Genomic DNA, 57,671 nt, shown 5'->3' with positions numbered 1-57,671 from the left:
GGTCGATGGCGAGTACGCCGTCGACCTGCTGCGCGAACCGCTGCTTCCACATCTCCCGCGCGAGCTTCGCCGACACGTCGAAGCGCGGCGTGAGCGTGACGTCCTGCATGTACTCGCCGGTGATGTCTCCGTAGAGCCCACGCGTGTCGTCGGTCAGCGGCAGCACCGGCTTGTCGTACGGTCCGAAAGACGACCCGGACGCTTGGCTTCCCAAGTTGATCGCGCCGTCCTTCACCTGCAGGAGCGCCACTGCCCCGGGGATGCCCCCGCCCGCGCGCAACTCGGCGTTGTTCTGGAACAACAGCAGGTAGTTCCGATCCCCGTCGTGACCGAGCATCGCCGGCGCGAGCTGCACGATGCGGTTCGCTGCGACCGCCTGCTCGGACGCTGATGACAGCGCGTTCCGCAACTGTCCCACGGCGGTGGTGACCGGCGACAGTGTTCCGCTGGTGTCGATCCGCGCGGCGTCGCCGCGTGCCTGCTGAAGCGTCTTCGCGGCCTCGGCGACCGCTGGCTGCGCGTCCTCGATCGGCTCGAGGTCGATCTTGCCGTTCTTCGGCGCGAACGAGTCCGACCCGAGGCCTCCGATGACGCCGGCGACCGGACTGACCGCGTCGCTGGCCACGTCATCGACGATCACCGACACGTCCCGCACGGCCCGCAGGTTGGTCCCGAAGAACGGCACGGACTGTGCCGCGCCCCAGACCGGGTCACCGGTCAGTGCCCGAGCCGACGCTGCTTCGTCCTCAAGGTGACGCGCCGTCTTCTGGGCGGCGGCGGTATCACCACCGGTCAGCTGGGACCGGAGCGTGTCCACATCCCCGACGGCCCGCTCCAGGTGCCCCTTCGCGAGCATGCCGCGGACACCGACCCAGGCGACGGCGAGGATCAGCAGCAGGACAAGGGCGAGGACGACCCACAGGACGATCCGGGCCCTGGACCCCCGGCGTGCTGCAGTGCGTCGCGACTCGGGCGCGTCGGACATGAGGCGATCCTACGGTTCCGTGCGTCCGACACCCGTCACTGACGGACAGAATCCGCGTGTTCGCGGTACCAGTCGATGGTGCTGCGGAGCCCGTCCTCGAGGCCGATCTGTGCCGTCCATCCAGCGTCCGCCAGCTTCGACACGTCGAGCAGCTTCTGCGGGGTGCCGTCGGGCTTGGTGGTGTCCCAGACCGTCTCGCCCTCGAACCCGACGATCTTGCCGATCGTCTCCGCGATCTCCTTGATCGTGACGTCCGATCCAGTACCGACGTTGACCTGGTCAGGACCGTCGTAGTGCTCCATGAGGTGGAACACCGCTGCCGCCATGTCGTCGACGTGCAGGAACTCACGGCGGGGCGACCCGGTCCCCCAGTTCTCCACCGTCGGTGCACCGCTACGAGCGGCTTCGTCGTAACGGCGGATGAGCGCCGGTAGCACGTGGGACCCGGTCGGCGAGAAGTTGTCACCCGGGCCGTAGAGATTGGTCGGCATGGCCGAGATCCACGGACGGCCGAACTGCCGACGGACGGCCTGCACCTGGAGGATGCCGGCGATCTTGGCGATGGCGTACGCGTCGTTCGTCGGTTCGAGATGCCCCGTGAGCAGCGCGTCCTCGTGTATCGGCTGCTCGGCCATCTTCGGGTAGATGCAGGACGAGCCGAGGAACACGAGGCGTTCGACGCCGTGCTCCACCGCGGCATCCATCACGTTGACCTGGATCTGCAGGTTCTCGCTCAGGAAGTCGTGCGGATAGGTGTTGTTCGCCATGATCCCGCCGACCTTGGCAGCGGCGAGCACGACGTGCTTCGGCTGCTGGTCCGCGAAGAAGGCGAAGACTGCGCCGCGGTCCTTCAGGTCGAGCTCGGACGAGGTGCGCCCGACCACGTCCGTGAAACCCTCCGACTCGAGCTTGCGCCAGACCGCCGAGCCCACCAGACCACGGTGTCCCGCGACGTAGACGCGATCAGCCCGGTCGATCGGACCGGCGGTGAAGTCGGTCGTGGCCATCAGGAACCCCAGCTCTCGAGTCGGACGGTGTCGATCCACGGACGGCCCTCGTGCTCGAGCGCCGAGATGTCGGCGTCGACCATGATCCTCGCCAGCTCGGCGGTGTCGACGGTCGCCTCCCAACCGAGCTTCTCCTTGGCCTTTGAGGCGTCGCCGACGAGGGCGTCCACCTCGCTCGGTCGCAGGTACCGCTCGTCGAACCGAACGTGGTCCTCCCAGTTCAGCCCGGCGTGCGAGAAGGCGGTGGTGAGGAAGTCCTTGACCGTGAAGTCGCCACCGGTCGCCAGCACGAAGTCGTCCGGCTCGTCGACCTGCAGCATCCGCCACATGCCCTCGACGTACTCGGCGGCGTACCCCCAGTCCCGGACGGAGTCGAGGTTGCCGAGGTACACGTGGTCCTCGAGGCCGGCCTTGATCCGAGCGACCGCACGGGTGATCTTCCGGGTGACGAAGGTCTCACCGCGACGGGGGGACTCGTGGTTGAACAGGATCCCGTTCACCGCGAACATGCCATAGGCCTCGCGGTAGTTTCGAGTCACCCAGTAGCTGTAGACCTTCGCCGCACCGTACGGAGAACGCGGCCAGAACGGCGTCTCTTCGTTCTGCGGCGGCGGGGTGGCACCGAACATCTCGGAGGAGGACGCCTGGTAGAAGCGCGTGTGGATGCCGGATACCCGGACCGCCTCGAGCATGCGCATCGTGCCCACACCCGTGACGTCACCGGTGTGCTCCGGCTCGTCGAACGACACCCGGACGTGCGACTGGGCCGCGAGGTTGTAGACCTCGTCGGGCTTCAGCTCGCTGAGGAGGCTGACGAGCCGCGCACCGTCGCCAAGGTCCCCGTAGTGCAGGAACAACTTCGCCTGCGACTCGTGCGGGTCGACGTACAAGTGGTCGATCCGCGAGGTGTTGAACGTCGAAGCTCGTCGGATGATCCCGTGGACCTCGTACCCCTTGCGGAGGAGCAGCTCAGCGAGGTAGGACCCGTCCTGTCCGGTTATCCCGGTGATGAGTGCGCGCTTGGTCAATTGATCCCTGTCTTTTCGTCCGAGCTCGACGCGCGGAACCGTTCGGGCAGAAGTTCATGAAGAATACTTTGGAATCGGTCCAGTGCTGCGCCGGCCGTGAGGTGCTCTGCTCGGTACGCCCGAGCCGCTCGCCCGTAGCGCTGACGCGCTGGCTCATCCGCGGCCAGTGCCAGGACAGCGTCAACAAGCGCCGATGGCTCGCCTGCGGAGACCACAGGCCCGGCCTCAGCACTCAGGACCTCTGAGCGCGTGACGCTCCCCAGGTCTGTGGCCGCAAGCACCGGAACTCCGGTAGCGAAGTAGCTGGTCAACTTGCTGGGAACAGCCATTCCAGACACACCTGGCGCCTCGTTGACGAGGAGAACATCGGCAGCGTTCAGCGCCGCTGCGAACTCCCCATCGGGCAACGGAGCAAGAAACTGCAAGTTCCGGACATCGAAAGCAAGCTTTTCCAACTGCGCACGCTGATTGCCGTCGCCGAGGAGGACGAAACGAATCCGCAAGCCCCGCTTCCCAGCCAAACGCGCCGCTTCGACGACGTTCCCGAGCCCCTGCTTCACACCCATGTTGCCTGCGTGGAGGACAACCGTCTCGTCTGATGCCCAGCCGAGAGCTTCACGAGCACTGTTCCGGTCGGCGACCGCAGGAGGTTCGAAGTGAGTCCAGTTGCGCATCACGACCACGCGTGACTCGGGCACCCCGAGCTCCTCGATCACCGTTCGCTTGAACCGGTCATGGATGACGACGACCGTCGAGGATCGTCTGAGCACCCAGCGCTCGACAGCTGCCACGACTCGCACGCCGAGCCCAGAAGCGGTGCGGGTTTCGCGGAGGCCGAGCGAGTAGAGATCCTGCACCCAGGTCACGACGGGCATTCTTCGCCGGAGGACGCGAGCCCTCACGAGTGCGATCGCCGAGCTGAACAGGGCCGGCGAGACCAGGACGAGGACATCGTGTCTCGCCCAGCGCTGCGTCGCGGCACGCACTCCGAAGCTCACCTCGGATGCAAGACGGCTCAGCCCGCCTGACCGAGCGGGCAGTTTGTGGCGTACTCGGCGGACAGCACACCCCCCGACGGACGACGTGTCCGACCAAGGAGGAGGGGTGGCGCCGAACGACCACGCGGGGTAGTGCGGAAACGTCGTGATGACACTGACGTCGACGCCAGACGCCGACAAGGCACTCGCCAGTCCTCCGGTGTACGGAGCGATCCCGGCAGGCTCAGGCGGGAAGTTCAAACCCACTACGAGAACTGACCCCTGCCGCATGGGGCGACCATAACAGTTGCAAGGGCTTACAAGACGTGGACCTGAGAGACGGCCGTCCGTGTTCCGCGTTGTGGCAACTGCCCGGAGGAACCCACACCCGGTAGCATCGGCGCGACGCGTACTCGGGCGCGCAGAGAGGCGGGCAATGGTATCGGACGCGAGAGTGCCCGTCATTGCACTCAAGTCGGCTCCCGGTGAACGAAGTTCATGGGACCGGAGCAAGCTCACGGTCTACCTGTGGGCTGTCGCGGAGCTGCTCTTCGTCACCAATCCCTGGCAGATCAGCTCGTCCATCCGGGCCCGGGTCCTGCGGCTGTTCGGAGCAGAAATCGGGACCGGTGTCATCATGCGCCCTCGGATGCGGGTCCGTTTTCCGTGGAAGCTCCACATCGAAAACGACTGCTGGATCGGTGAAGGCGTCTGGTTCCACAACCAGGATGACATCCGGATCGGGAACGACGTCGTGATCTCTCAGGAGACCTTCCTCACTACGGGTAGTCACGCACATCGGGTTGACATGGCGCTGATCACCCGCCCGATCGAGATTGGTGCCGGCACCTGGATCACCGCGCGCTGCATGGTCCTCGGCGGCACCAAGTTGGGTGAATCATGCCTTGCGAAGCCAATGTCGGTCGTCTCCGGAACGCATCCGGCGAACAGCGTTCTCGAAGGAAACCCTGCCCGCGTGACAGGCGTGCGGTTCTCAAACCTGTGAGTGCTCCGGTGCCGGCCAGAACGGCATTCGAGGAAACTGGCTCAACCGAACGAAGGGGAACGAGCGCTTGGCGACTCGACTGAAGGACGCGTCTGTCCTCTGGGCGCAGGGGGGCCTCGGCAATCAACTCTTTCAGTTGAACGCCGGGTTGACGTTGTCCGATACGCCCGCGAACCTGCTGGTCTCGACGAGCAGCTACGGCCGCGACCGACTTCGACAGTTCGAGCTCGTAGCGTTGCTCTCGGCGTCGGCAATGACCACTCCCACCGAGGACTTCCGACTCGGACAGCCGTACAACTGGCGCGGCCGACAGCGATCGAAATCCCGCGACCGTTCGATGGTGAACATCTTCAGTGACTCTGAGACGCACCCGTCCGCCTTCCGACGAGGAACCTTCAACATTGGGTTCTTTCAGGACGAAGCATCACTGGCGCTACCCACGAACGCGACCACAGCTCTGGTCGCTGAGTACCGGCGGAAGACGTCCATCGCAATGTCCGCAGAAGGCCGCCCAGTTCTGCACGTTCGGCGTGGGGATTACACGTCTTCTCCGGCGGCCCAACGCACCTTCGGCATGCTGTCCCGCCTCTACTACGAAGCCGCATGCAGCAGGCTCGGCATACGCATCGACGAGTGCGTCATCTACACCGACGACCCAGCGGCAGTGCAGCGTGAGTTCGACGTCCCTCGCAGCGAGATCGTCGGACCCGAGGACATCGAGTCGCCGCTCGACACGCTCGTGGCTATGTCGCGGGCGAGCGCCTTGGTCATTCCGAACAGCACCTTCTCCTGGTGGGCCGCGGAGCTGGCGTCCGGCGTACCCGTCGCCGCTCCGAGCACCTGGTTCTTCGACCGTCCGGGGAACCTGAGACGCGCTGGTTGGGTTGCTGTGCCGAACGCATGAGTCGATTCGGCAAGTCGCTGTCGTTGGGGTGGCTCCCCGCGAGCCAAGCGCTCTCGTTGATCGCGTCGTTGGCAGCCTTCGCAGTTCTTTCGCGCGAACTCGGTCCGGCCAGCTACGCGCAATTCGCCGTGTTCGTGTTCGTGTACACCATGGCGGCCTTGGCCACGGATTTCTCGGCGATGGGCTTCCTGCTCGTTCATGGTGTTTCGTGGTCGCTTCGACGATCAGCCTGGTCAAGTTCGCTTGTCAGCGCCGCAGCCGGTGGTGTCGTGCTGTCCGGAGCGCTGTTCCTCTTGTCCTTCATGGACCTGCCGGCCGGTCCTCCCCGCGCCCTGGACGTCTTCATCCTCGTGTCAGGCCTCGTCGCACAGTCACTGATCCAGCCGATTCGAGGGCAGCTGATGGTCTTCCGCAGGTACCCGACGATCGCCGTGACCGATGTGGGAGCCACCCTCGTCGGGTTCGGCTCCGCGATCTTCCTCGCCACCCAGATGCACTCGGTCACGGTCCTCTGCGTGCAACTCGCGCTGACCTCGGTGGCTCGGCTGGTGTTGACGCTCGCACTCTCGCTTCTCGTCGGACGAAAGGGTTCAAGGGACGCCGACGAACCCGCCGTTGCCGGAACCGTCATCGAAGCCCCTAACCCGTTCCGCTACGGACTCAAGGTCCTCCCGCTGAACGTCGCTTCCTACGCAAGCCGCGCGATCGATTCAGGCACGTTGCCGCTGATCCTCCCCGTCGGAGCGGCGGCGGCGTACGCCCGTTCGTACCAGTTGATCGTCACCCCCGTGACCCAGGTCCAGCTTTCCCTCGGGGGAGCGATCGTCGAGCGGATGGCTCGCCGAGCCGCGCAACCCGGCGACGACGGCACGTTCGACAAGCGCGTCTGGAAAGCGCTCCACCTCGTGACCTTCGTAGCAGCGATCGTGTTGTCGTTGGGTGCACCGGTGCTCGAAGCGATCTTCTTCGGTCCGGGGTGGGTGCACGTTGCGCTCATGATCTCTTCGATGGCACTACTCCTGCCCTCGCTCACACTGAGTTCCTTCATGTCGTGGAAACTGCAGATCAAGGCAGAGCTACGGCACTCGCTCCTGAACCTCGGGGTACTCCTCCTCGTCCCGATGCTCGCCATCGTCCTCGGGCTGCTCTACAGCACGAACGGCGCGCTGATCGGGTTAGCCCTGGGCGCTCTCATCCAAGGACTCGCCCTGGCTACACTCCACCGGTCGCTGCTTCCTGTCGCGCTCAAGTACGCCATCATGCAGATCGTCGTGGAATGGGCTGTTCTGGCTGCCCTACTGGTCGTCCGATTCCTGTGATGGAACGCCGCCGGATGCGCGAAGAGGAAGACTCCATCGCGACCGCAGCAGGCGCCGCAAATGCGTACGATCTCGGCTGCTCTCCACCTGCTCAACGCTCCGCTGGAGCTCTGATCGAAGCTCTTGAGTGCTCGTGTTGCGCGCGTCGATGCCGAGGACAGCAGCAGCGAGAGCGTTGTACGACTCGATGAGTGCCTCGTTTTCCCGCACCTGCTGCTCGTAGCCCGGTTGGGACGTCGCTTGGTTCGGGTGGTGTCGATATGCGACAGTCGGGAACGACGTCAGCGAAATACGCGCACCAGAGGCAGCCAAGCGCATCCACAGTTCGTAGTCCTCCGCGTGCCCCGGCCGATAGGTCCCGACCCCTCCCAGAGACACGCGTCGAGCAATCATCGTCGACTGCGGAACGGGGTTCAGCACGAGCAGCGCGACGGGCATGGCACCTGGTGACAATGGGGCCGGTCTTGGTATGTGGACACGCGCCCCTTGCGCGAAGCGGGCAATCGGAGCGAAAAGGAGGTCGGACTTCGACATGGAACGTCGGTAGCCGACGAAGCGGTGGGGCAGGCAGATGTCGTCCGCGTCCATGGCCGCGACGAACTCGCTGTCTGATCGAGCGATGAGCTGGTTGCGTGCTTCGCCAGCACCGACGTTCAACGGACCTTCGATGAGCGAGACCCGACTCGTTCGATCGGCGAAGCGCTGTACGAGCCGCCGCGTTCCATCGGTGCTTGCGTCGTCGTAGACCAGGATCTCTGCGTCCGTGGGCATCGCCACGAGCGTCGACCGAAGGGCCGCAGAGATCGTGCTCTCCGCGTTCCAGGCAGGCATGATCACTGTCAATCTAGGCATCGCGACGTCCGGTCGGCTTCGCAGGCGCACCGATGACCGTCGTCCCAGGCGCGACATCATCGATGACGACAGCCATCGCCGCGAGCGTGGCACCGGAGCCGACCCGGATCGGTCCGAACACTTGCGCGTAGGCGCCGAAGGTCACGTTGTCCTCGATGATCGGTACTCCACCACCTTCGCGACGTTCTCCGATCGTCACGCCGTGCCGGAGCACGCAGTCAGCCCCGATCTGCGCTTGTGGGTGGATGATGATCCCGCCGAAGTGGTGGATCATCAATCTCGGCCCGATCTCCACGGTTCGCGGGATGTCGATGCCGGTCACGAGTCGGACTGCGTTGTACAAAGGGAAGTACAGGGCGTGCAAGATCCTTCCTCGAATTCCCCTCACGTGCAGCGTGTACCGGCCGAACCGGTAGACGCGGAGTGCCCAGTAACCGGGCTGGAGAAGCCACGGATGCCCCCCGAAAAGAGCAGCCTCTTCCCGCCTTGCGCTGGCGCTGCCGTAGAACGACATCATTGTCCTCTCGAGAGCATGGACCGATACCTGCGTGCGGCACGGTGACGAAGGCCGCTCAGGAACGACACGGCCGGATGCACGGCGAGAGTGTCCCGCTGGACCCGACGTGCTTCGGCGCCGATGAGTTTCCCGTGCTGGGTCGACGTACCGTCGAGGTGGAATCGCGCGACCGCGACATGCTCGACGACGAACGGAACACCCGAGGCGTAGAGCCTGGCCGTGAAGTCGTAATCTGCAGCGACCCGAAAGCTCTCGTCGTAGCGAACACTGACTTGTGCGCGAGGATAGAAGATCGCTTGATGCGAAGTCGGTAACGCGTGCCAGAGCGAGCGGGGCGATCGCGTGGCGCGGGTGTGTTCGCGCTCGCCGGAGGCGAGGACGAAGTCCGCGAGGACCACCGAGCCCGCGTGTGCCCCGAGGATGACGGACAGCTGCGACCAGCGAACAAGGCACTCGTCACCGCCGTTCAAGAACCATAGGTGGTCGCCGTTCGCGACGGCCATGCCCTTGTTCATCGCGTCGTAGATGCCAGTGTCCGGCTCTGAGATGAGGCGTACTGAGTCGCCGAGGTCTTCGGCCCGTTGCGCTGTTCCCGCCGACATCCCGCCATCGACGATGATGAGCTCACAAGCTCGGCCCGACTCCTTGAGCAGGCCCTCGAGCGAAGCCGCGGTCCGCTTCAATCCCTCGTCGTCCTTGTACGTAACGGTGATTATCGACAGCTTCGGAGGCAAGTGCAGAACCGCTCTCTCCTGGGATCAAGGATCGGCTTTGTTGCCGGGTGGCGAAGATCACCCACAGGGTGAAGACGTACTCCGGCAACATGATGCCACCAGAGAACAACAGGCTTCCGACGACCCAGACCGGGATGGTGGCCTGCTCGATCGATCCCGTGTGGAGCCCACGGCCGAGGGCGACGAGCGCCCAGAGTGCCAGCGCAATGGACGCGGTCAAGCCGAGCCAGCCGAAGTAGAACACGATCACGTAGAAGCCGTTGTCGAGCGAGTCGCCAGCAGCCGCTCCGTTGAGGATGCCGTAGTCCGCCACGGTGTTTCGCAGCGATCCGTACGGGTGTCCGAGCGGGAAGTGCACGAGCGTGTCACCGAGGATCCGGAGTGGCCCGATCAAGCGGTAGTAGGCGCTCGATCCCGCGGTGAAGGTCGAATCCAATCTGCCGGCTAGGTACGGCAGCGCGATCACTGTCAAAGCCACCAGAACGCCCAGAGCGACGAGCTTGAGCCGACTCTTCCCGACGAAGATGACAACCAGGGCTACGACACCGAAGAGGATCAGCCCTGTCGCGGACCTGACGGCGAGGAGCCCTGCGCCGGCGAGCACCCAAACTGGCAGCTTCCGATACCCCTGAGCAAGGAGCGCGACGGCGAGGGATCCGATCACGAACGCGGCGTATGACGGCTCGAGATAGAAGCCCGCTGCCCGCGGAATTGGGTTGAACTCGAGGTGGGGGTCGTACTGGTAGAGGTACTGGTGCTCTCCGAAGGGGTTGAACCACTGAACGGAACCTCGTGCGCCCGTTGCGACTTGCAGAAGGCAGAGTCCGACGACGACGATCAGCGCGATGAAGGCACCTCGCAGCATGGCTGGTACCGCTTCAGCTCGGACTGTGCCGCGCTTGCATTGGGAAAGGATGACCGCCGCAAACACGAAGAGGGCCAACGTCTGGAAGAAGGAAAGCGAACCTTCACGGGTGGACGGAGCTGCTATCTGAACCAACGCGTTCGGCACGACCGCGATCCCGAGCGCGACGATGGCGTTGCTGATCGGCACCCTCGTACTGACGGCGATCACGAGCGTTATCCCGAGGAAGAGACCCAGCGTTATCGGGTAGTCGCCAACCTGGGCCACCTGGAAGTGCTCGAAGATCACGAAGGCTGCGGTCAACAGGCTCACGAACGCCCGGTACCCGTTGTTCATGCGCCGAGCACGCTTTGGTAGAGACCGAGATAGTCGTCGATCATCCGGTCAGGTGAGAAGCGTGTGACCTCTGTGGGTGCGATGGCGCCGAGCGGGACAGCCGACCCGATTGCCTCCGCCCACCGGGCTCGTTCACCCACGATCCTCACGTTCTGCGACCAGCCGAACTCGCGCGCGGCCCTGGAATCAGCTGCGACGACGGACATGCCAGCCGTCAGCGCTTCGACGATCGTCAGCGGGTAGTAGTCGACGGCCGACGAGAACACGAGATGCGAGTGTTCACGCATCAAGCGGTACATCTCCGAACGTTCCGTGATCGCTCCAAGCATCAGTGCGTTCGCGATCGGCGACGGCGCGTTATCTCCCACGATCGTCAGCCGGCCCGGGGCGATGCGAGCAATCTCCTCCAGGAGGCCCCAATCGACCTTGGCGCGGTCACGGAGGTCTCGGCACATGAACAGGAATCGCGCTTGGCCATCGACCTGCTCCCCGGGGCTCTGCTCCTGCGCCAGCGACCAGAACTGCGGATCCACAGAGTTCGTGATCGTGCTCACGTCGGAGAACCCGCCCGCCTCCATTTCATCCGCAAGCCAGGATGCGCAGGCCACGATCTTCAGCGGGACGGTGGCACGAACCTCATCTATGGCCTCACGGCGTGCAACGAACATTGACGCCGCACGATCGATCTTGGCTGGCGGGTAGGCCGACAGGAACGGGCATGGGTCACAGCCGCCTTCCCAGCCCGTGCAAGTCCCGGGTTGCGCACACCGGCCGGTCATGGCCCATTGATCGTGCATCGTCCACACGATGGGTTTCCCCTCGTTCGCAATCAGCGCGAGCAGGTCCAAGGGCGGCATCATGTAGCTGTGGATGGCGTGAAGATGCACCACGTCGCTCTTGCGTACTTCGCGCAGCAAAGATGCTCGCTGCGAGCGAGGCGGATTGATCACCTCGGTCCCGACGAGCTGGTGGGCGGCGAGGTTCAGCGCGGCCCGCGGCGCCGAGGCGAGTCGAATGGCTTCGTACTCAGCTTCGAGAGGCGAAGAGCCTCCGCCCTTCGCGTACCCGTAGGCGAATCTGGCGCCGATTCCCCTCGCGCGCAGCCCGTCGTGGAGGGTGCGTGCCACCCCTGCCGCACCGCCCTCGCTGAGGCGGACGTTGATCTGGAGCACCTCGGTCACGTCGACGGGCCTTTCTCCGGTGCGGGACCGTCGCTGCTCTCGGGACGTCGTTCCGCAGTTGCCGAAGCGGGCACCGCGGAGCGGGAAGACACGGGAAGAGACGCCATCAGTACGCTCCCTGCGATTGCCAGACGGCTTTGGCAGTCCGCCAGAGGACCACGAGATCGCCCGTGATCGACCAGTTCTCCACGTAGTACAGATCCAGCCGCACGGAATCCTCCCACGACAGGTCGGATCGACCGCTCACCTGCCAGAGCCCGGTCATGCCCGGCTTCACCAGGAACCGACGGTGGACGTGGGTGTCGTAGCGGGCGACCTCGCGCGAGAGCGGCGGCCGGGGTCCGACGAGCGACATGCTGCCGGCCAGGACGTTGAACAGCTGCGGCACTTCGTCGAGGCTGTAGCGGCGCATGAACCCGCCGACCCGGGTGACCCGGGGGTCGTTCCGCATCTTGAACAGGACGTCGTTGCCCTCGGCCCGGTCGAGTGCGCTGAGCTCCTGCAGGCGTTCCTCGGCGTCGACGACCATCGAGCGGAACTTGATCATCCGGAAGGTGCTGCCGTTCAGGCCGACGCGCTCCTGCCGGAAGAAGACCGGACCGGTCGAGGTGGTCTTCACCAGCACGGCCAGCACGAGGAGCAGCGGCGACAGGACGACGACGAGCAGCCCTGCACCGATCAGGTCGAAGGCGCGCTTCGTGTAGAGCTTGCGCCCCGAGTACGTCGGTGTCTCGACGTGGATGAGCGGCAGGCCCTGCACCGGCCGGGTGTGGATGCGGGGGCCACCGATGTCGGTCAGGCTCGGTGCGACCACCAGGTGCTGTCGGCCCGGCTCGAGCGACCAGCTGAGTTGCCGGACGCGCTCCGGCGGCAGGTCGTCGGAACTCGTGATCACGACGGTGTCGGCACCGGTCTCGCGCAGCGCGGACCCGACGTCGTCCAAGCCGCCGTGGCTCTGGATGGTCGAACCGGCCAGCAGACCGCGGTGGTTCGTCGACACCACGGCGCCGACCACGCGGTAGCCGGCTTCGGGGGAACGCGCGAGTTCGCGGCCGATGTGCAGCACGCTGGCCGGTGACCCGACCAGCAGCACCGTCGCGGAGTAGGCGCCCCGCTGACGCTGGGCCACGAGCCACTGGCGCCACATCCACCGGGACAGCAGGAGGACGAGGATCCCGATCGGGAACGCGATGAGCACGTAGCCGCGCGCAAGGTCGACGTGCAGCAGGAACGCTGCGATGGCGAGCAGGCCGAACACGCGGACGCTGGAGTCCGCGACCAGGCGGTACTCGGTGCTGCCGACGCCGATCACCCGGGCACCGCGGGTGTCGTACAGGGCGAGTGCGCTCATCCACACGACGATCACCACGATGGAGATCGCGGAGTAGCTCAGTCGCAGGTCGGCGGTGTTGGTCGCCAGGTTCGACTCGAGTCCGAGCCAGGCGATCTGCACGCCGAAGACGACCCAGATCAGGGCCAGCAGGTCGGTGAAGAGCACGCGGCGCGAGTACGTGCGGCTCCACTCGTCGGTGGCTCCGATGGCGCGCGGTGCGCGGAGCGCGTCCGCCGTCACGAGGACGACCCGGTCACCACGTCGCCCCACCGTCCGACGACACCCGGACGGTCGTGCCGTCCCACAGCCACACGTCCTGGCCGGCACGGTCGATGGTGACGGTGTCGTCGGTGTCCGCGCCGTCGGCGCAACCGACCGGCGTGACGGGGGTGCTCGGCGTCACCCCGGCGGCGGGCATCGTCACGAGCTGCACGCCGTCGCACGACGCGACCCCCACGCGGGCCAGTGTGTAGTCGCTGCCGTCGACGGCGATCGAGCGCACGCCGCCCATCGGCACGTCGACCCAGGCTCCCTCACCGGTGCGCCACTCGAGTTGGCCGTCGCAGATGACGACCGCGGTCTGCTGCCCCTGGAACGCCTCGATCGGGTCGGTGCACGGCGCCTGGACGGTCCCCTTCGAGAGCACCACGCCGTCGGCACTGATGCCGGCGCCAGCGGCGCCGGGCGCCCCGGCTTCCCACGTCACGCCGGCGTCGGTGCTGGTCCGCGCCGTCGTGGTGCAGTCGTCGCCGACACCCGCCAGGATCGAGAGCTCCGCACCGGAGGCCCGGATCGCCATGAGCGATCGCACATCCGTCCCGAGTCCCACCGGAACCCACGTCGCCCCGCCGTCCACGGAGTGTTCCAGAACCGGCCGCGGGCCGCCGCACGACCCACCGGACGCACGCCACGCCTCCTGGCCGTCGACCGCTGCCAACAGACGGCGACCCTGCTGCTCGGTTGACGCGGCGTCCGCGTCGGCAGACGCACTCGGCCGCGGTGTCTCGCGCCGGTCGGGCGTCCCCGTGAAGGTGGGGATGGGACCCGCGGGTCCGTTCTCCTCGGGCGCCGTGCGACCGAGGGCGAGCGCGACGAGCACCACGTCGATGACGACCAGCGCCGCCACCACGACGGCCACCAGGATGAGCGTGGTCCGAGGCAGTGCCCGGCCGAGGCTTCGGGTCCCCCGGCGAGTCTTCATGTGAGTGTCCCCGTTCAGCGTCCGGCGCGGCGGAGCACGCTCAGCTTCTTGCCGACCCGCTTGGGCGGGTTGACCGTCGCGGCGGCGTCCTCGTCCTGGCCGTAGCCGTACCCGTAGCCGTACCGGCCGTAGCCGTAGGCGCCGGGGCCCTTGAGCGGCATCTTGGTGATGACGAAGCCGGAGACCGGAGCGCCGACGTTCTCGAGGGTCGCGACGGCAGCGGCGAGCTGGCCCTTCAGCGTCTGCCCCGAGGCGACCGCGACGATCGCGCCGGAGGCCTTCTTCGCCAGGATCGCCGCGTCGGTGACGGGCAGCAGCGGCGGAGCGTCGAAGAGGACGTAGTCGAACTGCTGCTCGAGCCGTTCGATCAGGTCCTGCATGGCGCGCGACCCGAGCAGCTCTGACGGGTTCGGCGGGATCGGGCCGGCGGGCAGGACGACGAGCTTGCCACGACCCCAGGGGTGAGCGACGTCCTCCAGGTCAGCGCGGCCGATGAGCACGTCCGTCAGGCCGGCGTTGCCCTCGACGTCCATGTACTCGGCGACGCGGGGGCGGCGCAGGTCGGCGTCGATCAGGATCACGCGGAACCCGGCACTGTCCAGGGCGATCGCCAGGTTCGCGACGGTGGTGCTCTTGCCCTCGGACTGCATCGACGACGTCATGACGAAGGTGCGAGCACCGCTGCCGATGTCGAGGAACTGCAGGTTGGTGCGGAGCGTGCGGAACGACTCGGCTCGGGGACTGCGCGGGTCGACCTGCACGATGAGCGGGCGCTCGGCGGCCTTGGCGTCGTAGGCGATCCCGCCGACGACGGGCTTGTCGCTGATCTTCTCGACGTCGAGTTCGGTACGGACCCGGTTGTCGAGGGTCTCGCGCAGCACGGCGATCCCGATGCCCAGAGCGAGCCCGACGAGCAGCCCGAGCGCGACGTTGACGGGCACGTTCGGGCTGACCGGGACGCTCGGCACGTCGGCCTGCTTCACGCGGGTGAGCTTGACCGTGCTCTTGCCACTCGCGTCGGTGGCCTCGATGTCCTGCACGACGTTGGTCAGGCTCTGCGAGGTCGCGTTCGCGATGTCGGCAGCCTGCACCGGGTCGGTGCCCTCCACCGAGATGGAGATGAGGGTGGTGCTCGTCGGCGCCGTCGCCGACACCATCGTCGCGAGCTGGTCCGCGTTCATGTCGAGCCCGAGCGACGAGATGACCGGCAGCAGCACGATCGGCGTCGACACCAGGTTCGAGTACGTCAGCACCCGCTGCTGGGTGAAGGTGTTGCCCTGGGCCAGGTCGCTCGCACTGCCGGACGTCTCCGTGGAGACGAAGACCTGCGCCGATGCCGAGTAGACCGGCTTCTTCAGCAGGGAGAACCCTGCGGCTGCGGCCACTCCCACCAGGGCGAGTACGACGATCAGCACCCATCCCTTGCGGAGCACCGTGATGTAGTCGCGGAGTTCCACGCCTTTGCCTTCCCCGATCCCAACCGTCCCCGTGGTCCCGACACAGGCACGCCGGGGTACTCCCAGCGCACGGCATACAAATAGTGCCACAGGAACGAGCACTGCTCGGGGGAAGTCGCCATCCGGCGCGCAGTGTCCTCTACGGTGGCCCCATGCGCTCCGAGTCGGCCAAGACCACCACCGAGCCCAGCGTGCGGCGACAGCGGGACCTCATCGTCATCCTCGTCGCACTCGGCGTCGCCGTGATCCTGACCCGGATCGTCGGACAGGTCACCCGGACTGGGGGCATCCCCTCGCCGGTCCTGCAGGTGCTCGCCGCGGACGCCGCCGTGTGGCTGCCGCTCGTCGTCGCGGCCGCCGTGGTGCTCCGTCGGACCCCGCGTTCGGCGATGGTGTCCCGCCTGCGGCTCGACCTCGGGATCGTGGTCTTCGCGATCGGCATCGTGATCGTGTGCCGCGCGGTGGATGTTTTCCTGTCGATCGCGTTCACGGGGTCGACCGGGCTGGTCCCAGCACCGACGCTCGGCACGCCCGACGTCGGGCTGCTGCTCGTGTCGGCGATCGGCATCGTCGTCGTCAGCCCCGTGCTCGAAGAAGTGGTGTTCCGCGGGCTGTTCCAGCGCCGGCTCGCCGCCGAGCTCACGCCACGCACCCGGTTCCTCGCGGTGCTGGTCACGGCGTTCCTGTTCGCGCTGCTCCACCTGCTGCTCGGTGCGGGTGGCACGTCGCTCGGCGGGTTCCAGGTGTTCGTGACGACGTTCCTGCTCGGCCTGCTCACCGGCACGCTCGTCGCGATGACCGACCGCATCGGCGGCGCGATCCTGGCGCACGTGCTGTTCAACGCCGTCGCGGTCGTCGCCACCTGGCCGCGCTGAGCGTCCGGGGCTGCTTTCCCAGACGAGGGCGGGACCGTCACCGGGCAGCGACGACCCCGTTCCACTAGCCTGCACTGAGCATGATTCGCCCAACCAGCATCGTCGACAACCCGCTCGTCCGTCAGGCTCCGATCAGCGGCCTGTTGGCGCTGTCGGCGTTCCTCAGCGTCGTGATGCCGTCGCTGGTGATCACCGAGCACGACCTGTTCGTCGCGAGCGTCGTCGGCATGGTCGTCGCGACCCTGCTGAGCGCGATCCCCACGCTCGTGCGCCGCGCGGCCTGGGTGGTGCCGATCCTGCTGACCGTCGACTTCCTGACGATCGCACTGCTGCGCACCGGGACGGGGGCGGGTGCCTCGGTGTTCACGGCGCTCGTGGTGCTGCCGGTGATCTGGTGGGCGTCGCTCGAGGGGCGTCGGACCGTGGTGTTCGCGGTCCTCGGTCTGCTGGTCGTGATGCTCGCCCCGTACGTACTGACCCCGACCGACCCGCCCGGCCCGAGCGAACTCGTCCGCGTCGGTGCCGTCGTGATCGTGTTCGGCACGGTCGCCGTCGTCGTGCACGAACTCTCCCGTCGTTCGCGCCTGAACCTGCGGTCGGCCGAGGCCCGCGAGGGCAAGGTCCGCGCCGAGATCGACCGGGCAGCAGCGGTCCAGCGGTCACTGCTCCCGACGACGACCGGCCGCATCACCGACGACGTCGTCGTCGCCGGTGCCTGCCTGCCGGCCCGGAGCGTCGGCGGTGACTTCTTCGACTGGTACCCGACCAACAGCGGAGTGGCGGTGAGCCTCGGTGACGTGATGGGCAAGGGCGTCGGTGCCGGCCTGATCGCCGCGGCGGTCCGGTCGACACTCCGGAGTGCTCGGACGGTCGACGATCCGGCCGAGGCGCTGAAGCGGGCCTCCGACGGCCTGACCGCCGAGGGCGTCGGACCGGACCTCGCCTTCACCACGTTGTTCCACGCCCGGATCTCCGACGACGGCACCCTCCGGTGGTCCGACGCCGGGCACGGGCTGAGCTTCGTGCTGCGCGCCGACGGGCACGTCGACCGGCTCCGGTCCGGGGACATGCCGCTGGGGCTCGGCATCCGCGAGGAGTGGGCGACGACCGAGGGCACCCTCGAACCCGGTGACCTGCTCGTCTCGTTCAGTGACGGCGTGCTCGACCTGTACGACGACCTGGACCAGACGATCGAGTCCGTCGCCGAGATCGCCCGCGCCGGCCGCGACCCGCACGCGGTCGTGCTCGCGCTGTCGGCCCGCGCCGACGAGGTCCCGCACGACGACGACGTGACTGTGATCGCGATCCGCCGGCAGCCGGTCGAGGTCGACACGGAGCGACCGCTCGCGATGCGCGCCGACTGACGGCGCGGAACGAGCCACCGCCGACTGACTGCGCGGAACGAGCGCACGCCCACCGACGGCACGGAACGAGCGCCCGCGGCCGACGGCGCGGAACGAGCGCCGCCTGCCGAGATTGGTACGCGTCGCCGCTCGAACCCGAATCGTGCGGCGACGCGTGCAGACGGTGAGCGTCTGCCCTCGGACGCCCTAGCGTCCTCGGTCTGTGGGGGCGGCCCGACGGGCCACCGGAGGGTCAACCGACCCGGTCGAGGTCCCAGAGGGGCGGCACGTACGCGCGGGACCAGCCCTCGCGCAGGCGCGTCACGGCGCGGTCGAAGGCCTCGAGCAGGTCCATCTCCGGCCGCACCATGGACTGCAGCTGCAGCCCCTCGTAGGTCGCGAGCAGCTGCTCCGATCCGCGGGCCGGCTCCATCGTGCCCGGCTCACGGCCGAGCAGGACGTCACGCTCCAGGGCGTGCTGCACGAAGGCGTGGAACCGTCGCCACCGGGCGTGCAGCATCGGCGCGAGCGGGTGCTCGGGCGACGCCGCGATGTTCAGCGTCGCCGTCAGGAACCGCATGAGCGACGGGTCGGCCACGTTCGCGGTGACGATCGCACGCAGGAACCGGATGGTGCCGTGCTGTTCGGCCAGGGGCATGAGCGGCACGGTGCGCTCCTCGTTCCACCGGTCGATGGTGGCGAGCAGCAGACCGTCCCAGCTCGGGAACGTGCGGTCGACGACGTCGGTGTCCACACCGGCCGCAGCCGCGACGACCTCGGGGGTCACCTCGTGCAGCGGACGGGAACGCAACGCCGTGATCATCCCGTGGATGACCTCGCCCCGCAGGGAGGGGTCGTCGGAGGTGGTCACCGGCGGCGCTTCGATGTGCATGCATACACTCCAGCAAAGTCCCGTGACCGTGCACAGTCCCCCGAACGGGAACGCGCGTTCCCCGGACAGGCCCTACGGCTGGTCCGGCACCGTCACGATCCGGTTCTGGTACGCCCACACCACGGCCTGCAGCCGCGACCGCACCCCGAGCTTCGGCAGCATCCGCGCCAGGTGCGACTTGACGGTCGACACCTCGAGCACGAGCGCAGCGGCGATCTCCTCGTTCGACATCCCCTGCGCCAGCAGCAGGAGCACCTCGCGCTCGCGGGCGGTCAGCACGCCGTCGGCCCGGTCGCCGGAGACCGGCTGCAGGCTCCGCCGTGACACGAACTCCCGCAGCACCCGCCGGGTCAGGGCCTGGTCGAGCGTGCCGTTGCCGGCGGCGACCTGCCGTACGGCGTCGATGATCGTGTCCGGCTCGGCGTCCTTCAGCAGGAAGCCGGAGGCACCGGCCTCGAGCGCCCCGAACACGTAGTCGTCCAGGTCGAACGTCGTCAGCATGAGCGCGGGGATCGCCGGATCGGCGTCCGGTGCGCAGAAGATCCGGGCGAGTTCGATGCCGTTCATCACCGGCATCCGGATGTCCAGGCAGGCGACGTCGGGTCGCGTCTCGCGCGCCAGCGCGAGCGCCTCGCCGCCGTCGGCGGCCACGCCGACCACCTCGATGTCCGGCTCCGCGCCGAGGAGCGCGGACACCCCGGCGCGGACCAGGGGCTGGTCGTCCGCGACCAGCACGCGGATCACGCGACCACCCCGGTGCCGTCGGCGGCCTGCGCGGGTGCGGTAGGTGCCTCCCGGCCGAGCGCCAGCTCCACCAGCCATCCACCGGTCGCGGTCGGGCCGGTCTGGAGGCGCGCCCCGACCAGGTCCGCCCGCTCGCGCATCCCCCGCAGACCGTTGCCGCCCGAGGGAGAGGTCCCCGCTGCCGGGACGGTGGCGGGTGCGTTCTCCACCCGGATCACCACCCGGGTCGCGTCACGGTCGTCGATGGTGACGGTGCACGGGGCGGACGGGGCGTGCAGGGCGGCGTTCGCCAGCGCCTCCTGGACGGTGCGGTAGGCCGCGAGCTGCGCGAGCGGGCCGACGCCGTCGGCCAGCGGGCGGTCACCCGGCAGCACGTCGAGGCGGACGTCGCTGCGGAACCGGGCACGTTCGGCCAGGTCGACGATGCCGGCGACCGTCTCGACGGCGCGCTCCGCCGGGGTGTCGTCGCGGAGCAGGCCGACCAGGCGGCGGAGGTCCTCGAGCACGGCGGTGCTCTGCTCGCGGACCTGGCGGGCACCCTCGTGGGCACGCTCCGGGTCCGCGTCGATCTGCCGGTCGATGACGGCGGCCATCAGCGCGATGCCGGACAGGTGGTGGGCGGCGATGTCGTGGAGCTCACGGGCCATCGCGGCACGTTCGCGGGACACCGCGGCGTCGACCAGGGCGTCCTGCTCGCGGTTCACGGCACTGGCCTCGGCGGTGCGGGCGACGCGGACCTCGCGGCGGGACTGCACCAGCAGGGTGACCAGCAGGGGCAGGCCGACCGCGCCGATCGCCTGCAGCGCGCCCTGTCCGAGCGACCCCGCCAGGCCCGTCGAGAAATCACCGCGGAACGCGCCACCGGCGACGGCGGACAGCACCGCGCTGCCGGCGGCGACGAGCGCCCCGGCGACCAGGAGCGTCGGCCACAGGCGGTCCAGCGGGACACGGAGCGCGGCGAGGACGACGGCGACGACCACGGGCAGCGCGGTGAGGCCGAACAGGTCGGACGACTGCGGAGCGAGCGCCGCGACCACCACCGGCAGGGCGGCGATCACGATCAGCACGGTGCGCGGTGCCCGACGGGCGGCGAGCAGGGCGGCCGACTGGACCAGCAGGCCGAGGGCCAGGACGCTCCACGCCAGGGTGAACGGTGCGGGCGCCCGCAGCGCCAGGGCGGCACCGTCGGGCTCGAGGGCGTCCAGGGGCGGCAGGCCGAGCAGCAGGCCGAGGGCGACGACGGCCGTGCCGAGGGCGACGAAGGCGTCGGCACGGCGGGCGCGCTGCGCGGGCTGGGCCGGTTGCGCGGGCTGGGCCGGTTGCGCGCGCTGCGCTGTCGGCTCGGGCTGCGCTGCCGGCTCGGCCGGTGCGCGCAGCGCGTCGTGCTCAGCGGGTGCCATCGTTGGATCCTACGAGGCGGGCGCGGGTGGGGACCGGTGCGTCGAGGGGCAGGGCGCGTCGGGCGGGGTCGTAGCCCAGGCGGCCACGGGTCGCGACGAGGAGCACCACGGCGGCGATCGTCGACATGATGGTCAGGCCGATCATCAGCGTGCCGGCGGTCATGCTCGGGTACATCTCGGGGAAGAGCGTCGAGATCGTGTTGTTCACGCCGACGTGCAGCAGCAGGGCCAGGGGCAGGCTCTCGCGGGTCTTGTTGAAGACCTGGATCATCACGACGTTGAAGGTGATGGTGAACAGGGCGAACACGACGGGCTCGCTCCAGTGCGCGTTCGGCCAGCCGCCCCAGTCGCTGAAGTACAGCGGCATGTGCCAGAGCGCCCAGATCGGGCCGAGGATCGCGGCCGCTCCGAGGCCCCCGAAGCGGTGCTGCAGGCGGGGCAGGGCGAAGTCGCGCCAGCCGGGCTCCTCACTCAGGCCGGTCGAGAACAGCTGGATGACCAGGCCGGGGACGAGCATGGCGAAGGCGAGGGCCGAGGGTGCCCGCACGTCACCACCGGCGAACGGCAGCGCGGACACGACGATCAGGGCCGGCACGACGACGAGCGCCAGCGCGTACCAGTACCAGGCGACCCGCCAGCGGAACAGCCGTCCGACCCAGCGGCGGAGCCCCGCGCGACCGTCGGCGACCGCCGTGACGATGAACGCGCTGCCCAACGGGCCGAGGAGTGCCCCGGGCAGGACGCCCGTGAACTGCGCGCTGCCCAGGACCTCGGGGAAGTGGATGTCCCACACGCCCATGCCGTGCGGCGACAGGATGTACGGCACCCACGCGAGCCAGCTCAGGCCGAGTGCCATGGTGAAGAAGGACACGAGCGGGTGCCGGGCGATGAGGCCGCGGACACCCCCTCGGTCGCGGGCTGCGGTGCCGGCGGTGGGCCGGACTTCGGTGGTGTTCGTCATGCACACGACGCTAGGAACCTGCGCGCTCGGGGACGACCGGCTTCGGGATGCACCTGCGCGAGTTCCATCGAAGGATGCAAGCGCCGTTCGGGCCGTCCGTCCGTCGTTGCAGGGGTGGTGGTCGCCTGCCGCTCACGCTGTGGTCACACTCAGGAAACCACCGCGACAGACGTCGCCACCAGCATCGTCGCGTGACCGCACACCGCTCTCGCCATCGATCCCCCGCCCTGGCCGCCACCGCCCTCGCCCTCGCCGCCGCCGTCGGCGTCCCCGTCCTGACCGCCGCGCCGGCTCCGGCCGCGGCGGCTCCCGTCCCCGCCGAGGACCTCGCGTCCCGCTTCACCCTCGCGGTGCTGCCGGACACGCAGTTCTACTCGCGCTACTCGGCGTCGCAGTTCCTCCCCCGCTACGGCGACGACCCGTTCCACGTGCAGACGGAGTGGCTCGCCGAGCACGCCGACGAGCTGCGCATCCCGTTCACCACGCACGTCGGCGACGTCGTCGACCAGGTCGGCCAGGCCGGCGAGTGGCAGGCGGCCGACCGGGCGATGTCGGTGCTCGACGACGCCGGGCTGCCGTACAGCATCACGACGGGCAACCACGACGTCCGGAACTCCGCCGACACCGTGTTCGACACCTCGTACGACCTCGCCGCCGAGCCGTACCTGCAGACCTTCCCGGCGTCCCGAGCCACCGGTCAGCCGACCGTCGAGTCCGGCACCGACCACACCGGGCTGAGCCAGTTCCACGTGTTCGAGGCCGAGGGACAGCGGTTCCTCTCGCTCGCGTTGCCGTGGCGTGCCTCGGACGAGACCCTCGCGTGGGCGAACCAGGTGATCGCGGCCCACCCGACCCTGCCGACGATCCTGACCTCGCACGAGGTCATCAACATCGCCACCGACGGCCTCACCGCGGTCGACACGGCCTACGGCGAGCGTCTGTGGAAGAACGTCATCGCCCCGAACGACCAGGTCTTCCTGACCCTCAACGGGCACTTCCACGGCTCCACCTGGAAGAGCCGCACGAACACGGCGGGGCACGCGGTGACGCAGGTCCTGATCGATCACCAGATGGACTACGAGGGCGGCAACGGCTACCTCGGCCTGATGGAGTTCGACCTGACGAACGGCACCCTCGCGATGCAGACCGCGTCGCCGTGGGTGACCTGGAAGCCGTCCTCGACCCTGACGTCCTACGACCAGCCGCTGCTCGACGCCGCCAACCAGCGGTACACCGTGCCGGTGGACTTCCGTGCACGCTTCGCCGGGTTCGCACCGGACTTCCGCGCCGGATCCGCCGACGAGCCGCCGCTCATCGACCGGGCCCGCCAGATGCTGCTCGACGGGTTCGAGGGCGCTCCGCCGGTGACGACCGAGCTGCCCGGCGGCCGTGCCGACCACACCGAGGTCGACGGCACGCTGGCCTGGTGGCGTCCCGGTGCGCAGGAGCCCGGCACCCTCGCGCCCGGTGCGACCGTGGACGACGTCGTCGGTGACGCCGACCTCACCCGCATGACCCACGCCGAGTCCGGCTCCCCGACCGCGCAGGACACCGACGTCACGATCGTCGACGAAGCGCACCCGCTCTCCTCCGACGGCGCCGGGCTCTGCTTCGCGAACGCCGACAAGGCCGCGAAGCGCTTCAGCGCACTGACCTCGCCCGGCGACACGACGGTCGACCGTGCGACGTTCCCGGACGGCTACACGATCGAGACGTTCCTCGAGGTCGACCCGTCCTGGACCGACGGCGCGAACGCGTGGTCGAAGGCGATCGTCCGGAGTGGCAACCGCTCCCAGATCGGCGTCCCGCAGACCCGCTGGGACTGGACCGCGTCCCCGGCCGCACTCGGCATCTCGAACCTCAAGGAGTTCCAGTGGACCGAGATCACCGCGGACGCCGCGAAGGGTGACCGCACCGCGTGGTCCGGCGAGATCATCCCCGGCCGCTGGCTGCACGTCGCCCTCGTGAACGACGCCGACGCCCACACCACCACGATGTACATCGACGGTGCCCCGGTTCTCCGCAACGCCACCGACACCGGTGGGCAAACCGTGCAGGACGGCATGCCGTGGCTGTTCGGCAGCGACTGGGTCGACGACGCCGCCACGAACGGCTGGAACGGCTGCATCGGTGAGACCCGCGTGGTCGACCACCCGATCGGAGCCGAATCCTGGCTGACCGCCCGCGCCGACCTCGACGCGCTCACCGTCGACGAGCCCGGCACCCAGGCCGTACCGACCGCGATCACCGGTGACGGGCACCCCGGTGCCACCGTCACGCTCTCCGGCGCGGTGACCGGCACCACCGAGGTCCGGTCCGACGGTGGTTGGACGGTCGAGCTGGCCGGCGACGACTCCCGTCGCGCCGCCGCCGTGCGCGCGGTCGAGACCAGCTCGGCCGAGGCGGTCCAGTCGATCGGCACCCGGAGCGGGACGGCGGTCGCGTTCGCGGTCGCGGTGCCAGCCGAGGCCGAACCGGAGGATCCGGACGCACCCGCACCGGGCACCCCCGGCGACGAGACGCCCGGCGCGGGCGACGGCGGCACGGGCGACGGCGCTGCGGACGCTCCCGCCGTCCCGGTCGGCGACGTCCCCGGAGCCGGTGACCGCCCGGTCGCCGACGGCGAACTCGCCTTCACCGGCGCACACGGGCTCGGGCTCCTCGGGGTCACGGCGCTGCTGCTGCTCGTGACCGGCGCAGCGGTGCTGCTGCGGCGCCGCCTGGGCGGTCTGCCCCGCGTGACCGGCCCCGCAACGGACGCCGGCACCGGTCGGTAGCACGACAACGACGCCAGGCCCGGTGCCAGCTGGCACCTGGCCTGGCGTCCGTCAGGGGGTCAGACCACCGCGCGCAACGCGTCCGCGATGCCGGTCAGGGCCACGTCGAGCTCGTCGGCGACGCGCTGGTGGGTCGCCGTCGAGCGACGGTAGGGGTCGTCGACGTCGTCGTCGGCCGGGTCGGCGGGCGGCGGGACGGTGCCGCGCAGGCGGGCGACGCGCTCCACGAGCTGTTGCGGGGTCGACACGTCGGCCAGGTCACCGGGCTCGAGGCCGGCGAGCACCCGCGCGAACTGCTTGATCGTGAACGTCCGCTTGGACGCCCGGGGTGCCAGGGAGACGGCGGCTGCGCGGTGCGATCGCTCGGCGGTCAGCACCAGGTCGGCACGCTCGACGATCTCGGCCGTCAGGTACCGCGACCGGTGGGCCGTCGGCTCGCCGCCGAGTCGCACGGACTGCTCGGCCGCGGCGGCGTCCATCGGGGCGCCGTCGTCGGCGATGGTGCCGGCCGACTCGACCACGAACGCCGGGGCGTCCGGGCCGAGCCGTGCCGTCAGGACCTGCGCGCCGAGCGGGGACCGGCAGATGTTGCCGCTGCAGACGAACAGGATCCGCATCGTCACGCTGCGTCGGTGCGTTCGCCGGCGCGCTCGTCGGCACGTTCGTCAGCACCGAGCAGGTCGTGCCGAACGACGATGGCGTCACGGCCGGGACCGACACCGATCGCGGAGATCCGTGCGCCGGACATCGCCTCGATCGCCAGGACGTAGTCCTGTGCGTTCTTCGGCAGGTCGTCGAAGGTGCGGGCTCCGGTGATGTCCTCGGTCCAGCCGGGGAACTCCTGGTACACCGGCTTCGCGTGGTGGAAGTCGGACTGGTTGACCGGGACCTCGTCGACGCGGACGCCGTCGACCTCGTACGCGACGCACACCGGGATCGTCTCGAGCCCGGTCAGGACGTCGAGCTTGGTGAGCACGAAGTCGGTCACACCGTTGATGCGTGCCGTGTAGCGGGCGATCGGGGCGTCGTACCAGCCACAGCGGCGCGGGCGGCCGGTGGTGGTGCCGAACTCGAAGCCGTTGGCCCGCAGGAACTCGCCCGACTCGTCGAACAGCTCGGTCGGGAACGGACCGGCGCCGACGCGGGTCGTGTACGCCTTGACGATGCCGATGATCCGCTCGAGCTTGCCCGGGCCGATGCCCGAACCGGTCGCAGCGCCGCCGGCGGTCGCGGACGACGAGGTGACGAACGGGTAGGTGCCGTGGTCGACGTCGAGCATCGTGGCCTGGCCGGCTTCGAACAGGACGGTCTCGCCGCGCTCCAGGGCACGGTGGATCTCGAGGGCGGTGTCGGCGACCATCGGGCGCAGGCGCTCGGCGAACGAGAGCAGCGACTCGACGACTTCTTCCGGGTCGATCGCGCGACGGTTGAAGACCTTGACCAGCAGGTGGTTCTTCTGGTCGAGCGCGGCCTCGACCTTCTGGCGCAGGATGTTCTCGTCGAAGATGTCCTGGATCCGGATGCCGACGCGGTTGATCTTGTCGGCGTAGGTCGGGCCGATGCCGCGACCGGTGGTGCCGATCTGGCGCTTGCCCAGGAACCGCTCGGTCACCTTGTCGACGGTGCGGTGGTAGTGCGTGATGACGTGGGCGTTGGCCGACACGAGCAGCTTCGAGACGTCGACGCCGCGGGCGCGCAGGGCGTCGAGCTCCTGGAACAGCACCTCGAGGTCGACGACGACGCCGTTCCCGATGATGGGGGTCACACCGGGCGTCAGGATGCCGGAGGGCAGCAGGTGCAGGGCGTACTTCTCGCCGCCGACGACGACGGTGTGGCCGGCGTTGTTGCCGCCGTTGAACTTCACGACGTAGTCGATGCGGGAGCCGAGGAGGTCGGTGGCCTTCCCCTTGCCCTCGTCGCCCCACTGGGCGCCAATGATGACTGCTGCGGGCATCTGGTTCTCCTCACGTTGGCGGAGGACCGCACACGGCCGTCCGGGCCGGTGGTCCACCCGAGTCTATCGGCTGGTCGCCTGCGCGTCACCCGCTGTGACGCCCTGTGGACGGCACGCTGCTTGTCCACATCCAGCGCACCTGGGTGTCCGTCCGGATCGGTCGGAGCACGGTCGGACCCGTCCAGATCCACCAGGGAAGGAGCACGACATGAGCGGCATCGGAGACAAGGCGAAGGACTTCGCCGACAGCGACAAGGGCGAGAAGGCCACGGACACCGGCCTCGACAAGGCGGGTGACGCGGCCGACAAGGCGACCGGCGGCGGGCACGGCGACCAGATCGGCAAGGCCGAGGACGCGGCCGACGGCAAGATCGGCAAGTGACGTCCGAGACGTCACCGGCAGACAGACGGGAGGCGCGGTGCCAGCTGGCACCGCGCCTCCCGTCTGTCGGTCGGTGCGTCCCGGATCGCCCGGCCGACCCCGGATCAGCTCCGGAAGAAGTCCTGGTACGACGGGTCACCGACGGGCTGGGAGTGCCCGGGCTCGGCCAGGCGCTGCTCGATCATGGCCTGGATGACGTCCGGCGGAGTGAGTCCACGACGGCGCCACTCGACCGGGTTGGACCGGAGCTGGTTCAGCGTGTTCTGCATGGGAGCAACACTGGCACCACGTAACTAGTTTGTCTAACTACCTGTCCCGTACACGCACCGACGAGTCGAGACCCCTGCACGAACAGGAGGTGCCGGGCCCGATCCGGGCCCGGCACCTCCTGGTCACCGTGTCGAACGGCGGATCAGCGCGCCACCTTCACGGTCGGCTTCGACGTCGCCGTGCCGTCCTGGTAGCCCGTCGCCTTCGCGACGACCGTCACCGACATCCGGTGACCCGCGTCCGCGGAGCCGAGCGTGTACGACGAACCCGTGGCGTTCGTCACGGCCTTGCCGTCCCGCAGCCACCGGTACGAGTAGGTGACGCCCGTGCCGTTCCACTTGCCGTGGCCCGCCTTGAGCTTCGACCCGACCTTCGGCGTGCCGGCGATCGACACCCCGCTGCCCTTCTGGAGCTGCAGGGTCGGGGCCACCCAGGTCGCGGCGACACTCTGCGCCTGGCTGCCGACCGCGTTGCCGAGGTGGAGCAGCAGGACCCGGGCACTCGCGACACCGGGCGACCGCGTGACCTGGAGCGAGCCCCGGTCGGCGAAGACGACACCCGTCGACAAGCCCTGCGCGAAGGCCAGGGGCGGCTTCGCCGGGTTGAACGCCACCGTGGCGGTCTCGTCCACGATCGACGAGCCGCTCGTGGCCGCAGCCGGCGCGTAGGCCGACTCGGTCAGGACCGAGTACGTGAACGTCGACGTCGCACCGATCAGCGCGGCATCCACCGTCAGCACCTTCACCGTGCTGTCGAAGGTGTTGACGTCCTGCCCGGGCGCACCGCCGTTGAGGGGCTGCGCGTCGACGGTCTTGCCGGTCGCGAGGTCGACCGTCGTGGCGAGGGTGGCGTCGATGGTGGCCGACTTCGCGTCGTAGACCAGGTAGTCCGGCTCACCGTCGCGGTCCGTGTCGATCAGCACCTCGACGTTGGTCACGGCGCCCGGGTTGGCGTCGGGTCCCGCGGTCTGGATGCCGAACGCCAGCGTGCCGGACGCCTTGTCGAAGCTCGCCCCGTAGGCCCGGACGTCCGCGGCACGGAGCGACTGCGACGCCGAACCCTCCGCGAACGTCTCCTGGGGGTCCGTCCCGCCGAGCACGAACGGCGCGACCGCCGCGTGGTACCCCGTCGTCGCCGTCCCCTGGTCGACCACCCGGCCACGCAGCGGCAGGTCGGCGGTCTTCTGGGAGCCGGTGTACGTGATGCCCGCGCCGCGGACCGCACTCACGGGCTTCGGCGCGACGTACGTGCCGACCCGCAGCGGATCGGTCGTGGTGTCGGTCGGGGTGAAGGTGACGAGTCCGGTGGCCGCCGCGACGAACTCGCGCTGGTACCCCTTCTGGACCGACTCCTGGGTGGGGTCGATGACCCGGCGGAGGGCCGTCGGGTCGGCGATCGTGAACGTCAGGTCCACGACGGCACCCCGGCCCGGCTGGACCGTGACGCGCTTGGTGCTGAGCGAGAACGCCACACCCGGCTGGGACACCCGCGGCTGGTAGGCCACGTCGTAGGTGTGCGCGGTCGAGCTGGTGTTCTCGACGAGCAGGGACCGGGTCTCGGTGGTCTTCGCGGCGACCTCGACGACACCGAACGAGGCGGTGACGAGCTGGCCGTTCTCGACGCTGCGGACCGTGGTGTCCGCCGTGACGGCCTGCAGCGCGTCGACGCGGCCGGTGCCCTGACGGAGCAGGGTCGCGGTGCCGTCACCGTCCTCGACGTCGTGCGTCGCCGTGTTCATCAGCGCCGCCTTCACCTGCGGGGCGGACCAGGTCGGGTGCGACTGGAACGTCAGCGCCGCGATGCCCGCGACGTCCGGCGTGGCCATCGAGGTGCCGCTCATCGACATGCGGCCGTCACCGGTGCCGTTGGCCGCCGAGATCACGTTGACCCCGGGGCCGGCGATGTCCGGCTTGACGATGTCGGCGAACGACCCGTGCACGCCACGGCTGGTGAACGACGCGAGCGTGTTCACGGCGTCCGCCTCGAAGGCGATCTCGAAGCCCTTGAGCTCGTCCGCGAAGCGGACGTGCAGGGTCCCCGCCTTGGCGGTGGCCTGGAGGCTCGCCACGCTCTTCGCGGTCAGCTCGGCACCCGGGATGGTCGCGTTGCCACCGATGCCGGATTCGAACGTGTCGAGCGTGCCCGCCAGCAGGACGCCGGCGCCGCCGGCGGCCTCGACGTTGTCGAAGCGGACAGCGGAACCGCACTCGAGCGCGGCGTCGGTCCACTTCAGCCAGACGACCTTGCCCGCGATCTCCGCGGCGTCAGCGGGGCTGAACGCTGCGCAGCCGTCGATGTTCGTGGTCGGGACGACGACGTCGCCCTCGACGGGCAGGGTGCCCGTGAAGTTGGACGAGTACTGCGAACGGTAGGTCTTCGCGACGTCGGCCGGCGCGGTGACCTGGACGCCGTCGTAGAGCGACTGGCCCGTGGCGCTCGCGGCGACGGTGAGCGCACCCTCGGCGTTGCCCGGCGAACCACCGATGTCAGTGAAGTCGTCGGCGTTGCCCGAGGCGATCACGGGGAGCACGCCGCGAGCGGTCAGTGCGTCGATCTTGGCGTTGTCGGGGTCGTCCGGCGCGCCGTAGTCGGAGCCGAGCGACAGGTTCAGGACGTTGATGTCCTTGCCCTCGGTGAGCGCCTGGCCCACCCAGTCGAGCGCGGCACCGGTGACGTCGGTCGAGCCGCCGTTGTCACCGAAGACCTTCAGGGCGTACAGGCCGGCCTCGGGCGCGGTGCCCGGACCGATCCACATGTCCTGCACCTGCTGCGTGGTGAGCTTGGTGTAGTCACCGTCGAACCGCTGCTTGTCGGCGGTCAGGCCGTAGCCGGCGATCGAGCCGGACACGTGCGTGCCGTGGTCGCCGCCCTTGCCGTCGATCGGGTTGTCGTCGGGAGCCGGCACCGGGTCGTAGGCGTCCGGGTCCGTCGGGTCGGCGTTGTAGGTCGCACCGGCGAAGTCGTACCCGCCGAGGAACTTCGACGCGTCGTACAGGCTCGCGTCCGGGGCGCCGCCGCTCGCGTTCGCCAGGGCCTGCTGGTACGCCTCGGTGGTGCCGGGGCCGCCGAAGTCGGCCTGCGTGTAGTCGAGCCCGGTGTCCAGGACGGCGACGTTGACGTCCTGGCCGGTGTGGCCGGTCTGCTGCCAGGCGTCGAGCGAACGCGTGTAGACGTCGCTCGCGGCGTTCTTCGGCGCGACGCCGTCAGCACCGGGCTGGACCAGGCCGGGGTCGACGCCCGAGGGAGCGGCGTCGGCGTCCTCGTTGACCGTCGGCTCGACGATCTTCTTCGGCGTGAGCGGGATGATGCTCTCGACGTCGGACCGCTCCGCGATCTGCCGGAACGCGTCGACGTCGGCGACGACCGCGACTCCGGGGACGGTGTACTCGGTCGAGTAGAGCTCGGTCGCCTCGGCGTCGGCTCGCTCGACGGCCGACCGCACCGCGGCGACGGTCGACTGGATCGCCTCGACGCGGTTCTTGGCTGCGGAGGACTGGGTCCGCGACTTCGTCAGGTCCCCGCCCTTCGCCTTGGCGTCCACTTCGAGGGCACCCTGGCCGGTCGTGCGCACGAACGCGGCGACGGTCTTCGTCGGCTTGGCGTCACGGAGCGGGGCGGAGAGCTTGAGGTCGGCCACCGAGATCCCGGCCGGAGCTGCGGAGGCCGCACCCCCGACTGCGAGACCGCCACACGCGAGGGCCGCGACGGCGATGCCGGCGGTCAGGACGCGGGTGAAGCGACGGGGTGTTGGGTTCGGGTCGGGAATCGGTGTTGCACGGTTCAAAGAGGGCACTCCAGGCTCAGTCCGTGGTTCGCATGAGATTCCTGTGAAGCTATGCGTTCGTTCTCAGGCAGGACAGTCCGCTCTTTGGGGGACCCCCCTCGTCCGGGGGACGGATCCTGTTAAGTTGCACACCTGTGTGCACGTTATTACGATGGGTCCGTGACCACCACCGAGCAGCCCTCCCGCGCGCCCCGCCGCGACGCCGCGGAGAACCGGGCAGCCCTCCTCGACGCGGCGAAGACCTGCCTGCAGCAGGACCCTGATGCCTCGATCGAGACGATCGCCGCGTCGGCCGGCCTGTCGCGCCGTGCGGTGTACGGACACTTCCCCTCGCGCGACGACCTGGTGCGCGAGGTCGTGACCGCCGGCGCCGCCCGGATCGCCGCCGCCATGCCCACCACCTCGGACCTGCAGGAGCTCCCGCCGGCCGCACGCCTCGCCGCCATCGCCGTGACGCTCTGGACCGAGGTGTCGCACGTCCGCTCGATGGCCCGGGTCGCCGTGCGCAGCCCCTTCGCCGAACCCGTCGCCGAGGTGTTCGCCCCGCTGCGCTCACAGGTGCGCCAGGCGTGCGCGCTCGGGATCGCCGACGGCGCCATGCGGAACGACGTCGACCCCGAGACCCTCGGCCGTCTGGTCGAGGGCGCGTGCATCGCCGTCCTCGACGAGGCCACCCGTTCCGGCACGAGCGACGAGGACGGCCGGCGCATGGTGGTGGTGTCGGCGCTGGGCACGGCCGGCATCGACTGGCGCACCGCGCTGCTCTCCGAACCCGCCGCTCCTGCTCCTGCTCCTGCTCCCGCTCCCGCTCTCGTCCGGAAGGACCACGCATGACGCTCGAACTCGACCACGTCGGCATCGGCGAGGAGCCCGGCGCGCCCCTGCCCGTCGTCTCCGCCGTCGCCGCCCCCGGACGCCCGGGGGTCCTCGCCGTCGAGACCGAGCAGGCACCCGTGCTCGCGTCACTCGTCGCCGGTGGCCGCATGCAGCCCGACACCGGGCGGCTGCTGCTCGACGGCCACGAGGACCCGGCAGCCGTCCGGCGCTCGTTCGCCCTCGTCGACACCCCCGGGGTCGCCGAGCCCTTCCCCGTCATGACCCTCAAGCAGATCGTGCGCGAGGAGCTCGCGTTCGCCGGGCAGCGGCCGAACCGCGAGCACGTCGACACCGTGCTCGACGAGCTCGGACTGCGGGACTACGTCGACACCGCCGTGCAGCGGGTGCCGACCGCCGTGCGTGTCCGGCTGCTCGTCGAACTCGCCCTGCTCCGCGACGGTGTGACAGGCATCGTGATCACCTCGCCCGAGCGGCACGGCGGCGCCGTCGAGGACTGGTTCCAGGTGGTCCGCGACGTCACACGACGGGGCGTGACCGTGGTCCTCGTGACCTCGAAGGCCGCCGCCGCGACCGTCGAGCACCTGCTCGACACGATCGACACGCACGACGACGTCGCGACGCTCGTGACGCCCCAGACCGAGGACCCCGAGGACGTGGCCCGAACCGACGGAACCGAGCCGGGCCTCCCGGCCGCTCCTTCCGTCACCGAAGCATCCGCAACCGTCCCGACGGAGGCACAGAAGTGACCACCACCTCGCTCGTCCGCGCAGAACTCGCGCGGCTCACCGCGACCCCGCTCGCACGCCTGGCGTTCATCGCGCTGATGATCGTGCCGCTGCTGTACGGCGGCGCCTACCTGTGGGCGAACCGCGACCCCTACGCGAAGCTCGACCAGATCCCCGCCGCGATCGTGAACCTCGACGCCGGCGCCACGCTGGACGGCGAGCACGTCGACTACGGCAAGGACGTCACGAAGGAGGCCATCGACGGCGCCGACTTCAAGTGGACGAAGACCAGCGCCGCCGATGCCCGCTCCGGCGTCCGGAACGGCACCTACGACTTCGTCGTCACCATCCCGCACGACTTCTCCGAGCACCTGGTGTCCGCGCAGTCCGACGACCCGACGCAGGCGAAGCTCGTCATGACGACGGCCGACACGAACTCGTACCTGGCCTCCACCATCGCCGAGCAGGCGGGCAAGACCATGCGCACCGCCGTCGCCGAGCGCGTCGGCAAGCAGGCGGCGAAGACCCTGCTCGTCGGGCTCGCCGACGTGCGGGACAGCCTCGGCGACGCCGTCGACGGGGCCGATGAACTCGCTTCCGGAACCGCCAAGGCGGACTCGGGTGCGCACGAGCTCGCCGACGGCACCGGCAAGCTGTCCTCCGGTGCGGCGGAGCTCGCCTCCGGCACGGCCGACCTGCCGTCGCAGACCCAGCAGCTGAACAGCGGGGCGCAGCAGGTGGCGTCGGGGGCGTCGACCCTGGCGTCCGGGCTGGCCAGCGCGCAGCAGCAGACGGCGGCGCTGCCGTCGCAGACGCAGCAGTTGAACGCGGGGGCGCAGCAGCTGCAGACCGGGCTGCACCAGCTCCGTGACCAGACGGCCTCGCTGCCGTCGGACTCGCAGAAGCTCGCCAGTGGAGCCTCGCAGGTCGCCACCGGGAACGCCACGCTGGCCAACGAGGCAACGCCGTTCATCGAGGGTGTCCAGCAGCTCTCGGCGCAGTCGCCGCAACTCGTCGCGTCGCTGAAGCCGGTCGTGCAGGCGTCCACGGTGCTCACCCCGGAGCAGAAGACCACGCTGCTCGCCGGACTCGACGACCTGCAGGCCGGCAGCGCCGACCTCGGCACCGGTGCCGGCGAACTGTCGGGCAACCTGCAGAAGCTCAAGACCGGCAGCGCGCAGGTGTCCGCCGGGGCATCGCAGCTCGCCGAGCAGGCTCCGGCGCTGACGAGTGGCATCCAGCAGCTCTCCGACGGCTCCGACACGCTCGCCGCCGGCACCGGCAAGCTCGCGGCGAAGGCTCCGGAGCTGTCGTCCGGCATCGCCACCGCGGCGACGGGCGCATCCACGCTCTCGTCCGGAGCGTCGAAGGTGGCCGACGGGACGTCGACGCTGGCCGCTGCGGCTCCGACCCTGTCGTCCGGTGCGTCGCAGCTCGCGTCCGGGGCGAAGACCGCGGACCAGGGCGCTTCGTCGCTCGCATCGGGGCTCGACGAGCTCAAGACCGGCTCGTCGAAGCTCGCGTCGTCGCTCGACGAGGGCCGCACGAAGATCCCGGCGTCGAACGCCTCGGAGCGTGAGTCGCAGGCCTCGGTCATCTCCGACCCGGTCAAGGTCGGGGACGACAACGTCGCCGCCGCGTCGAACTACGGCGCCGGCCTCGCGCCGTTCTTCATCTCGCTCGCGGCCTGGATCGGCATGTACGCGCTGTTCCTCATCCTGAAGCCGATCTCGAAGCGTGCGATCACGGCCGTCCGGAAGCCCCTCGCGGTGGTGTTCGGCGGCTGGCTGACCCCGGCGCTCCTCGGCCTGGTGCAGATGGTGGCGCTGTTCTTCATCGTGCGCTTCGCCCTCGACCTGAACGTGGTGCACGTCGGCGGCACGATCGGCATCATGGTGCTGGCCTCGGCGACCTTCGCGGCGATCATCATGGCGCTCAACGTGCTGCTCGGGTCCGTGGGGCAGTTCCTCGGCCTGGTGCTGATGCTCGTGCAGCTCGTCACCGCCGGTGGCACGTTCCCGTGGCAGACGCTGCCGGGACCGTTGGCGGCGCTGCACTTCGCGCTGCCGATGACGTACTCGGTCGACGCGATCCGGCAGACGATGTACGGCGGGAACCTCGGCGCCGCGTGGTCCGATGCGGGCGTGCTGCTCTGCTGGCTGCTCGGGGCGCTCCTGGTGTCCTTCGTGGTCACGGCGCGGCAGACCCGTTCCCGCACGCTGCGCGACCTGCGCCCGAGCCTGATCGGGTAGCGGAGCGCGCCGGGCGCGGGCGCGCTTCGTGAGCGGAAGAGGTCGGGTGACATCAGGTCACCCGACCTCTTCTGCTCACGAAGCGCGTTCGCCGAGCGGCTGGTGCACCATCCCGCCGCCGAGGGTGCTCAGGTCGTCCGTCGGCAGGGCTGCACGGGCGTCGGCGTCGAGCACGGCGGACGCGTCGTCGAGGGGGTGGAAACCGATGCGCTCCCCGGCGGACAGGTCAGCCGGCGACCCGGTGTTCCGCGACAGAGCCCAGACCACGTGGTGCCCGGGGTCGCGGAGCGCCACGGTCGCGAGCACCAGGCGTGTCAGGTCGTCGGGCGAGGTCCACATGAGCAGCCCCCGGGTCGTCGGCGGCAGCGCACCGAACGCACCGATCCGCGCGGACACGATCGACATCTCGTACCGGTCGGCGAACAGGCTGCCGAGCAGTTCCATCGCCGCCTTCGTCACGCCGTAGTACGTGTCCGGACGGGGCAGCCGGTCTCCGGGCACACTCCCCGGCTGGTCGAGGGGTTCGGGCACCAGCCCCACTGCGTGGATCGAGCTCGCCTGCACCACCCGGAGCACCCCGGCGGCGGCCGCCCGTTCGAGCACGTTCTTCGTGCCGGTCAGGTTCGCCGCGATCAGGTCCTCCCAGGCGGCCTCGGTCGGGATACCCGCCAGGTGCACCACGGTGTCGACCCCGGCGAGCGCATCGTCCACCGCCGCCGGGTCGTTCACCGAACCGGGCACGAACCGTTCCCCGGCGACGATCGGATCGTGGGGCCGCTGTTCGTCGAGCAGCACGAGGTCGTGTCCCGCGGACCGCAGTCGAGGACGCAGGGCGCTCCCGATCCGACCCGCGGCTCCGGTGATGAGCAGCGTCGCCATACAGCGGACGCTACCCCCGGCGCGCGAGCAGCGACCCCAGCTGCCCGCGCGGCGAACGCGACTTCTGTGCACAACGCGCCCCGGGCCTCCCGTGTGGAGGACCGGCCACGCGTCGATCGTGAGCAGAAACGGTCGAGTCGCCGCTCCGCACCCGACCATTTCTGCTCACGAAGCGAACCGGCGCGCGCCCGCTACGATCGACGCACGAGCCAACGGAGGTCGAAGCGCATCATGGGAGACGGCAAGCCCGCGACCATCTACGACGTCGCTGCACGCGCCGGTGTCTCGAAGTCCCTCGTCTCCCTCGTGCTGCAGCGCTCCCCCCGGGTCAGCGACCAGCGCCGGGCCGCCGTGCTCAAGGCCATCCAGGAGCTCGACTACCGCCCCTCCACCGCGGCCGTCTCCCTCGCCGGCACGCGCAGCCGCACGATCGGCGTGGTGCTCGACGACTTCCGCAACCAGTGGTTCGTGGACCTGCTCACCGGCCTGCGCGAGAGCCTGCAGGACCAGGGACACCGGCTCGTGGTCGCCGACCGGTTCCTCAACACGGGGCTCGATGCCTCTCCGGTCGAGGGGTTCCTCTCGATGCGCGTCGAGGGCATCGTGATCGCCGGCGAGCCCACCACCGACCTCGCGATCCCCGCCTCGATGCCGCTCGTGATCGCCGGCGGCCGCGTCGCGATCCCCCGTGCCGACACCGTGGCGAACGACGACCACGCCGGAGGCGGCATCGCGGCGCAGCACCTGCTCGACCTCGGCCACACCCGCCTCGGGTTCGTCGGTGCGAGCTCGGCGGCCTCGGCCGAGCGCCAGGCCGGGTTCGCGCAGGCTGCGGCGGCACGCGCGTCCGTCGTCACGACGGTGCTGCCGGGCGAACCCACCGAAGAGGCCGGTTCCCGCGCCCTCGGCATGCTCCTCGACGAGCACCCGGACGTCACCGCCGTCTTCGCGGCGAACGACGTGATGGCCCTCGGTGCCCTGTCCGAGCTCGCCGAACGCGGGTTGCGCGTCCCCGAGGACGTCTCCGTCATCGGTTACGACGACACCCCGGTGGCCGCGATGCGGTACGTCGGCCTGACGAGCATCGACGACCGCAGTGTCGAGATCGGCCGCGGCGCCGGCGAGCGCCTGCTGGCCCGCATCGCCGATCCGCGGATCGCCGCCACGGAACTCCTCGTCGAACCCCGCCTGGTCGCGCGCCGCACCACCGCCGCGCGCTGACGCGGCACCCCGGACCCCGGCCTGGAGGCCCGACCCGCCTCCGCCCCGCCCGCCCGGTGCGCGGAACGGCCGGGTCCACGGCCCCCACCCGGCCGTTCCGGCTCAGGGAGCGTCCGGCAACCGGGCGTGCTGGACGACCCAGCTGTGCATGACGATCGCCGCGGCGGCCGAGGCGTTGATGCTCCGCGTCGACCCGAACTGCGTGATCTCCAGGTGTGCGTCGGCACCGGCGACCGCCTGCTCGGTCAGCCCGGGGCCCTCCTGCCCGAACAGGAACACGCAGCGCTCCGGGATCGTCGCGGTCTCGATGCGCTCGGCGCCGGCGGTGTTGTCGATGGCGACGACGGGACGCTGCTCCTCGGCCATCGCGGCGAGGAACGCCTCGACGTCGGGGTGGTAGCGGACGTGCTGGTACCGGTCGGTGACCATCGCCCCGCGCTTGTTCCACCGGCGTCGCCCGATGATGTGCACGGTGCCGGCCAGGAACGCGTTGGCGCTCCGTACGATCGAGCCGATGTTCAGGTCGTGCTGCCAGTTCTCGATCGCCACGTCGAACGTGTGCCGGCGGGTGTCGAGCTCGGCGACGATCGCGTCCATCGACCAGTAGCGGTAGCGGTCGAGCACGTTCCGGGAGTCCCCCGCGGCCAGGAGCTCCGGGTCGAGCCTCGGGTCGTCGGGCCAGGGTTCCGGGTGCGGCCCCACCCCGTTGGTCGTCAGCTCGTGCGACGGTTCGGGCGCAGTGGTCACCCGACCAGCGTACGGCCGGGCGCGGGGAACCAGGTTCCGGTCACAGCACCGCCGACCTGCGCGGTTCCGTGTCCGGAACCAGGTTCCCACCGCCGGTTCAGGCGCCGCGGGCTCAGGCGGTACGGGTCCCGCGGTCGATGCGCGTCTCGATGCCGGCGATCAGGATGTCGAGGCCGAGTGCGAACCGGTCGTCGTAGGAGTGCTCGCCGAGGATCTCGCCCACCAGCCGGTGCCGCTCGGGGCGTCCGGCCTCGGAGTCCCCGCGTCCGACCTGCACCCCGGCGTGCCCGACCACGAAGTCGTAGACGACGAAGAAGGTGTACATCGCCTCGGCCGGCGGGAGTCCGGCGTCCCGCAGGGCACCGACGACCTTCGCCACGACGGCGTCGGACTCGGTCGAGGCGAGCGGGGCGCGCTGGCTGTGCGACTCGAGCACGAGCGGGTGGGTGCGCATCAGGTCGCGGAACGTCGTGGCGAAGGTGCGGACGACGGCGTGCCACTCGTCCGGCCAGACGAAGGTGGCGGTGAACTCGTCGACGGTGCGGCGGACGAGTTCGGCGTGCAGGTCGTCCAGGCCGCCGATGGTCCGGTGCACGGTCATCGGGGCGACCCCGAGCCGCACCCCGAGGGCCCGGAAGGACAGGCGGTCCAGGCCGTCCTCGTTCGCGATGGTCGTGGCGGCGTCGACCACCTGCTCGCGGGACAGCACGTTCGGGCGGCCTCGGCGTCGGCGCGGGGTCACCTCGAGCTCCGTCTCCGACACCGGGTTGGGTCGGGGCGCGGCGGACGGGGTTCCGGGTTCGACGAGCACGAGGGGGCCTCCTTGATTCGGTACGTGTCCCGAAAAGCGTAGGGCAAAAGCCGAGCGCAGTTCGGTGTCTCGACCATCTCGGGTCTGCCAGCAGCGCGCAAGAGCCGCTCCGGGCCTCCCGGCCCTTTCTGAGCGGACCGCCAGTGGGGCCGCGACGACCGCCTCGCCGCGGCCCCACGGTTCAGCGCTGGCTCGATCCGCGGGTGCGACGCCTGCGCGCGACGAGGAGGCCGCCCAGGGCCAGGAGCAGCACCGCCGTCACCGCCGCCGGTCCGAGTCCGTCAGCTCCGGTGAACGCCAGTCCGCCGCGTGCCGGATCGCGGGATCCTTCGCCGGTACCCGCCGACGCCTCCGCGTCGTCGTGAGTGCCGGGTGTTCCCGAAGACCCGGCGCTCCCGGCGTTCCCGGGATGTCCGGGCGCTTCCGGACCACCGGGCGTCACCGGCGGTCCGGTCGGTGTCTCCGCTGCGGGCAGGAGCCCCGCGTCGACGGTGCGGTCCTGTTCGATGTGCTCGAGCTGGCCCTCGTCGGAACGGATCGCGGCGAGTTCGACGGCGCCGGCCGCGCCGGAGGCGTCGGCGTCGGAGTCGATCGCGCGGTCGTCGCCGACGAGCTCCTTCGTGAACTCCCGACCGTCCGGAGCCGTCCAGTGCACGGTGTAGCTGCCGGGGCGCAGGTCGTCGAAGGTGTACTCGCCGTCGCCGTTCGTGGTGGTGGTCCGGCGCACGGCGTCGCCGCGGTCGTCCGAGCCGGTGAGGCGGACCGAGACGTCCGCGATGCCGGCTTCGTCGTCGTCCTGCAGACCGTCGCCGTTCTCGTCGGACCACACGAAGTCCCCGATCGAACCGGAGACGACGGTGACCGTCGCCGGGTTGGACTGGACCGGGAGAGCGAGGTTCGAGGCGCGGAGGCCGAACCGGTTCGTGTACGTGTCACCGTCGCGCTGGCCCGCCGTCGCGACCACGACCCGGTGCGTGACGGTCTCGCCCACTGCCACGGGGGCGGTCCGCAGGATGCGCGCAGCCGTGACGTCCGCGAGCCCGGCCGGGCATCCCTCGGCGCCGAACGCCGACGCCGAGCACCAGGTGGTGGCGCCACCGCCCTGGTTCGACGGGTCAGCGGCGTCGAGCACGACGTCGCGCGGGTCGCGGGTCGTGTAGCGGACGCGCTCACCGGCGGCGGCGGCGACCGCGATGGGCTCGGCGAGTCCGACCGTGCCGTGGAAGGTGGAGTTGCGGGTGTCGCCCCGGTACGGAAGGACGTCGATGACGTCCAGGCCGTCGATCGGGGTGGTGTCGATGTTCGTGTACCCGAGGTCCCACTCCAGCTGGTCCCCCGAGACGACGACCGGTTCGACGGCGGTCTTCTCGATGCCGACCCCGCCGGTGGCGACGACCTGGACGGCGCGCTGGGCGTTGCGGAAGGCCTGCAGCGACCTGTCCGTCGGCGAGGCGATGTCCGTCACGTTGGTGATCGCGCCCGCCGGGGCGAGCTTCGAGACCGCGGCGGTGTACGTGATCGGATCGATCGCCTCGTTCGGACGGACCACTGTCGTCCAAGTGAGACGCTGGACGTCGTTGCCGTCGTCGTCCTTCGTGGTGTCGATCTCCGGCACCTCGGAGGCACTGCCGGCGACGTAGGTCACGTGGTTCGGCAGCACGTCGCGCACCGTCACGGAGGCCTCCTTCCCCGTGGTGTTGCCGTTCGTGAGTGACGGGTACAGGGCGTAGTCGATGGTGTCGCCGGCGACGGTGAAGGTGGTCGAGTCGGGGGTGTCGTCCGCGTCGTGGCCGGGGTCGACGATCTTCTTCTGGATCCGGGCGAGGTTCTCGGTGAGGATGACGCTGTCGGACAGGGGACCGGCACCGAGGTCCGCGTCGGACCAGACGTCGTGCGCCCAGCGTTCTGAGCGGTCGCCGAACCACGCGTGACCGAAGTCGTGGGCCCGTGTGCCGTCGGCGGCGTCCTGGGTGGTGACGTAGCTGTAGAGCGTGCCGTCACTGCCACCGGGGACGTCACCGGTCGCGCGGACCGCTCCGACTGCATCGATGCCACCGGGGACGTCTTCCGGCCGGTCGTACCAGGGGCCGTCCTCGTCGTCACAGGTCGCCTTCTGGCCCGCGGACGGTGAGGTCATGTCGTACGCGGCGTACTGCACCTTCGCGCTGCGCATGCCGCTGGTCCACGCCGCGACCCTGCCGTCGCCGACGCGGGTTATGTGCTGCGTGTCGCGGTCGAAGGTGTCGCAGAGGACGGCGCCGTCGAACGACGCCAGCCCCTTGTTGGAGGCGGTGACGTCGCTCCGGAGCAGCGTGCCCGGGGTGGCCCACGGGTCGCCGTCGCGAGCAGAGCCCCGCTCGACGGCGCGCCCGTCGCCGATGACCCGGAGGAGCCGCTTCTGCGCGGAGCCGTCGGCGTACTCGAGGACGTTGCGCTCGGCGGAGTTGTCCCCCGTGGGTTCCGTGCCGCCGGGGAAGTTCGGCGCTCCGCTGACGGACGTGGTCTGCAGCGGCGTGAACGTGTTGACCGACTCCACCGAGGTCCCGGTCGGAGGGTTGGGCATCCAGAGGCTGATGTAGCCGCTCACGAAGTAGGGCTTGGCGCCGCCGGCGATCGGCCCGTTCGTGAGGCTCTTCGAGGGGACGTGGTCGGGGTCGGTGACCGTCCCGGTGATGGTGACGTCCACGCCCTGACCGGGGGCCGCCTGTTCGCACGAGAACTCCCCGGAGTCCGTGACCGCTTGCTCACCGCCGCCGCTGCCGCCGGGCAGGCCTCCCATCCGCGAGTCGCCCATGTCGTTGGGGCCGCAGACGGGGTTGCCACCGTTCCACAGGACCGCATCGGAGGGCACGGCACCGAGGATCTGGGAGAGGTCGTCCGTGAACGTCATCGGCCCGGTGCTCTTCTCGAACCCGAGGAGGCCCTGTCCGGGCACGAGCGGCTGCCAGTCCACGGCGATCGGGTAGATCAGCTGCAGCCCTTTCGTCGTTCCGTCCGGACCGGTGACGTCGGTCCGGAGCGACGACGCGTGGACGTTCTTGCTCAGGTTGTAGCGCGCGGCTGCGGAGACCGTGACGGCCTCGGCGACCGCGGTGGCGGTTCCGTTCTCGGCCTCGTCCGCCGTCGCGGTCACTGGGACGGCGATCGTGTCGCCGTTCTCCAGGTCGGCGGAGACGTCGAGGACGATCGGCACGGAGACCGTCCGGCCTTCTCGGAGCGTGCCGATGTTGCAGGTCAACACGGCGCCCGAGACCGCCGAGCCGGGGCCGACGCAGATGGTCGGGACCCCTGCCCACGACGTGCCGGCGGGGGCGGTCACGCTGAAGCGTTCGTTCGTGCTGGTGCCGTCGTTCGAGTTGAGGGAGACGCGGTACGTGATCGCGTCCATCGTGCGGACGATGCCGTTCTCCTCACTTGCGTCACCACCAGCGCCGTCCGTCGGGGTGAAGGGGCCGTTGCCGTCCTTCGTGACGTCGATCGCGACGTCGACCGTGCTCCGCGTCGCGGCGGATGCGGTGCCGCCGGGTGCTTCCGGCTCGCTCGCCGCCGGGGCGGTCGGCAGGGCAAGGCCGAGGACGACGCCAGCGGTGGCCAGCGTCGACACGGCGATGCGCGCTGTACTTCGGGATCGCATGGGTCTCCTTGTTCTCGCGAGGCTGATGTCCCGCAGATCGTCGGAGCGAGGACCGCCCCGACGAGCAGCGTACGCACGCATCGCATTCCACATCGATCATTCATGTTCTGCATATCGCGGATCGTGTTCACCGAGCACGGAGACGGCGGGCTCGACCGCCTGCGCAGTAGGGTGAGGGCCATGGCGACCCGAGACGACGTCGAGTGCTGGCTGACCGACATGGACGGCGTGCTCGTCCACGAGAACCAGGCACTGCCCGGCGCCCCGGAGCTCATCCAGCAGTGGCTCGACGACGGCACCGAGTTCCTCGTGCTGACGAACAACTCGATCTTCACGCCGCGCGACCTCAGCGCCCGGCTCCGGGGCTCGGGCCTGCACGTGCCCGAGGAGCGGATCTGGACGAGTGCGCTCGCGACGGCCGACTTCTGCAAGTCGCAGATGCCCGGCGGCTCGGCGTTCGTCATCGGCGAGGCCGGCATGACGACCGCCCTGCACGAGGCCGGGTTCATCATGACCGAGACCGCTCCCGACTACGTCGTCGTCGGTGAGACCCGCAACTACTCGTTCGAGGCGATCACCAAGGCCGTCCGGCTCATCCGCGCCGGCGCCCGGTTCATCGTGACGAACCCCGACGCCACCGGCCCGAGCGCCGAGGGGGTCCTGCCGGCAACCGGCGCCATCGCGGCGATGATCGAGAAGGCCACCGGCAAGCAGCCCTACGTGGTGGGCAAGCCGAACCCGATGATGTTCCGCTCCGCGATGAACCGGATCGGTGCGCACTCCGAGAACACCGGCATGATCGGCGACCGCATGGACACCGACGTGCAGGCCGGCATCGAAGCAGGGCTGCACACCGTGCTCGTGATGACGGGCATCAGCGACCAGGCGGAGATCGACCGGTACCCGTTCCGCCCGAGCGAGGTCATCTCCGGCGTGCACGAGCTCGTGCGCACCGAGCCCTTCGAAGTCGAGCTCTAGCCGGTCACACGCGACCGCGCGCGTCGGCCGCGGCCGCTATCGCGTGTCAGCCGCGGCTGGACGCGACCGCGGCACCCGCCGCAGCCGGTTCGCGGGACGTCCCACGGGCCTCCAGGGCGAAGGCCGCCATCGGCGGCACCGACAGCCACCGCTTCGCGAGCCGACGGGGCCGGTCGTCGTACCAGGCGATGACCCCGCCTGCCACGATGCCGAACGCGAGCACCCCGAACGAGAACAGCCCGATCAGACCGAGCAGGGTCAGCTTCCCGACGTCGCCCGGGTCCGCTGTCGCCGAGAACCCGATCGACCCGAAGTCCCAGAAGGCGTGCAGCAGCACCGGGGCGAGCAGCGACCCGGTCAGCCGACGCGCGACGTACAGCGTCGACCCGAACGACGCCGCGAACACCACCTGGACCAGAGTCGGCCCGATGCCGGCACCGGCGAGCGCGTTGAGCAGGTGCAGCAGCCCGAACAGCGCGCACGACAGGGCCCACACGCCCATCTCCGGCAGGCGCCGCCGTAGCCCCACGAGCAGGGTGCCGCGGGCCATCAGCTCCTCGAACACCCCGACGAACAGCACCCCGACGGCGAGCAGCAGGAAGTAGTGCGCGGGCAGCGCCGTCCAGTCGATGAGGGGCAGTCGGACGACGCACACCACCAGCACGAGGATCGGCGCGACCATCGTCCACCGCACTCGCGTCCGGACCGGGTCGACCGTGGCGATCCGCCACCAGCCGAGCGCCGTGACGAACAGGGCGAGTGCCGCGACGGCGATGCCCTCGGGGATGACGAGGGCGTGCACGACGCTGTCGACCGTCTGCCCGAGGGTCGCGTAGTCGTCGCTCGGCCGTGACCGCCAGGCGCTGATCGCCGCGAACACCACGATCGGCGCGAGCCCGAGCAGCAGCGACGGGGGCACCGGCCAGCGACGGCGAGGGGCTCGGACGGGGGCGGTGGTGGTCATCTGCTGGTTGTACCAGGCGGGACGTACGATTGGCGGTATGCGCCTGCCCTCCCTGTCCACCATGGCAGAGGACTACGTCAAGCTCATCTGGAAGGCCAGCGAGCGCGGCGGACCCGGCTTGGCGACCCGGGACATCGCGGCGTCCCTGAAGGTGTCGGCGTCGACGGTGTCGGGCAACCTCAAGAAGCTCGACCGCGACGGCCTGATCGAGCACACCCCGTACTACGGCGTCGTGCTCACCCCGCTCGGGCAGCAGGTCGCGGTGGCGATGGTCCGGCGGCACCGGCTGATCGAGACGTTCCTGGTGGAGCGGCTCGGCTACTCGTGGGACGAGGTCCACACCGAGGCCGAGGCCCTGGAGCACGCCGTGTCGGAGCAGTTCCTCGACCGGGTCGACGCCGACCTCGGCCACCCGACGCACGACCCCCACGGCGACCCGATCCCCGGCGCGGACGGCATCGTGCCGGACTCCCCCGGCACCCTCCTCGGCGCGATCGAGCCTGGAGCCTGCGGCACCGTCGACCGTGTCTCGGACGACGACCCCTCGCTGCTGCGGTACTTCGACGAGCTCGGGGTGGGGCTGGGCACGCACCTTCGGGTCGAGCGGGTGCGGGACTACGCCGGCGTCATCGCGGTGTCGCGGCGGGCGACCGACGGCTCGGAGTCCCTCGTCGACCTGCCTGCCGCGGCGGCGTCGTCCATCTGGCTCGCGCCCGACGGCGACTGACCGCGCTGCGCGCGTGGCGGCGGACGGCACGCACGCGTTGGCCGGCCGGTCGAGGCACCCCGCTCACATCCGCCGAGCGGTCAAGAACTGTCGTCTGGGAGCCTCGCAGGCGACGGTTCGTGACCACTCGGCGCCCAGCGCACGGGGGGTCGTGACCGCACCGCGGGCCGCGAACGCGCGTGGCGTCGGACGGGAGGCCCGGCGCACCGCCGCCACGCGCCTCCCGTCCGGCGCCCTCACCGGTCACGACACCCCGCTCACCTCTGCCGACCGGTCACGCTCCGTCGCTCGGAAGCCCCGCAGCCGACGGTTCGCGCCCACTCGGCACCCGGCGCACGGGGTTCGTAACCGCGCGACGCGGCCGCCCCACGACCGCGACGGTGACGCTTCGCGACCACCCGGCGCTCCCGGCCAGGCGCGCCCGCCGGCCCTAGCCCTTGACGGAGCGCGTCCGGCCGAGGGCGACCTCGCGCCGGGCCCGTTCGAGGGCGAGTGCGGATGCGGCGTCCGGGTCGTGCAGCAGTCGTTCGGTCTCGCGCACGTGCTCCCGGACGACGTCGGTCCCCCGGTCGGCGGCCGTGACGAGGAGGGGTCCGACGGTGTCCTCGCCGAGTTCCACCAGGGCACGCGACAGGCTGAGCCGACGCTCGCGGTCGCCGATGCCGAGCTGCACCGCGAGGATCCGCGCGAGCGACGCCCGCTCGTCGTCCGGCACCAGTGCGACGGCCGTCCGCCAGGCCGCGCGGAGCACCTCGTCGTCGTGGTCCTCGAGCAGTGGGCGCACCGCGGGCCACGCGTCCGGGTCACCGATCTTCGACAGGGTGTGGAGCGCCTGGCTGCGGGCCTGCGGCTCGGGGCGCTCGAGCTCGGGCAGCACGCGGGCCACGACGTCCTCGGCGGGGTGCCGGGTGAGTGCCCACGTCAGCATGTCGCGGACGAAGAAGTCCGGCTCGACGGCGCACTGCGCGACGAGCACCTCGAGGTCAGCGGGGTCCGGGGTGGTCCCCGCGGCCATCACGGCCTGCAGCCGGGCGGAGGATCGCGGGTCGGCGAGGGCATCGGTGAGCGTGGTCATCCCTCCATCGAACACCTGACGCCGCGCGCGCCCGAGCCATGCGCGTGCATGTTCCGACACACCACCCGTCGATCACGGGGTGGATCGTCGCAAGAAGGGTGCGGGCGCGCCTACGCCCCCGGCGCCAGCGACCCGGTCAGCGGCTGCCCCGACGACCGCGTCACGAAGCACGAGATGAACCGGTCACCCTGGTCCCACGTCGCCTGGTCCGGCGCGTAGGAACCCTGCACCTGCACGTCGCCCACGGCGGCGGCGGCCGAGGCGTTCAGCGCCGCGTCGGACTGGCACTGGTCGGCGGCCCGGGTCGCAAGGGCCTCGGTACCCGGGTAGGTGTCACCCTCGACCGCGAGTCGTGCGGTCAGCTGCCCGATGTGCGGCGTCGCGCAGTCCACCACCGTGAAGGTCTGCGACCACGCGTTCGTGAACGGCGACAGGCACTCCCCGCCGGCCAGGTCGGTCCACGGGTGCTCGCCGGGCAACGCCGGCGTCGTGGCGAACTGCAGGGTCGCGGCCGGTGCTGCGGGGTCACTCGGCTGCGAGGCAGACGCCGACGGCGCAGCGCTCGGTGTCGCCGGCGCCGACGAGGCAGCCACCGGCGACTTCGTCGGCACGGCCTGGTCGGCGATGTTGTTGCCGAGGATCCACTTCGACAGCAGGAACACCAGCACGATGAGCACGAGGATCAGCGCGATCGACCCGTAGATCAGCAGCTGCTTGCCGCGCTTGCCCTCGTTCCGCAGCCGCGCGAAACCCTCGTTGATGAAGTTGTCGCGTTCGCCGGACTGCCGGTCCGGACCGCCGGCAGGCCGTCCGGCAGCAGCGGACGCGGGGGCAGCAGCTGGAGCGGCAGCAGCCGCAGGCACGGCCGCCGCCGCCGGCATCATCCGCGTCCCGGTGTCCTCGGGGTCGTAGCCGGTGCCGCCGAGCTGCCCGACCGCCTCGGTGCCGAACAGGTCCTTGATGGCGCTCGTGTCGCTGGTCTCGCGGCCGTCCCACTCGGACTGGTCCAGGTCGTCCGGCGCCGCGGCGGGCAGGGACTCCGGCTGCGGACCGGTGTCGTTCCCACGCAACCCCAGAACGGCGTCGAGGTCCTGCCCCACCGACGGCGGCAGGTGCGCCGGGTACTCCTGTGCACCGGCGGGTTCGACGAGCGGCGGTACGGCGGTCGGCGGCACGGTCGCGTCGGGCTCGGACCACCAGGGCGTCCCGGCAGCCGGCATCGCGGTGGTCGGGGCATCGGCCTGGAGGCCCTCGGTCGCGTCCGGCACGTCGTCCCCGGCGGGCTGACGGGGTGCGTCCACGGCCTCGGTCGCCTCCGACGGAGCACCAGCGGCAGCACCAGCGGCAGCGGCAGCACCAGCGGCAGCGGCAGCACCAGCACCAGCACCAGCGGCAGCCGCATCGGGGACGGCAGCCGGAGCAGCCGTGTCCGACACGGGCGCGGCCGGCACCGCCGGGGGCACCGCCGACGGCACGGGGACCGCCGGTGGCACCGGGTAGGTCCGCGGCGCCTGCGGCAGCCCGGAGGCCGGGGTGTCGACCTCGCCGGCGACGACCTCGTCCTCGTCGTCCAGCTCGTCGGCGAGCGACCAGGATCCGGCGGACAGCGCGGTGGTGTCGAACGAGTCGGTGGTCAGCGTCGCCGGGACCTCGCCGGGCTCGTCGTCACCGATCGCCCAGTCGAACGGCCGGTCGTGCGCGCCGGTCTGCGTGGGGACCGGCCCGGTGCTGGTGATGCGCAGCAGGTCGGTGAAGGTCGGCGGTTCCTCGGTCGGGGGCAGCACGTTCTCGACGCCGAGGGGCTGCGGTGCAGCGGGAGCCACGGGCTCCGGGTGGTTCCCGGTCGCGCGGCCGAGCCAGTCGACGTCGGCGCGACCCTCGCCGAACGGGTCGACGCGGCGACGCTCGTCCTCGATGGCCTTCGACGCGGCGGCACGTTCGTCCCGGTGCGTCTGTGCCGTCGGCAGCACGATCGACGACGGGTGCGGCGCGGTGGAGTCCGGCGGGGTGTCGGCGGCGGCGGGGATCCGGTCGTGCAGTGTGGAGCGTTCGTGCTCGACGACGGCGTCGGGGTTCTCGGAGGGTGCGAGCAGCTCGGGCGGCATCGAGATGGCCTGGGTCGCGCCGTCGTCGAGCGCCGGAGCAGCAGGCTCAGGCGCGGCAGGAGCAGCAGGAGCAGGAGCAGGAGCAGGAGCAGGAGTCTCAGCAGCCTCCGCCTCGCCATCGGCCACGAACGGCTCCGGCAGCGGCGCGCCCGTCTCGCGGGCGGTGCGCTCGGCCTCGCGGCGCTCCCGTCGCGACGGCCAGTCCTCCTCGCCGCGCGGAGCACCGAAGATGTCCGCAGCGCTGCGGAGACCGTGGAACGGAGCGTCCGAGCCGGACGCGCGCCGAGCCTCCAGGCCGTCGTCCCCATCTGCCGGGCCGACGGTGCCGTCGGGTTCGCGCGCGTCGTCCGGACGCTCCTCGGTCACGCGGTCAGCCCCAGATCAGCCAACCCGATGGCCGCGAAGTACGGGTAGCCGGCCGCCTCGATCGTCTCCTTGGCACCGGTGTCCCGGTCGACGACGACCGCGACGGCGGCGACGATCGCGCCCTCGCGCTCGAGCGCCTCGGCCGCCTTGAGCGGCGAGCCGCCGGTGGTGGAGGTGTCCTCGAGCACGACGACGCGCTTGCCCTTGAGGTCCGGTCCCTCGACCTGCTTACCGCGGCCGTGGTCCTTCGGCTCCTTGCGGACGACGAAGGCGTCGTAGGTCAGCCCCTGGGCGGCGGCCTGGTGCAGGACGGCGCTGGCGATGGGGTCGGCGCCCATGGTGAGGCCCCCGACGGCGGAGACGTCCGGCACCTGCTGCACGAGCTCGGTCATGACCTGGCCGATCAGCGGCGCGACGCGGTGGTCCAGGCTGACCTTCCGCAGGTCGATGTAGTACGTCGCCTTCTTCCCGCTGGTCAGGGTGAAGTCGCCGTGGAACACCGCTTCGGAGGAGATGTACTGGATCAACTGTTCGCGCGCGTCGGTCACAGCCCACAAGGGTAGTCGGTCGGGCCCGCAACGCGCTCCCCCAGCCTGTGGGCCGCGGGGTGCCGGCACCGAGGCGGCCTCGGTACGCTCCGGGGCATGTCCCGAGCACCGCGTCGCCCCGCCGTGGAGCCGGCTCCGTCCGGCGGCCGCCGGCCCGGCGAGGTGGCCGTCACGATCGGACGGGAGGCCCTGGGCGGCCTGGTCGCGCTGGCCCTGGCCGTCATCGCCCTGCGCCACGTCATCGCGACGGAGCGGGTCGCGTTGCTCTGGTACGACGGCGACTCGGTGTTGCTGCCGCTCGTCCAGCGCTCCCTGCAGGCCGGCCAGCCGTTCGAGTGGGCCATGTCGCCCGCGCTGTTCTTCTTCCCCGAGCTGCCCGTGTACCTGTCCTGCTCGCTGGTGACCGCCACACCGCAGCAGGCCCTGGCACTGAACGGGGTGCTCGTGCTCCTCGCCGTCTACGCCCTGGTGCGGGCGGCAGCGAACGAGCTGATGCCGTCCGCCGGGCGCCCCGCCCGGATCGCGGTGTCGGCCGGGGCGCTCGGTCTGGTCACGCTGCTCGTGCTCACCGAGTCGTCGGCGACGGCCACCTCGCTCGAGCTGGCATCCCTGCTGCTCACGACGACCTACTACTACGGCGCCGTGCTGGCGATGCTCGGCACCGCGGTGCTCGTGCTGCGGGCGGTGCGCCTCGGCCGGGCGTCGGTGCCCCTGCTCGTGGTGCTCGGACTCGTCGCGGCGTGCACGACCGCGTCGAACCCGCTGTACGTACCCTGGTCCGCCGCTCCCGTCGTCGTCACCCTCGGGCTCCTGGTGCTGGCGCGCCGGGTGCCGTGGCGTCCGGCCGCGCTGCTCGCCGGTGCCGTCACGGTCGGATCGGTCGTCGGGTACCTGGTGCGGATCCCGCTGCGGCCGTTCGTCTCCCTCGACCCGGCGACGTACGTGCAGCCGTCCCGGGCCGGGGAGACCCTGCGGTTCTTCGCGGCGCTGACCGACGACCGGGCGGGCACGGCTCCGGGCGACCTCGGGCTCCTGCTGCTGTTCGCCGGGGTGCTCGTCACCGTCGGGGGCACGGTCTGGGCCTGGCGGGTCCGCACCGCACGCACCGTGCTGGTCGCGACACTGCTGCCCCTGGTGACCGTCGTCGCTGTGTCCGTCGGGGTCGTCGTCGCCGGGTCCGAGACCCCGCGCTACCTGCAGCCGATCGTGACCGCACCGCTGCTCGCGCTCGTCGCCGTGGCCGAGCTCACCCGCACCGCGGTCCGCCGCACCCGCGTGCACCGCCCGCACCGCGGGGTCCGGGCGGGGGTGGCGGTCGCGATGGCCGCCGTGCTCGCGACCGGGATCGCCGTGGCCCCCGGGACCGCCCACGCCGTGGCGACCGCGCGGTACCCGGCGGCGGCGTGCCTGGACCGCTGGGCCGACGGCCGCCAGGTCACCGGCGTCGGGCAGTTCTGGACGGTCCGGCCCCTCGCCACCTACGCGTCGATGAACGTCGGGCTGCTGCAGGTCCGGGACACCTTCGAGACCTACCCCTGGCTCGTCGACCTCGGGGCCTACCGCGACGCCGACCCGAGCTTCGTGGTGGTCGGGTCGCACGACCTCTGGACCACCGCGGCCGAGGACTCCCTCGGGCCGCCGGCGACGATCACCCACTGTACCGGGTTCGACGTCTACGACTACGCCGGCACCGCCGGGCAGGCGATCCTGCGGCGCGACGTCGTCGGGAGCGCCGCCGTCATCCGACGCGACCGCGGCTTCTGATCCACCGCTGAAGTTGTCCACAGCGGCGCGTTGCCGTCCGATGCTCGCTGTACGGATGTATAGGCTCGTCCTCGATGTCTCGCCCCACCAGCCCCCGCGCCCACCGTGTCCCCGTGCGCCTGCGCCTCGCCGTCACCGGCCTGGCGCTCGCGGGCCTCGTCGGCACGGTCATCGCCGATGCTCCGGCTGCCCAGGCGGTGACCTACCCCACGTGGGACGAAGTGGAGTCCGCCCGTGGCAAGGAATCCGCGAAGCAGGGGCAGATCACCGAGATCAAGGGCATCATCAGCGACCTGAACGCCAAGGTCGCGGCGGCCGAGGCCAAGGCCAAGAAGCTCGGGCAGGTCTTCTTCGACGCCCAGGCCGACGCACAGGAAGCCGCTGAGAAGGAACAGCAGCTCCGCGCCGACGCCGAGGAACACGCGAAGGTCGCCGAGCAGAGCGCCGCGCAGGCCGGTCAGTTCGCCGCGCAGATGTCCCGCTCCGGCGGTGCGGACGTCACCACCTCCGTCCTCACGCAGGGCGCCGATGCCCGCGATCTCCTCTACGACCTCGGTGCCCTGAGCAAGCTCTCCGAGCAGGCCGAACGAGTGCAGGCCGCCGCGAGCATCGACGCGGGTGTCGCCCGCTCGCTCGAAGCCCAGGCCGACCGTGCCGCAGAAGAGCTCAAGGGTCTGGCAGCCAAGGCCGAGGCACGCATGCAGGAAGCCCAGGCGGCGTCCGACACCGTGCAGGCCGCCTACGACGAACAGCAGTCCAACAAGGCCCGACTCGACGCCCAGCTCGCGACCCTGACCTCCGGCCGCGTCCGGACGGAGGCCGAGTTCGCGCAGGGCGAGAAGGTGCGGAAGGCCGCCGAGGCCAAGGCCGCGCGCGAAGCCCTGGCCCAGGCAGCGGCTGCCGCTCGTGCCGACTCCGCGAACTCCGGCGGCGGCGCTCCCGCCGGCGGGTCGACCGGCAGCAGTGGTTCGGGCGGCGGCGGCGCCGTCGGGTCCGGTTCCGGTACCGGCTGGGTCCGGCCCGCGAGCGGGTACGTCATCAGCCCGTACGGCTACCGCGTGCACCCGATCCACGGCACCGTCATCAAGCACGACGGCGTCGACCTGGCCAGCGGCTGCTCCACCCCGATCGTCGCCGCCTCCGCCGGCACCGTCGACTACGTCGGCTGGTACGGCGGGTACGGCAACTACGTCCGGATCAGCCACGGCAACGGCGTGCAGACCGCCTACGGGCACATCGTCAACGGTGGCTTCCGGGTCGCCCAGGGCCAGCGAGTCGCGGCGGGGCAGCTCATCGCGCTCGTCGGGTCGACCGGCCAGTCCACCGGGTGCCACAGCCACATCGAGGTGCACCTCAACGGCGCCACCACCGACCCGGTGCCCTTCATGGGTGCACGCGGGGTCGCCTTCTAACCAGCTCGTTCACCAGACCGCCGTCCACTCCCAGTGGGCGGCGGTTCGGTGTTCCCCACAGTCGTACGCTCCTCATTTCATACTGCACCGCTGAAATGCTACGTTTCTCCCATCGACCAGTTCGGATGGTGGGGGGACGATGGGGATCGAGTTCGACGACGCAGCGGCGTCGCGGTTGGTCGACTGCACGGCCGAGGTGGCACTCTCACTGCGTGCCAGCGCCGGGCCGCGGCGGAACAACGCCGAGGCCGCACTGCACGACTTCGACGGTGCGTACGCGCGGCTGTTCGAAACAGCTCGGGTGACGGAGTCGACCGACCGCATCCGGCTCGTGACGGCGCTCGAAGCGATGGCCGACCAGCTGCGGATCGCCCAGCGGCAGGCGGACGAGGAACGGCAGCGCCTGGCCGACCTCGCTGCGTGGCGGCAGCGCGAAGCTGATCGTGACCTGGTGCGCGCCGGTGGCGGGCTCCCGTCGCAACCCGTGCTCGACTGGAGCAGCTCGGTGTTCGACCCTGAACCATCGGGCACGCCGCAGCGACCTTCTCCGGTGTCCGCGGTGTTCAGCGCGTGCTCGCGGCAGCGCACCGGTGGCCGGTCCGGAGGACGGAGCGGGGCAGATCCAGCTCGGCTGCGGAAGTTCGCTGCCGTGGCCCGGGTGCAGGACTCCTCGACGGAGCAAGACCTCGTGCGGGTTCGCAACGCGTGGACCGTGTTCCGCAATCGTTGCAGCTGGGTCCCGGTCGACGGGGCGTCGTTGCCAGGTGGCTTCGCCGACTACCTTGCCGAGAACGCCGACGACGCGTCGTGGATCGATCGGATCGCGGGCGCGTTCAGCGCCGCGGGCGGCGGTTCCCTCGCGAACGCTGCGCTCGACGTCGCCGGTACCTCCAAACTGCTACCCGGGCTGCAGCGGCTGCTCGATCCGTCCCTGACCACGGCTGAGGTCGCAGCGGCCTGGGCCGCGCTCGGCTTCACCGACGCCGACATCCGGGCGTTGCCCCTGACCACGCAGCTGCAGTTCGCAGGACTTGACGGCGTCCCGGCAGCGCAGCGCGACATCGCGTCCAGGGCCGTCCTCTCGGCCGCGGTACGAGACCCAGAGCGGCTGTACCGGCTGATGGGGCTGCCGTACACCTACGGTGCGGTCAGTCTCGACGAGTTCCGGGAGCAGGTCTTCGGCCTCCGCGACGGGCTCAAGCGTGCCGATCGCTTGGCGGCAGATGTCCGAGCCCCTTCGAGCGCCGTCGCACAGCTCGTCGGGTTCGGCGTCTCGAGCGGGTCTCTCGTCGCCGCCGTCGCGCTCGGCGATCTGGACACGGCGTCCAACGTGACTGTCAACGTGCCCGGCGCGATGACCACCCTCGACAGCATGGATGAGAAGGTCCGCGCCGCCAACGGTCTTCTGGGCACCGCGTGGAAGCATCGACGAGCAGAGTCGTTCGCGGTCGTGTCGTGGATCGGCTACCGCGCCCCGGGTGTCATCGAGGTCCCGGGTCAGGACCGCGCGCACGCGGGCGGAGCGAACCTCGCGTCGTTCCTCGACGGGATCCACGACAGCCGGGGCAGCGCGCCGCAGTCCCTGACCGTCCTCGGGCACTCCTACGGGTCCACCACCGCGGCCGAAGCGCTCGCGCAGACTCGGTACCGGGTCGACGCGCTCGTCACGTACGGCTCCGTCGGGTTCACCGACACCACGACTCCCGAGCACCTCAACGTGGACCATGTGTACGCGACCGAGGGCTCCGCTGACCGCACAGCGATCCTCGGCCGGATCGGACGCACCGATCCACGCGACCTTCCGGACGTCGACACGTTCGGCGCTGACGAGTCCCCTGGCGGCAGCGCCGTCACCGGGCACGACATGTTCCCGGACAGCGGCGTCGGCTACCTGTCCCGAGCTGCCACCGCACAACAGACCATCGCGAAGATCATCGCGACGGGGAAGCCATGATGAAGACCATGCGACCGATGCTCCGTGCCATCACGACTGCTGCCCTGACGCTCGGGCTGCCGTCGGGGTGCGCGGGAGGAGGAACCCAGATGCCCACCGATGCAGCAGGCGTCACCCAGCACGACGTCGCCGAGATGTCCCTGCACCAAGAGTTCGACGCCTACCGCGACCACTACGAGCACATGCAGCGGCTCCTGCGGAACGCGCAACTCCAGGTCCACGAGGGCGAATGGGAATGGGACAGCGGCGACGTCGTCCCGCAGATCGGCGGCGACGGCGTAGCCCCGTTACGAGGTTCGGACACGAAGAACAGCTACGACATGCGGAGCGGGCGGCTCTGGTCCCCGCCTGGCGCCACCGGCCAACAGCGGGACCTGCAACCGATGATCGACTACTTCACCGAGCAGGGGTGGGACAACGAGCAACGCACAGCCGCCGGTGACCACGAGGCCTGGGCCACCACCGGCGACGGCTGGCAGATCGTCTACTCGGCACAGACGAACGGCCGGTACACGCTCGAGGTCTACAGTGAACCCCTTTGGACCAACGACGCACGCGCTCTCTCGACGGCCATCTACGGACGCTCGACCGTCAAGTTCCCTGATCGGTCCCTCCCCGGCGTCTACCCAGACTTCCCACGGTGGGACGACCCCATCGTCAACAAGCCGAAGATCTGAACCGATGCTCCGGACCATCACGACGACAGCCCTGACCCTGGGACTACTGACCGGGTGCGCACCAGGAGGAGACCAGATGCCCACCGACGCAGCCGGCCTGACCCAGGACGACGTCGCGGAGATGTCACTCCACCAGGAGTACGACGCCTACCGCGACCACTACGAACACATGCAGCGGCTCCTGAAAGCCGCGCAACTCCAGGTCCACGACGGCGAATGGGAGTGGGGTGGCGGCGACCGTGTTCCATTGATCGGCGGTGACGGCGTCGCAGCTCTGCCCGGGTCCGACACGAAGAACAGCTACGACATGAGCACCACCCGGCTCTGGTCCCCGCCCGGCACCCTTGACCAGGAACGCGACCTGCAGCCGATGATCGACTGGTTCACCGACCAGGGCTGGACCATCGAACGCCGCACCATCACCGGCGACCAGGAGGTCTGGGCCACCACCGGCGACGGCTGGCAGATCCAGTACGCCGCGCAGGAGAACGGCGACAACCCCATCACCGTCTACAGCGAACTCTTCTGGACCAACGACGCCAGCGCCCTCTCGGAAGCAGTCGGAGGACGGAACGATGCGGCCTACCCCGATCATTCGCTCCCGGGCGTCTTCCCGCCGTTCCCCGCATGGGACGACCCCATCGTCAGCCCACCCAAGATCTGACCCGACCCGACCCGAACCGGCAGAGGGAGACCGAGCCCCATCAGCTCGGAACACTCCCGACGTCGTCCACGTCGATGTTCCACAGCGCCCGGTACCAGGCGGTGCGCTCCAGGTCGTCCGGCAGCCCGTACGCCCGGTGGAACAGCGGCTCCCACCCGGGTCCGTAGTTCCAGCCGAGGGCCATCGTCGCCACCGCGATGTCGGCCCAGCGGTCCGCGACGCCCATCGCGTCCAGGTCGACGTGCCCGCTCCACCGCCGGTCCGCACCGATCAACGTGTTCGGCGTGCACGGGTCACCGTGACAGACGACGATGCGGTCGGCCGGCGGCTCCGGACCGAGCGCGCTCGGTCCGCGGTCGGCGTCGGCGACGGCTGCACGCGCGCGATCGAGCCGGTCCGCGGTCGCCCACGTGAACGGGCAGTCGTCGACGGGCAACGTGTCGTGCAGCGCGCGCAGGCCCTCGCCCACCGCGACCACAGCGGTCCGGGGTTCGTCGTGCCAGCGCGGGTCGACAGCGCTCCACCCGGGCACGGCACGGGTGTGCAGCCAGACGCCGTCGTCGTCGGTGCCGTGGCCGAGCACCTCCGGCACCCGGGCGTACCGGGATGCCCAGGTCAGCCGTCCCGCCTCACCGCTGATCCACGTCGCGTACGCGTGCGGCAGCACCTTCACGAACTCCTCGGCGTGCGCGTCCGGTCCGACACGGAACGTCGTCCCACCGATCTGGTTGCGCCAGACGAGCGCGACCTCACGCCCTCGCGCGACGTCGGTGACGATGCGCGGCACCGGGACCGTCTCGCCCGGCCGGGGCAGTCCACCGATCGAGCGCACCACGGCGACGCTCAGTGCACGCGGTCCGGGCGGGAGGACCCCGACCCACCACGGGCGATCTCGAGCAGCACGGGCAGGCGTTCGCCGAGCAGGGCGTCCAGGTCGGCGACGACGGCCTCGACCCGTTCGGTGATCTCGCGCGGCGCGGCACCCCGGCGCGGACGGACCCGCACCCGGATCGCCCGACCGCCACGGACCCGGTAGACGTCGACGGCGAGCGAATCGACCTGCGGCATCTCGCCGATGGCCGAGGACAGCGCGTGCTGCACGGCAGTGGACTCGATGCGCACCGCCCCGGCGACGCCGTCCGCCGAACCGTCGCTGTCCACGACGGTGCCCTCGCGGCCACCGCCGAGGGTCGTCAGCACGACGAGGGCGAGCACGCCGAGCACGACGCCACCGCCGAGCACGCAGGTCCAGGCGAACACCGAGTCGTCACGCGATGCCCCGTTGCCGAGTCCGGCGAGGGCATCGCCGACCGCGCGCCACCCCGAGGCGACGAGGGGCAGCCCCTGTGCGGTCTGCACCAGGATCGCCGCCACCCCTGCGACGAGCAGGACGAGCCCGAGCACGACGAGCGCCGTCCGGCCGAGCCCACGGTTCGTGGCGTTCATCCGTCCACCCGCCCCGTCGGCTGCACCCGGACCCGCGCGGCCAGCGGCGGCTGCGCGTCGATCGCGGCGAACTCCCGCTCGACGGCCTCGGTCGCGGCGACCGCGGGGACGTCCACCCCGGCTGCGGGCCGGAGCACGACGTCGACCGTGCGGCGGCCGACGGTACCCACGGCTGCGTCGGCGCCGAGACGGGTCGCGGAACGGGCGGCGCGGGCCGCAGCGGAGGCCAGGACCTCGTCGTCGACGACGACCGCGAGCCGATCGGACGCCATCACGTGCCGCGGACGGCGCTGGGGCAGGATCCCCTGCAGCAACAGCACGAGCCCGATCAGGGCCACGATGGCGCCGATGCCGATCACGATGGTGGTCTCGAGACCGTCCGGGGCCGCGAGCGCGGCGTCGGCCACGGCACGCGGGTCGACACCCAGGACGTTCTGGTCGAGCAGGACGAGCGCACCGGCGAAGACGGCGGCGGCGGCGAGCACCAGGGCGATGAGCATCGCGACGACGACGGCGGCGGAGCGGGAGACGTGGGTCTCGCGGCGCAGCAGGCGGCGGTAGGTGGCGTGGTGGTCGTCGTGCGAGGGGCCGGCGGGGACGACCGGATCGGTGCGCCCGACGGCGGGGGCGGCAGTCACCGGACCCTCCGTGGGGTGTCCACGACCGACGAGGCGAAGGTCACGGTCACGCGGGCGACCTGTCGGCCGGTGATGGTCCGGAAACGTTCGGCGATCGTGCCGCGAGCCCGGTGCGCCGTGGCGACGACCGGTTCGTCGGGGAGTGCGTGCGAGCCCAGCACCG

At 70.5% G+C, this 57,671-nt stretch carries 50 protein-coding genes (2 of these 50 running past the window's edge); 18 read left to right on the top strand and 32 right to left on the bottom strand.

All coding sequences use genetic code 11. The features are described 5' to 3' along the window. The 4 genes in view from DEJ35_RS03775 to DEJ35_RS03760 are tightly spaced (at most 35 nt apart) and all read right to left on the bottom strand, a layout consistent with a single transcriptional unit that may run on beyond the window. A protein-coding gene (locus DEJ35_RS03775) for a DUF4012 domain-containing protein (RefSeq protein ID WP_111123703.1) crosses the window boundary here: on the bottom strand, positions 1–985 show its 5' portion. Its footprint begins 836 nt before the window's first position; only the first 985 of its 1,821 coding nucleotides appear in the window; the start codon lies at positions 983–985; the stop codon falls past the left edge of the window. A 35-nt stretch (positions 986–1,020) separates the two neighbouring features. Beyond that, entirely contained in the window at positions 1,021–1,992 is a 972-nt protein-coding gene (locus DEJ35_RS03770) for a GDP-L-fucose synthase (protein WP_111123704.1), read from the bottom strand. Then, on the bottom strand, positions 1,992–3,020 hold the full coding sequence (gene gmd, locus DEJ35_RS03765; protein ID WP_111123705.1) for a GDP-mannose 4,6-dehydratase: 1,029 nt from the start codon (positions 3,018–3,020) through the stop codon (positions 1,992–1,994). The genes DEJ35_RS03770 and gmd overlap by 1 nt, the downstream gene beginning before the upstream one ends. Next, complete coding sequence (locus tag DEJ35_RS03760) at positions 3,017–4,288, bottom strand: glycosyltransferase family 4 protein (protein ID WP_111123706.1); 1,272 nt, start codon at positions 4,286–4,288, stop codon at positions 3,017–3,019. The genes gmd and DEJ35_RS03760 overlap by 4 nt, the downstream gene beginning before the upstream one ends. A gap of 163 nt (positions 4,289–4,451) precedes the next feature. On the opposite strand from DEJ35_RS03760, the gene DEJ35_RS03755 reads away from it, so the two are divergent. The 3 genes from DEJ35_RS03755 (at position 4,452) to DEJ35_RS03745 (ending at position 7,226) form a co-directional block, all read left to right on the top strand. After that, a complete protein-coding gene (locus DEJ35_RS03755) occupies positions 4,452–5,003 on the top strand; it encodes an acetyltransferase (protein ID WP_309147145.1) in 552 nt (183 codons plus the stop codon). Between the two features lie 67 nt (positions 5,004–5,070). Beyond that, entirely contained in the window at positions 5,071–5,907 is an 837-nt protein-coding gene (locus DEJ35_RS03750) for an alpha-1,2-fucosyltransferase (RefSeq protein WP_111123708.1), read from the top strand. Next, on the top strand, positions 5,904–7,226 hold the full coding sequence (locus tag DEJ35_RS03745) for an oligosaccharide flippase family protein (RefSeq protein ID WP_111123709.1): 1,323 nt from the start codon (positions 5,904–5,906) through the stop codon (positions 7,224–7,226). The genes DEJ35_RS03750 and DEJ35_RS03745 overlap by 4 nt, the downstream gene beginning before the upstream one ends. Here the strand turns inward: DEJ35_RS03745 and DEJ35_RS03740 are convergent. From DEJ35_RS03740 to DEJ35_RS03705, 8 genes are all read right to left on the bottom strand, one after another. Continuing rightward, the gene (locus DEJ35_RS03740; protein WP_181435497.1) at positions 7,203–8,057 is read right to left on the bottom strand and encodes a glycosyltransferase family 2 protein; all 855 of its coding nucleotides are present in this window, start codon (positions 8,055–8,057) and stop codon (positions 7,203–7,205) included. The two genes, DEJ35_RS03745 and DEJ35_RS03740, sit on opposite strands and share 24 nt — an antisense overlap. A 13-nt stretch (positions 8,058–8,070) precedes the next feature. Beyond that, positions 8,071–8,400, bottom strand: coding sequence for a serine O-acetyltransferase (locus tag DEJ35_RS17430; protein WP_220036870.1), 330 nt, complete (start codon positions 8,398–8,400; stop codon positions 8,071–8,073). A gap of 191 nt (positions 8,401–8,591) precedes the next feature. After that, positions 8,592–9,278: a glycosyltransferase gene (locus tag DEJ35_RS03730; RefSeq protein ID WP_181435496.1), complete on the bottom strand. Its 687-nt coding sequence runs from the start codon at positions 9,276–9,278 to the stop codon at positions 8,592–8,594. Beyond that, entirely contained in the window at positions 9,220–10,530 is a 1,311-nt protein-coding gene (locus DEJ35_RS16940; RefSeq protein ID WP_146244739.1) for a putative colanic acid polymerase WcaD, read from the bottom strand. Before DEJ35_RS16940 ends, DEJ35_RS03730 begins: the two co-directional genes overlap by 59 nt. Beyond that, positions 10,527–11,711 (bottom strand): glycosyltransferase, encoded by a 1,185-nt coding sequence (locus DEJ35_RS03720; RefSeq protein WP_258376353.1) that lies wholly within the window; start codon positions 11,709–11,711, stop codon positions 10,527–10,529. The genes DEJ35_RS16940 and DEJ35_RS03720 overlap by 4 nt, the downstream gene beginning before the upstream one ends. Before the next feature lie 106 nt (positions 11,712–11,817). Then, positions 11,818–13,314, bottom strand: coding sequence for a sugar transferase (locus DEJ35_RS03715; protein WP_111123712.1), 1,497 nt, complete (start codon positions 13,312–13,314; stop codon positions 11,818–11,820). After that, positions 13,298–14,245 carry a hypothetical protein gene (locus DEJ35_RS03710; protein WP_146238469.1) on the bottom strand — a complete coding sequence of 316 codons (948 nt, stop codon included), beginning with the start codon at positions 14,243–14,245 and terminating at the stop codon, positions 13,298–13,300. Before DEJ35_RS03710 ends, DEJ35_RS03715 begins: the two co-directional genes overlap by 17 nt. 14 nt (positions 14,246–14,259) lie before the next feature. Further along, on the bottom strand, positions 14,260–15,702 hold the full coding sequence (locus DEJ35_RS03705; RefSeq protein WP_110858797.1) for a polysaccharide biosynthesis tyrosine autokinase: 1,443 nt from the start codon (positions 15,700–15,702) through the stop codon (positions 14,260–14,262). 152 nt (positions 15,703–15,854) lie between these two features. On the opposite strand from DEJ35_RS03705, the gene DEJ35_RS03700 reads away from it, so the two are divergent. Together DEJ35_RS03700 and DEJ35_RS03695 are read left to right on the top strand one after the other, a co-directional pair. Continuing rightward, complete coding sequence (locus DEJ35_RS03700; RefSeq protein WP_110858796.1) at positions 15,855–16,577, top strand: type II CAAX prenyl endopeptidase Rce1 family protein; 723 nt, start codon at positions 15,855–15,857, stop codon at positions 16,575–16,577. An 80-nt stretch (positions 16,578–16,657) separates the two neighbouring features. After that, entirely contained in the window at positions 16,658–17,941 is a 1,284-nt protein-coding gene (locus tag DEJ35_RS03695; RefSeq protein ID WP_110858795.1) for a PP2C family protein-serine/threonine phosphatase, read from the top strand. Positions 17,942–18,173: 232 nt separating this feature from the next. Here the strand turns inward: DEJ35_RS03695 and DEJ35_RS03690 are convergent, their stop codons facing one another. From DEJ35_RS03690 to DEJ35_RS03675, 4 genes are all read right to left on the bottom strand, one after another. Continuing rightward, positions 18,174–18,812, bottom strand: coding sequence for a TetR/AcrR family transcriptional regulator (locus tag DEJ35_RS03690; protein WP_110858794.1), 639 nt, complete (start codon positions 18,810–18,812; stop codon positions 18,174–18,176). 72 nt (positions 18,813–18,884) lie between these two features. Then, entirely contained in the window at positions 18,885–19,556 is a 672-nt protein-coding gene (locus tag DEJ35_RS03685; RefSeq protein ID WP_110858793.1) for a response regulator transcription factor, read from the bottom strand. Continuing rightward, positions 19,553–20,956 (bottom strand): sensor histidine kinase, encoded by a 1,404-nt coding sequence (locus DEJ35_RS03680; RefSeq protein WP_111123713.1) that lies wholly within the window; start codon positions 20,954–20,956, stop codon positions 19,553–19,555. Before DEJ35_RS03680 ends, DEJ35_RS03685 begins: the two co-directional genes overlap by 4 nt. Continuing rightward, positions 20,943–21,917 carry a CPBP family intramembrane glutamic endopeptidase gene (locus tag DEJ35_RS03675; protein ID WP_111090199.1) on the bottom strand — a complete coding sequence of 325 codons (975 nt, stop codon included), beginning with the start codon at positions 21,915–21,917 and terminating at the stop codon, positions 20,943–20,945. Before DEJ35_RS03675 ends, DEJ35_RS03680 begins: the two co-directional genes overlap by 14 nt. 191 nt (positions 21,918–22,108) lie before the next feature. Here DEJ35_RS03675 and DEJ35_RS03670 point away from each other — a divergent pair, with 191 nt between their 5' ends. Then, complete coding sequence (locus DEJ35_RS03670) at positions 22,109–24,694, top strand: LamG-like jellyroll fold domain-containing protein (protein ID WP_220036869.1); 2,586 nt, start codon at positions 22,109–22,111, stop codon at positions 24,692–24,694. A 59-nt stretch (positions 24,695–24,753) separates the two neighbouring features. On the opposite strand, the gene DEJ35_RS03665 is transcribed toward DEJ35_RS03670, so the two are convergent. Further along, positions 24,754–25,311, bottom strand: a complete 558-nt coding sequence (locus DEJ35_RS03665; protein ID WP_258376355.1) for a low molecular weight phosphatase family protein — start codon at positions 25,309–25,311, stop codon at positions 24,754–24,756. 2 nt (positions 25,312–25,313) lie between these two features. After that, positions 25,314–26,648: an adenylosuccinate synthase gene (locus DEJ35_RS03660; RefSeq protein WP_110858789.1), complete on the bottom strand. Its 1,335-nt coding sequence runs from the start codon at positions 26,646–26,648 to the stop codon at positions 25,314–25,316. Positions 26,649–26,856: 208 nt separating this feature from the next. Here DEJ35_RS03660 and DEJ35_RS03655 point away from each other — a divergent pair, with 208 nt between their 5' ends. Continuing rightward, positions 26,857–27,030: an antitoxin gene (locus DEJ35_RS03655; RefSeq protein ID WP_110858788.1), complete on the top strand. Its 174-nt coding sequence runs from the start codon at positions 26,857–26,859 to the stop codon at positions 27,028–27,030. A gap of 104 nt (positions 27,031–27,134) precedes the next feature. Here DEJ35_RS03655 and DEJ35_RS17180 read toward each other — a convergent pair whose 3' ends face one another. Together DEJ35_RS17180 and DEJ35_RS03650 are read right to left on the bottom strand one after the other, a co-directional pair. Next, positions 27,135–27,299 carry a hypothetical protein gene (locus DEJ35_RS17180; RefSeq protein WP_155896763.1) on the bottom strand — a complete coding sequence of 55 codons (165 nt, stop codon included), beginning with the start codon at positions 27,297–27,299 and terminating at the stop codon, positions 27,135–27,137. Positions 27,300–27,442: 143 nt separating this feature from the next. Continuing rightward, entirely contained in the window at positions 27,443–30,937 is a 3,495-nt protein-coding gene (locus DEJ35_RS03650; protein WP_111192077.1) for a S8 family serine peptidase, read from the bottom strand. Positions 30,938–31,243: 306 nt separating this feature from the next. Between DEJ35_RS03650 and DEJ35_RS03645 the strand changes: the two genes are divergently transcribed. Genes DEJ35_RS03645 through DEJ35_RS03635 form a run of 3 tightly spaced genes read left to right on the top strand, consistent with a single transcriptional unit; the run spans position 31,244 to position 34,898 of the window. After that, positions 31,244–31,918 carry a TetR/AcrR family transcriptional regulator gene (locus DEJ35_RS03645; RefSeq protein WP_110858786.1) on the top strand — a complete coding sequence of 225 codons (675 nt, stop codon included), beginning with the start codon at positions 31,244–31,246 and terminating at the stop codon, positions 31,916–31,918. Continuing rightward, a complete protein-coding gene (locus DEJ35_RS03640; protein ID WP_110858785.1) occupies positions 31,915–32,667 on the top strand; it encodes a hypothetical protein in 753 nt (250 codons plus the stop codon). Before DEJ35_RS03645 ends, DEJ35_RS03640 begins: the two co-directional genes overlap by 4 nt. Further along, complete coding sequence (locus tag DEJ35_RS03635; protein ID WP_111090194.1) at positions 32,664–34,898, top strand: YhgE/Pip domain-containing protein; 2,235 nt, start codon at positions 32,664–32,666, stop codon at positions 34,896–34,898. The genes DEJ35_RS03640 and DEJ35_RS03635 overlap by 4 nt, the downstream gene beginning before the upstream one ends. Positions 34,899–34,973: 75 nt before the next feature. On the opposite strand, the gene DEJ35_RS03630 is transcribed toward DEJ35_RS03635, so the two are convergent. Continuing rightward, positions 34,974–35,777 carry an NAD(P)-dependent oxidoreductase gene (locus tag DEJ35_RS03630; protein ID WP_181435495.1) on the bottom strand — a complete coding sequence of 268 codons (804 nt, stop codon included), beginning with the start codon at positions 35,775–35,777 and terminating at the stop codon, positions 34,974–34,976. 231 nt (positions 35,778–36,008) lie between these two features. On the opposite strand from DEJ35_RS03630, the gene DEJ35_RS03625 reads away from it, so the two are divergent. Further along, entirely contained in the window at positions 36,009–36,998 is a 990-nt protein-coding gene (locus DEJ35_RS03625) for a LacI family DNA-binding transcriptional regulator (RefSeq protein ID WP_027464994.1), read from the top strand. 102 nt (positions 36,999–37,100) lie between these two features. Here the strand turns inward: DEJ35_RS03625 and DEJ35_RS03620 are convergent, their stop codons facing one another. From DEJ35_RS03620 to DEJ35_RS03610, 3 genes are all read right to left on the bottom strand, one after another. Continuing rightward, positions 37,101–37,745, bottom strand: coding sequence for a TrmH family RNA methyltransferase (locus tag DEJ35_RS03620; RefSeq protein WP_111124352.1), 645 nt, complete (start codon positions 37,743–37,745; stop codon positions 37,101–37,103). A gap of 112 nt (positions 37,746–37,857) precedes the next feature. Beyond that, on the bottom strand, positions 37,858–38,556 hold the full coding sequence (locus tag DEJ35_RS03615) for a TetR/AcrR family transcriptional regulator (RefSeq protein WP_111124351.1): 699 nt from the start codon (positions 38,554–38,556) through the stop codon (positions 37,858–37,860). A 181-nt stretch (positions 38,557–38,737) separates the two neighbouring features. Continuing rightward, entirely contained in the window at positions 38,738–42,190 is a 3,453-nt protein-coding gene (locus DEJ35_RS03610) for an SdrD B-like domain-containing protein (protein WP_181435494.1), read from the bottom strand. Between the two features lie 180 nt (positions 42,191–42,370). On the opposite strand from DEJ35_RS03610, the gene DEJ35_RS03605 reads away from it, so the two are divergent. After that, positions 42,371–43,168, top strand: a complete 798-nt coding sequence (locus DEJ35_RS03605; RefSeq protein ID WP_027464991.1) for an HAD-IIA family hydrolase — start codon at positions 42,371–42,373, stop codon at positions 43,166–43,168. Between the two features lie 46 nt (positions 43,169–43,214). Here DEJ35_RS03605 and DEJ35_RS03600 read toward each other — a convergent pair whose 3' ends face one another. Continuing rightward, positions 43,215–44,132 carry a CPBP family intramembrane glutamic endopeptidase gene (locus tag DEJ35_RS03600; protein ID WP_181435493.1) on the bottom strand — a complete coding sequence of 306 codons (918 nt, stop codon included), beginning with the start codon at positions 44,130–44,132 and terminating at the stop codon, positions 43,215–43,217. A 37-nt stretch (positions 44,133–44,169) separates the two neighbouring features. Between DEJ35_RS03600 and DEJ35_RS03595 the strand changes: the two genes are divergently transcribed. Further along, positions 44,170–44,859, top strand: a complete 690-nt coding sequence (locus DEJ35_RS03595) for a metal-dependent transcriptional regulator (RefSeq protein WP_027464846.1) — start codon at positions 44,170–44,172, stop codon at positions 44,857–44,859. Positions 44,860–45,289: 430 nt separating this feature from the next. On the opposite strand, the gene DEJ35_RS03590 is transcribed toward DEJ35_RS03595, so the two are convergent. From DEJ35_RS03590 to pyrE, 3 genes are all read right to left on the bottom strand, one after another. Beyond that, a complete protein-coding gene (locus tag DEJ35_RS03590; protein WP_111192075.1) occupies positions 45,290–45,934 on the bottom strand; it encodes a HEAT repeat domain-containing protein in 645 nt (214 codons plus the stop codon). A gap of 110 nt (positions 45,935–46,044) precedes the next feature. Then, positions 46,045–48,405, bottom strand: a complete 2,361-nt coding sequence (locus tag DEJ35_RS03580; protein ID WP_111192074.1) for a septum formation family protein — start codon at positions 48,403–48,405, stop codon at positions 46,045–46,047. Continuing rightward, positions 48,402–48,953 carry an orotate phosphoribosyltransferase gene (gene pyrE / locus DEJ35_RS03575; RefSeq protein WP_027464850.1) on the bottom strand — a complete coding sequence of 184 codons (552 nt, stop codon included), beginning with the start codon at positions 48,951–48,953 and terminating at the stop codon, positions 48,402–48,404. The genes DEJ35_RS03580 and pyrE overlap by 4 nt, the downstream gene beginning before the upstream one ends. A gap of 96 nt (positions 48,954–49,049) precedes the next feature. Here pyrE and DEJ35_RS03570 point away from each other — a divergent pair, with 96 nt between their 5' ends. From DEJ35_RS03570 to DEJ35_RS03550, 5 genes are all read left to right on the top strand, one after another. Beyond that, the gene (locus DEJ35_RS03570) at positions 49,050–50,717 is read left to right on the top strand and encodes a hypothetical protein (RefSeq protein WP_146244738.1); all 1,668 of its coding nucleotides are present in this window, start codon (positions 49,050–49,052) and stop codon (positions 50,715–50,717) included. Positions 50,718–50,791: 74 nt separating this feature from the next. Further along, entirely contained in the window at positions 50,792–52,129 is a 1,338-nt protein-coding gene (locus DEJ35_RS03565) for a peptidoglycan DD-metalloendopeptidase family protein (protein ID WP_111192072.1), read from the top strand. Positions 52,130–52,268: 139 nt separating this feature from the next. Then, positions 52,269–54,083, top strand: coding sequence for an alpha/beta hydrolase (locus tag DEJ35_RS03560; RefSeq protein ID WP_111124346.1), 1,815 nt, complete (start codon positions 52,269–52,271; stop codon positions 54,081–54,083). Continuing rightward, entirely contained in the window at positions 54,080–54,760 is a 681-nt protein-coding gene (locus DEJ35_RS03555) for a hypothetical protein (RefSeq protein WP_111124345.1), read from the top strand. Before DEJ35_RS03560 ends, DEJ35_RS03555 begins: the two co-directional genes overlap by 4 nt. 76 nt (positions 54,761–54,836) lie before the next feature. Next, positions 54,837–55,424 carry a hypothetical protein gene (locus DEJ35_RS03550; protein WP_111124344.1) on the top strand — a complete coding sequence of 196 codons (588 nt, stop codon included), beginning with the start codon at positions 54,837–54,839 and terminating at the stop codon, positions 55,422–55,424. Between the two features lie 40 nt (positions 55,425–55,464). Here DEJ35_RS03550 and DEJ35_RS03545 read toward each other — a convergent pair whose 3' ends face one another. The 4 genes in view from DEJ35_RS03545 to DEJ35_RS03530 are tightly spaced (at most 8 nt apart) and all read right to left on the bottom strand, a layout consistent with a single transcriptional unit that may run on beyond the window. After that, positions 55,465–56,259, bottom strand: coding sequence for an aminoglycoside 3'-phosphotransferase (locus tag DEJ35_RS03545; protein ID WP_220036868.1), 795 nt, complete (start codon positions 56,257–56,259; stop codon positions 55,465–55,467). Positions 56,260–56,267: 8 nt separating this feature from the next. After that, on the bottom strand, positions 56,268–56,870 hold the full coding sequence (locus DEJ35_RS03540) for a hypothetical protein (protein ID WP_111124343.1): 603 nt from the start codon (positions 56,868–56,870) through the stop codon (positions 56,268–56,270). After that, complete coding sequence (locus tag DEJ35_RS03535; RefSeq protein ID WP_110858769.1) at positions 56,867–57,508, bottom strand: hypothetical protein; 642 nt, start codon at positions 57,506–57,508, stop codon at positions 56,867–56,869. The genes DEJ35_RS03540 and DEJ35_RS03535 overlap by 4 nt, the downstream gene beginning before the upstream one ends. Next, a protein-coding gene (locus tag DEJ35_RS03530; protein ID WP_111124342.1) for a hypothetical protein crosses the window boundary here: on the bottom strand, positions 57,505–57,671 show its end. 205 nt of this gene lie beyond the right edge of the window; the window shows 167 of its 372 coding nt (coding positions 206–372); the start codon falls outside the window, past its right edge; the stop codon is at positions 57,505–57,507. Before DEJ35_RS03530 ends, DEJ35_RS03535 begins: the two co-directional genes overlap by 4 nt.

It is taken from the genome of Curtobacterium sp. MCPF17_051, assembly GCF_003234595.1.
Taxonomy (GTDB): Bacteria; Actinomycetota; Actinomycetes; order Actinomycetales; family Microbacteriaceae; genus Curtobacterium; species Curtobacterium flaccumfaciens.
Note: the sequence above shows the minus strand (reverse complement) of the source record. Positions and strands in the feature narration are given on the sequence as shown.

Coding starts and splice junctions, on each gene's coding strand:
- DEJ35_RS03770 (WP_111123704.1), bottom strand. CDS start 1,992: ATGGCCACGACCGACTTCACCGCCGGTCCGATCGACCGGGCTGATCGC.
- DEJ35_RS03760 (WP_111123706.1), bottom strand. CDS start 4,288: ATGCGGCAGGGGTCAGTTCTCGTAGTGGGTTTGAACTTCCCGCCTGAG.
- DEJ35_RS03745 (WP_111123709.1), top strand. CDS start 5,904: ATGAGTCGATTCGGCAAGTCGCTGTCGTTGGGGTGGCTCCCCGCGAGC.
- DEJ35_RS03740 (WP_181435497.1), bottom strand. CDS start 8,057: ATGCCTGCCTGGAACGCGGAGAGCACGATCTCTGCGGCCCTTCGGTCG.
- DEJ35_RS16940 (WP_146244739.1), bottom strand. CDS start 10,530: ATGAACAACGGGTACCGGGCGTTCGTGAGCCTGTTGACCGCAGCCTTC.
- DEJ35_RS03710 (WP_146238469.1), bottom strand. CDS start 14,245: ATGAAGACTCGCCGGGGGACCCGAAGCCTCGGCCGGGCACTGCCTCGG.
- DEJ35_RS03700 (WP_110858796.1), top strand. CDS start 15,855: ATGCGCTCCGAGTCGGCCAAGACCACCACCGAGCCCAGCGTGCGGCGA.
- DEJ35_RS03695 (WP_110858795.1), top strand. CDS start 16,658: ATGATTCGCCCAACCAGCATCGTCGACAACCCGCTCGTCCGTCAGGCT.
- DEJ35_RS03690 (WP_110858794.1), bottom strand. CDS start 18,812: ATGCACATCGAAGCGCCGCCGGTGACCACCTCCGACGACCCCTCCCTG.
- DEJ35_RS03680 (WP_111123713.1), bottom strand. CDS start 20,956: ATGGCACCCGCTGAGCACGACGCGCTGCGCGCACCGGCCGAGCCGGCA.
- DEJ35_RS03675 (WP_111090199.1), bottom strand. CDS start 21,917: ATGACGAACACCACCGAAGTCCGGCCCACCGCCGGCACCGCAGCCCGC.
- DEJ35_RS03665 (WP_258376355.1), bottom strand. CDS start 25,311: ATGCGGATCCTGTTCGTCTGCAGCGGCAACATCTGCCGGTCCCCGCTC.
- DEJ35_RS03660 (WP_110858789.1), bottom strand. CDS start 26,648: ATGCCCGCAGCAGTCATCATTGGCGCCCAGTGGGGCGACGAGGGCAAG.
- DEJ35_RS03655 (WP_110858788.1), top strand. CDS start 26,857: ATGAGCGGCATCGGAGACAAGGCGAAGGACTTCGCCGACAGCGACAAG.
- DEJ35_RS17180 (WP_155896763.1), bottom strand. CDS start 27,299: ATGCAGAACACGCTGAACCAGCTCCGGTCCAACCCGGTCGAGTGGCGC.
- DEJ35_RS03640 (WP_110858785.1), top strand. CDS start 31,915: ATGACGCTCGAACTCGACCACGTCGGCATCGGCGAGGAGCCCGGCGCG.
- DEJ35_RS03630 (WP_181435495.1), bottom strand. CDS start 35,777: ATGGCGACGCTGCTCATCACCGGAGCCGCGGGTCGGATCGGGAGCGCC.
- DEJ35_RS03625 (WP_027464994.1), top strand. CDS start 36,009: ATGGGAGACGGCAAGCCCGCGACCATCTACGACGTCGCTGCACGCGCC.
- DEJ35_RS03610 (WP_181435494.1), bottom strand. CDS start 42,190: ATGCGATCCCGAAGTACAGCGCGCATCGCCGTGTCGACGCTGGCCACC.
- DEJ35_RS03605 (WP_027464991.1), top strand. CDS start 42,371: ATGGCGACCCGAGACGACGTCGAGTGCTGGCTGACCGACATGGACGGC.
- DEJ35_RS03600 (WP_181435493.1), bottom strand. CDS start 44,132: ATGACCACCACCGCCCCCGTCCGAGCCCCTCGCCGTCGCTGGCCGGTG.
- DEJ35_RS03595 (WP_027464846.1), top strand. CDS start 44,170: ATGCGCCTGCCCTCCCTGTCCACCATGGCAGAGGACTACGTCAAGCTC.
- DEJ35_RS03590 (WP_111192075.1), bottom strand. CDS start 45,934: ATGACCACGCTCACCGATGCCCTCGCCGACCCGCGATCCTCCGCCCGG.
- DEJ35_RS03570 (WP_146244738.1), top strand. CDS start 49,050: ATGTCCCGAGCACCGCGTCGCCCCGCCGTGGAGCCGGCTCCGTCCGGC.
- DEJ35_RS03565 (WP_111192072.1), top strand. CDS start 50,792: ATGTCTCGCCCCACCAGCCCCCGCGCCCACCGTGTCCCCGTGCGCCTG.
- DEJ35_RS03560 (WP_111124346.1), top strand. CDS start 52,269: ATGGGGATCGAGTTCGACGACGCAGCGGCGTCGCGGTTGGTCGACTGC.
- DEJ35_RS03555 (WP_111124345.1), top strand. CDS start 54,080: ATGATGAAGACCATGCGACCGATGCTCCGTGCCATCACGACTGCTGCC.
- DEJ35_RS03550 (WP_111124344.1), top strand. CDS start 54,837: ATGCCCACCGACGCAGCCGGCCTGACCCAGGACGACGTCGCGGAGATG.
- DEJ35_RS03540 (WP_111124343.1), bottom strand. CDS start 56,870: ATGAACGCCACGAACCGTGGGCTCGGCCGGACGGCGCTCGTCGTGCTC.